This window comes from Arthrobacter sp. Y3223166 (assembly GCF_059090935.1).
Map to the genome: position 1 here is coordinate 57,013 of NZ_JBNHGE010000008.1, position 49,960 is coordinate 106,972.

Genomic DNA, 49,960 nt, shown 5'->3' on the forward strand with positions numbered 1-49,960 from the left:
ACTCGCGGCGCACGATGTGGCCCGGGCCCTTCGGGGCGACCAGGGCGACGTCGACGTTGGCCGGCGGCTGGATGAAGCCGTAGCGGATGTTGAAGCCGTGGCCGAAGAACAGCGCGTTGCCCTCTTCGAGCTTGTCGGCGATGGACTCGGCGTAGACCTGCGCCTGGACCTGGTCCGGGGTCAGGATCATGATGACGTCGGCCTCGGCGGCAGCGTCGGCGACGGAGAGGACCTTCAGGCCCTCGGCCTCGGCCTTGGCGCGGGACTTGGATCCCTCGGCCAGGCCGACGCGGACGTCGACGCCGGAGTCGCGCAGGCTCAGGGCATGGGCATGGCCCTGGCTGCCGTAGCCAATGACAGCGACCTTGCGGCCCTGGATGATCGAAAGGTCGGCGTCGTCGTCGTAATACAGCTCAGTCACTTAGGTTTCTCCTGTTGGGATTGCGTGGAAAGGAATCAGGCGGAACGCAGCGCGCGGTCGCTCATGGAGCGGGAGCCGCGGCCAATGGCCAGCGTTCCGGATTGGACTATTTCGCGGATGCCAAACGGCTCCAGCACTGCAAGCAGGGCCTCGAGCTTATCGGCGGTGCCGGTGGCCTCCAGGACCAACGAGTCGGTGGACACGTCGACCACGGAGGCGCGGAACAAGTCTGCTGCCTGGGTTACCTGCAGCCGTGTTGCGGCATCCGCGCGGACCTTGACCAGGATGTGGTCGCGTTGCACGGAAGTTTCGGGAACCAGCTCGACAATCTTGATGACGTTGATGAGCTTGTTCAGTTGTTTGGTGACCTGCTCCAGCAGGTCGCCCTCGGCCTCGACCACCACGGTAATGCGGGAGAACCCGTCTGCTTCCGTGGGGCCGACGGCCAGAGAATGGATGTTGAACGCCCGGCGGGCGAAGAGGCTGGCGACGCGGGTCAGCACGCCCGGGACGTCCTCCACCAGCACTGAAAGGGTATGGCGGGACATTCCTAGTCCTCCTCTTCCCACTCGGGGGTCATGTCGCGGGCAATCTGGATCAGGTCGTTGCTCACGCCGGAGGGGACCATCGGCCACACCATGGCGTTGGGGCTGACCACGAAGTCGATCACCACGGGGCGGTCGTTGATCGCCAGCGCCTGCTGAATGATGGCGTCGATGTCCTCCGGACGTTCGCAGCGCAGGCCGACGCAGTCGTAGGCGTCGGCCATCTTCACGAAGTCCGGCACCCGCACGGTGTCGTGCCCGGTGTTCAGGTCGGTGTTGGAGTACCGGCCGTCGTAGAACAGGGTCTGCCACTGGCGGACCATGCCCAGCGAGGAGTTGTTGATCACCGCGACCTTGATGGGGATGTTGTTCAGCCGGCAGGTGGCCAGTTCCTGGTTGGTCATCTGGAAGCAGCCGTCGCCGTCGATGGCCCAGACCACGCGGTCCGGGTTGCCCACCTTGGCGCCCATGGCGGCCGGCACCGAGTAGCCCATGGTGCCCAGGCCGCCGGAGTTCAGCCAGGCGTGCGGGCGCTCGTACTTGATGAACTGCGCGCTCCACATCTGGTGCTGGCCCACCCCGGCGACGTAGACGCCTTCCGGCCCGGTCAGCTCGCCGATCCGCTGGATCACCTGCTGCGGGGCCATCAGGCCGTCGTCGGGCTCGGCGAAGCCCAGCGGGTAGGTCTCGCGCAGCCGCTCCAGCGTGGCCCACCAGGCGGAGAGGTCCGGGGTTCCCTCGGCGGCGAACCGCTCGCGGCAGGCCTCGGCCAGTTCCGGAATGATCTCCTTCACCGAACCGACGATCGGCACGTCGGCGGTGCGGTTCTTGGAGATTTCCGCCGGGTCGATGTCCGCGTGGATCACCTTGGCACCCGGGGCGAAGCTGCTCAGCACGCCGGTGACGCGGTCGTCGAAGCGGGCGCCGAGCGTGATCAGCAGGTCGGCCTGCTGCAGCGCAGTCACCGCCGAGACGGAGCCGTGCATGCCCGGCATCCCCACGTGCTGCGGGTGCGAGTCCGGGAACACGCCGCGGGCCATCAGCGTGGTGGCCACCGGGGCGCCCACCAGCTCGGCCAGCTCGCGCAGCTCCTGCGACGCGTGGGCCTTGATCACGCCGCCGCCCACGTAGAAGGCCGGGCGCTCCGCCGCGGCGATCAGCTTGGCGGCCTCGCGGACCTGCTTGGAGTGCCCGCGGACCACGGTGCGGTAGCCGGGGATGTCGATCTTCGGCGGCCACGAAAAGCTCATCGTGGACTGCTGGGCGTCCTTGGTGATGTCCACCAGCACCGGGCCGGGGCGGCCGGTGGTGGCGATATGGAACGCCTCGGCCAGGGCGCGGGGAATGTCCTGCGCCTTGGTGACCAGGTAGGAGTGCTTGGTGATCGGCATGGTGATGCCGACGATGTCCGCTTCCTGGAACGCGTCCGAGCCGATCACGGCCGAGGAGACCTGCCCGGTGATCGCCACCATCGGCACCGAGTCCATGTGCGCGTCGGCAATGGCGGTGACCAGGTTGGTGGCCCCCGGGCCGGAGGTGACAATGCAGACACCGGGGCGGCCGGTGACCATGGCATAACCCTGTGCGGCGTGGCCTGCACCCTGTTCATGACGGACCAAGACGTGGTTGATCTTGGCCGAATCCATGAGCGGGTCGTAGGTGGGGAGGATGGCCCCGCCCGGCAACCCGAAGACGTCATCGACGCCCAGTTCTTCCAGCGAACGGACAACGGCTTGTGAGCCGGTCATTTCCGTGGGCGGCACGATGTTGTTCGGCCCGACTACCGGGCTGAGGCCGTCCACGACGGAAGAGACAGAGGTAGCTACATCTTTGGTTTTGACAGCGTCGGGCGAGGCCGGCGCCTTATTGGCCATCAGCGAGGGGCTGATTGGCGATCCCTTAGTCATCGGATTTCCTTTGCGGATCTTGATGTTCTCTGATGTGCTTGCCGTCCTCCGCGAGCGGGGAACGGCCCTGTTCTCTTCTGCAAATAAAAAAACCCCGTCGAGCCGGTTGGCTCCGATGGGGTTTCGCGCGTGACGTGGTCGTGCCAGACGGGCGTTTACGCCACGCGCTTGGTAAGGACGACCACGGATACGCTTTGCATGGCTTCAGTCTCGTGCCACGCGGATATCAGTGTCAACCTGAGACGTCGCCGTCTCATTATTTGGGCACCTGAGTCCAAATAATGGACTCCCGGCGCCCGGGAGGGTCACGACGGCGGGCGCCCACCTCGCGGAGGGGAGGCGCCCGCCGTCGTGATTCAGCTGCAGTACGCGCCGGTGGAGGCGGAGTTCACGAGCTTGACGTACTTGGCCAGCACGCCGGTGGTGAACTTCGGCGCCAGCGGTTCCCAGCCCACCCGGCGCGCTTCCAGTTCGGCCTCGTCGACCAGCAGGTCGAAGCTGCGGGCGGCGATGTCCACGCGGATCAGATCGCCGTCGCGCACGAACGCGATGGGGCCGCCGTCGACGGCTTCCGGCGCCACGTGCCCGATGCACAGGCCGGTGGTGCCGCCGGAGAACCGGCCGTCGGTGAGCAGCAGCACGTCCTTGCCGAGCCCGGCGCCCTTGATCGCGCCCGTGATGGCCAGCATCTCGCGCATGCCCGGGCCGCCCTTGGGGCCCTCGTAGCGGATGACCACCACGTCGCCGGCCTTGATCTGCCCGTTGTCCAGCGCGTCCAGGGCGCCCTGCTCGCGTTCGAACACGCGGGCGGTGCCTTGGAAGACGTCGGCGTCGAAGCCCGCGGACTTGACCACGGCGCCCTCGGGAGCCAGCGAACCGTGCAGGATGGTCACGCCGCCGGTCTTGTGGATGGGGTTGTCCAGAGCGCGCAGGATCTTGCCGTCCGGGTCCGGCGGGTTGATGGCCGCCAGGTTCTCGGCCACGGTCTTGCCGGTCACGGTCAGGCAGTCGCCGTGCAGCAGGCCCGCATCCAGCAGCGCCTTCATGACCACCGGGACGCCGCCGATCTTGTCCAGGTCGAACATCACGTGGCGGCCGAAGGGCTTCATGTCGGCCAGGTGCGGGACCTTGTCGCCGATCCGGTTGAAGTCGTCCAGCGTCAGGTCCACCTCCGCCTCACGGGCGATCGCCAGCAGGTGCAGCACGGCGTTGGTGGAGCCGCCGAAGGCCATGGTCACCGCGATGGCGTTCTCGAAGGCCTTCTTGGTCATGATGTCGCGGGCGCGGATGCCCTTGCGCAGCAGGTTCACCACGGCCTCGCCGGACTTGTGCGCGAAGTTGTCGCGGCGGCGGTCCGCCGAGGGCGGCGCGGCCGAGCCCGGCAGGGACATTCCCATGGCCTCGCCGATGGAGGCCATGGTGTTGGCCGTGTACATGCCGCCGCAGGCGCCTTCGCCCGGGCAGATGGCGCGTTCGATCGAGTCCAAGTCCTTGCGGCTCATCTTGCCGGCGGCGCAGGCCCCCACTGCTTCGAAGGCGTCGATCAGCGTGACTTCCTTCTCCGAACCGTCCTCCATCTTCGCGAAGCCCGGCATGATCGTGCCGGCGTAGAGGAACACCGAGGAGAGGTTCAGGCGGGCGGCGGCCATCAGCATGCCCGGCAGCGACTTGTCGCAGCCGGCCAGCAGCACGGAACCGTCGAGGCGCTCGGCCATCATGACCGTTTCCACCGAGTCGGCGATGACCTCGCGGGAGACCAGCGAGAAGTGCATGCCCTCGTGCCCCATGGAAATGCCGTCGGAGACGGAGATGGTGCCGAACTGCATCGGGAAACCGCCGCCGGCGTGGACGCCTTCCTTGGCGCCCTGGGCCAGCCGGTTCAGCGACAGGTTGCAGGGGGTGATTTCGTTCCAGGAGCTCGCGATGCCGATCTGCGGCTTGGCGAAGTCCTCGTCGCCCATCCCTACGGCTCGGAGCATGCCGCGCGCCGGAGCGGCGTGGATGCCATCGGTTACTACCCGGCTACGGGGCTTGATGTCTGGGGTTGCGTCCGCACTCATGGCATCGATTCTATGACCCGCGCCGCCATGGCAGGGCCATATTACGACGGCGGTGCCTCGGCTGCCCCGGCGCCCCCCGGCCCGGGCCGCCCGGATCCGGCCGCCCTGCACCGCGCCGGGCTGCCCGGATGCGGCCGCCCTGCCGCGCGCCGGGGCTGCCCGGATCCGGCCGCCCTCAGCCCTGCTGGCTGGCGATCGCCGCCGCCTCCTGCTGCAGCATTCCGATCACGCGGTGCACGCTGCTGCGCTCGGCCACGTCGCTGCGGGCCAGCACCACGATGGTCCGGCGGGCGCGGATCCCCTCCAGCGGGCGCATCACGAAGCCGCGGGTGGACTGCGCCTTCCGGGAGGTAAAGCGCGGGACCACGGCGAGCCCGTGCCCGGCGGCCACCATGGCCTCCATCACGCGCAGGTCGGCGTAGCGTGTGGTGCGCTTGGCGAGCCTGCCGGTGCGCGCTTCGATCTGGCGCAGCACCTGCTCGAAGGGAAAGCCCTGCGGGACGCCGATCCACGGGTGGTCCACCACGTCCTCGGGCCGGAGGACGTCCAGTGCCGCCAGCGGATGGCCGGCGGGCATGGCCACGTCCAGTGGTTCGTCCAGCAACGGCAGCACGGTGATGCCGTTGCGGGCGAAGGCCTCAACGCCCTGCTGGCTGTGGGCCAGCACCAGGTCGTAGTCGGCCGCCAGCGGCAGGAACCCCTCGACGGACGGGTCTTCCAGGCAGGGGTCGAAGTGCAGCCCCTCGATGTCCTGCAGCCGGTACATCAGGCCCGGCAGGAACATTTCCGCCGCACTGGGAAAGAACGCGGCACGGATTTGGTTTTGCCAGCCGCTGCGGTAGCCGTCCACGGTGGCCTGCGCCCGCTCCATCGCCGCGGAGACGTCCGCGGCGGCTGCTGCCATGGCCAGCCCGGCCTCGGTCAGCCGCACTCCCCTGCCGGCTTTCTCCACCAGCGTGACGCCCACCTCCTTCTGCAGCGCCTTCAGCTGCTGGGAGACGGCCGAGGCTGTGATCTTCATCGCAGCGGCGGTGGCGACGACTGACCCGCGGTCGCCCAGTTCCCGCAAAATCTGCAGCCGCCTCATGTCCATAAAGAGATACTACATAGTGAGGTAAGTAACGTTAGCTTGAACTTGACGGTTGCCCCGGTTGACAATAGCGGCATGACAGTCTCAGTTGCCCTGACCGCAGTAGGGATGGCCGCCGTCTTGGCGCGCCTCGCCGTCGTTGTCCGCCGCGACCATGGCCCGGTTCCCCGCAGCCACACGTGGGAGACCGACCATTCGGCCATGCCGGTGAAAGCGGTCGACGCCGTCTGACTTCCACCTTTACAATCAAGCGCCGGGCACCACATGGGCCAGGCGCTTTTTTGTGGGTCCGGTTCCTTAGGCTGACGGCAGCGCCCCGCGCTTCCGGCGCCGCAGGCGCCCAGCACTCCCGCCCGATTACGCACCTTCCGAAGGCCACATGCCCACCAGCGACGAACTCAAGGACGCGCTTAGCGCCATCTTTGACTCCCAGATTCCCAACTACGGCGACTACAACCTCGTCTTCGCCAGCGGCCGCCAGGACGATGCGCACCGGACGCAGGGCGGGACCGAAGACTTTTACGTGATCGGTTACCGCTGGCGGCCGCAGGAACTGGTCATCGCGCCGTTCGACGGCTCCGCGCTGACGGCCGGCGGCACCCCCGTCGCGATCAACATGACCAACATGTCCCACGCAGTCCAGCTCGGCGGCGGGGAATACGAAGTGGGCACCAGCACCGGCAGGACGTTCCGGTTCGGCGTCCAGGCCGAAGGCAGGCTGCCCGCCGAGGGCCACACGATCGACCAGTCCGAAGACCAGCCCGACTTCCACAGCTTCATGGCGGAGCTGATCTTCCGGGCCTAGCGGCCCGCCCCGGGCCTGCAAAGCATCGCCTCAACCTGCCGGTCCACCTCACGTTTTCGGAGACGGAACCGGCCACGGGAGGCTATAGACACTGCCGTGTCCCGCACGTAACGTCGGGACCGGATGCAGCACAACCATCAACCGAAGGTGAAGGCCATGGACCGGAGATGGGGAATCAGGACCGCCGTCGCAGCCACCCTCGCGACCGCCCTGCTGTGCCGGTTGTTCAGCCGCAAGTCCCGCTCCACGAAGGCCGGATCCCTGGCCGCCTCCGCGCCGGCGAATCCGGCGCACGCCCCCTCCGGACCCGCCCCCACGCCGTCGAACCTGGCGCACGCGCCCTCCGAGACCGCCCCCACGCCGTCGAACCTGATGCACGCCCCCTCCGAGGCCGCCCCCACGCCGTCGAACCTGATGCACGCCCCCTCCGGCACTGCCAGCGGGAACCCAACGACCGGCCGCACGCCGCGGGCATTCGACGAGGACCTGATGGTGGAGGAGACCATGCCGGAGTCCCCGGGCGACACCGGCACGTCGGCTGCCGGCGGCTTCGGCGCGGACGAGCCGGTGCCGGCCGATGTCGAGGACGCGGCAGCGGAGCAGGCGGCGGTCACGGAGAAACCGCTCTACGATGAGACCGAATGGCTCGGTTACGCGGGCGAGGCGGTCATCGAACCGTCCGTGGAGGCCGAGGATGGGAACGGAGCGGACCGGAAACGAGGCTGACGGATGGACGACCAAGCGGATCGGCGCATCCTGCCGCTTCGGTTTGCCCCCTTGGCCCTGGCCGTAGCGCTGGCGGCCGTTTTGGCTGGTTGCAGCGTCGGCGGCAGCGGCCGGCCGGACAGTAGCGGCGGCGCCGCTACCAGCCCGGACGTGGAAGCGGCAGCCTCGGGCCTGGCCGAACCGTGGTCCATAGCCGTACTGCCCGACGGCAGTGCCCTCATTTCCGAGAACGACACCGGCCTGATCAAACACGTGGTCGACGGCGAAACGGTTGCCGCCGTGCCCGTGGACTCCGCGCTGGAAACCACCGGCGAGGCCGGCCTGCTGGGGCTGGAGCCCAGCCCCGATTTCGACGCCGACGCCCGGCTCTACGTCTACCTCACCTCGCCGGAGGACAACAGGGTTCTCAGCTACCGCTGGGACGACGGCCGGCTCAGCGACGGGCAGGAAATCGTCACGGGCATTCCCAAAGCCGGGATCCACAACGGCGGGCGGCTCAAGTTCGGCCCGGACGGCTACTTGTACATCGCCACCGGCGACGCCGCCGATTCCTCCCGCTCCCAGGATCTCTCCTCTCTGGGCGGCAAGATCCTACGGGTCACGCCCGACGGCGACCCTGCCCCCGGCAACCCCTTCGGCGACAGCCCGGTCTACAGCTTCGGCCACCGCAATGTGCAGGGGCTGGCGTGGGACGCCGACGGCAGGCTCTGGATTACGGAGTTCGGCCCCGACCGGGACGACGAGCTGAACCTGATCGAGCCCGGCGGCAACTACGGCTGGCCGGACGTTACCGGAGCCCCCGGCGACGAGCGGTTCATCGACGCCAAGGTGGTCTGGCCGTCCACGGCCGAGGCCTCCCCCAGCGGCATGGCCCTGGTGGACGGGACGGCGTGGATCGCCGCGCTGCGCGGCCAGCGGCTCTGGCGGGTGGAGCTCGACGGCACCGAGGCCGGAGAGCCCGAGGCCTTTTACGAAGGAGAATACGGCCGGCTGCGCGACGTGGCCGCTGCCCCGGACGGCCGGCTCTGGGTACTCACCAACGGCACCGACGAGGACCGGATGCTGGCGGTTTCTGTGAAGTAGGCGACAAAGGCCGCCTCAATTTCACATTCGCGGAAAAGTCCTGCTAGAGTTACATGTCGTTGCGAGGGAGAAAGCGCCCGGGAAACCGGCGCCGGCCCCTCACCGACAGCTGCACCTCTAGCTCAACTGGCAGAGCAATTGACTCTTAATCAATGGGTTCCGGGTTCGAGTCCCGGGGGGTGCACAGACAAACCCCGTCTGATTGGCGAAAGCCCGGTCAGGCGGGGTTTTCCGTTCTTTGACGGCGGGACAAGGTCTTCGGAAGCGACACGCCCGCAGCATCCCTAGCCGGGCTTCGCCAACTGATGGATTCGTTCGATCACCCGGACGACCTCCAAAGCCTCCCGGGGATTAACCGGGATGGGCCCGCTTCCCCGGACCGCCAGAGCCGCAGCCCGGTAAAACCCAAGGTAGTCGCCTCGTTCGGTCGGCACCGCAATGGGGGCGGGATGGCCCGGCGCCCGGATGCCGAGCGTGCCCCACGTGCTTTCGGGCTCGGCGCCGAACCCTGGATCAGTTGGGACTGCCCCCGCCGCCAAGGCCGGTTCCTGGCCGTCCAGGCCATAGCTGACATAGGCGCTTTCGGTCCCCAGAACGCGGAAGCGGGGTCCGGCTTGCGCCGCCACCCGGCTCATCCAGAGCCGCGAATGCACGCCGTTCGAGTGGAATAGCTCAATGAGGCTGACGTCGTCGTTGCCGCCGCCATCACGAACGGTGCGCACGTCGGCACGGACCTCTTCAACCGGACCGAACAGCACCAAGGCCTGGTCTATGAGGTGGCTGCCCAGATCAAACGTGATCCCGCCGGCCAGGTGCGGAGGCGTCGTATCCTGCCAGCGGTCAACGACTTTGGGCGCCCAGTGCTCAAAGTTCGATTCAAACTGATAGACCCGTCCCAGATGCCCCTCGGCCAGCATCTTCCGCACCGTTCGGAAGTCCCCGTCCCACCTCCGGTTCTGGAACACGATCAGGGGTTTCCCGACGCGTTCTGCCCGTTCTATCAGTTGCTCGCCGTCGCCGACCGTTGGCACGAAGGGCTTGTCCACGATCACCGCCAAGCCCGCGTCCAGTGCTGCCAGCGCTTGATCCACATGGGTGTGGGGAGGGCCGGCTAGCACCACCAATTCCAGATCCAGGCCCCCCGCCAGCATTTCGTTGGCGTCTGCAACAATCTCTGCAGCGGGATGGTCCTTGGCGGCCTGCAGCCTCCGTTCCGGGTGGGCCGTCGCGATGACGTCCAGGGAGAACTCCGGAAGGGCGCCGAGGAAGGGCCCATGAAAGACTTTTCCGGCCAGCCCGTAGCCCACCAAGCCGGTGCGGACAGGCCGCGGAGGGCCTTGGGCGTTCAACATACCGGAAGATTACTCTTGTGCCATAATTTGTTCAAGGAATTAACAATTGGGAGCAATGGGGATGGAGTAGCCTGCGGTTGAACGATAAGTTACGCAGTTGTTTCTTGTCCAGAATCCAGGGAGGCTTGGTTGAATTCATCAGACGCGCAGGTTGGCACCAGCCACGGGCGGCCGCTGCCGGCCCCGCGGGCTGGGAACAACCTCGACAGCATTCGCCGGCATAACCTCTCAACCATTCTTCAGTTCGTGCATCATGCCGGCCCCGTTCCCCGCTCCGAGCTGACCCGGAAAACAGGGCTGAACAGGTCGACAATCGGTGCCTTGGTCGGCGAGCTTGCCGAGCTCGGACTGGTCTTGGAAACGAGCCCCGACTCAAGTAACGGTGTCGGGCGGCCGAGTGCCGTGGTGCGCCCCAACCCGGCGACAGTGGCGATCGCGGTCAATCCCGAGATCGACGCGGTGACCGTCGGTGCCGTCTGCCTGGGCGGCGTTGTCCAGAAACGGGTCCGCTATGAAACGGACAGGGCCCCCAGCGTCCGGGAAGCGGTCAACATCAGTGCGGCGATCATCGAAGGAATGAAGACTGACGGGACCCGGATCGCAGGGATCGGCGTCGCTGTCCCGGGTTTGGTGAGGACGCGGGACGGGCTCGTGCGGCTGGCCCCGCACCTGGAGTGGACCGATGAACCGATTGCCGAGATGCTGGCCGCTGCCACCGGGTATCCCGTGAAAGCCGCCAACGATGCGAGCCTTGGTGCTCTCGCCGAAAGGACCTTTGGGTCCGCCCGACGGGTCAGCGACATGATTTACCTCAACGGCGGGGCCAGCGGCATCGGTGGCGGCATCATCAGCGGAGGCCACGCCGTGACAGGCGTCGCCGGTCATGCCGGGGAGCTGGGCCACACCCGGATCAGAAGCGGCGGAGGGCTTGACACCGCGCACGCCCGAGGCACCTTGGAATCCGAAGTTACCCGCGATGCCCTGCTTGCCGCCCTCGGATTGGCATCCGCGGACGTGGACGAACTGGAGGAGGCGCTGCTTTCATCCACTTCTGCCGAGGTTCGGGCTGTTGTTGACCGGCAGCAGGAATACCTCGCCATTGCCCTGGGCAACGCAATCAACATCCTGAATCCGGAGTTGATCATTCTGGGCGGCTTTCTGGGTTCCTTGCATGCAGCCGATCCGGAGCGGCTGGAGCACCTCGTCTCCCGGGAATCGCTGCCGGTTTCACGCCAAAGTGTTCACATTTCCCGACCTCAGCTGGGCGCCAATCTTCTCATGGTCGGCGCGGCTGAACTGGTATTTGCAGACCTCCTGGCCGACCCCGCTGCCTACTCCTTCGTCGCCTGACAGGGGCGTCGCGTATCCCGACGAGGGGCCGCTTCTGCTTGATCGGCTCACGCTGTCGAGAAACGGTATCGGCTGAGATGCCGGTACTCCGTTCCGGCCGGAAGGACCACGGACGGAAAGTCGGGGAAACGGCTGGTATCGGTGATCTTTTGGGGTTCGAGGCATATGCCGCTGCCGGGCCCGTACAAGGTTCCCCCGCGGCCGACCAGCGGAGGCAGCCGGTTCGCTGTATAGACCTGAAGACAGAACTCCGTGGTGTAGAGCTCCATGAGGCGTCCGGTTTCCGGAGAATAAAGTACTGCCGCGGGCTTGGTGTTGTCCCTGCCCGGATTGAACAGGAACGTGTTGTCGATGCCCGGCCACGGCTCGGTGCCCGACTTCGGCAGGAAGGCTCCGATCCGCCTTAGCTTGCGGAAGTCGAAGGGCGACCCGGCGACAGGCAGGTGGCTGCCTGTCGGAATGCGTTCCCAGTCCGTCGCCAGGATGTAATCCGCGTCAACCATCAGCTGCTGATCGGTGACAGGCCTCGCCCCGTCTCCGTCCATATTCCAGTAAGCGTGATTGGTCATATTGACCGGGGTGTCCGCGTCGGCCCTGGCCGTGAAGAGAATCGACAGCTCGTTGGCTTCGGAGAGTGAGTAGCTAACCCGCGCGGAGAGGTTTCCGGGATAGCCTTCTTCGCCTTCGGGGCTGCGGTAGTCCAGACTGACAAAGTCGTCCTGCGCCCGTTCCGGGGACGCATCCGAACGGGACCACAGGACGCGGTCGAAACTTCGGCTGGGTCCTCCATGAAGGTGGTTCCGTCCCTCGTTCGCGGCAACGGGAAAGGTGACCCCTGCCGAGGAAAACCGGCCGCCCGGGATGCGGCCCGCTGTCCGGCCGATCGTGGCCCCTAAGTAGCAGTCCGCGTGGCGGCGATAGTCATCCACAGAGTCGAACCCAAGCACCACGTTTTCGAGCTTGCCGCCCCTGTCCGGCAGGAGCAGTTCAACGATCCTGGCACCGTAGCAGTCGAGTGTCAGGCGCGTGCTGCGCGCATTGGCGAGGACCGGTCCCGTCTCCTGGCTGCCGGCGCCTGCCTGCTTCTTCACGCCGCGCCTTCGTTGTGACGGCGGAACCACGCCTCCTGCGCTTCGGCATGGCTGCGATACTGGTCCCGGATAAGAGGCCGCGGATCGGGTCGCAGCTCCGCATCGAAGTGCGGCGGCCAGTCAGGGCGTACTCCGCCCAGGACCCAGGCGGCCTGCACCGCGGCCCCCTCGGCCACGTACTCGCCGGGTACCGGAACCGAGACCGGCATATCGAAGACCTGCGCGGCAATCGACCGCACGGCCCGGTTCTGCGCGCCCCCGCCGATCAGAAGGACCCGCTCGGGAAGGGCACCGGCCTTCCGCAGCGCGTCAAGCCCGCCGGCGAGACTGCACAGCATTCCTTCAATGGCAGCGCGCGCAAGGTTGGGCCTTGTCATTGCGGTCAGCGACAGCCCGTGAAGACTGCCCGTCGCGTTGGGCAGGTTTGGGGTGCGTTCCCCTTCGAACCAAGGGACCAGGACGGCTCCCCCGGCCGCGGCGGGAGCTTCCAGGGCGAGACGCGAGAGCTCGTCGTTGTCGACGCCGAGCACCTCGGCGACCGACGTCAGGATGCGGGCTGCATTGAGCGTGGTGGCAATCGGGAGGAAGGCGCCGGCAGCGTCCGCGAACCCGGCGACGGAACCTGTCCTGTCCCGGCGCAGTTCGGCGGATGAGGCGAACACGGTTCCGCTGGTGCCGATCGAAACGAGGGCCTCCCGGCCGGAAGCGTTGAGGCCCAGGGCCGCAGCGGCATTGTCTCCGGCTCCCGCGCCTAGAAGGACTCCCCCGGGCGTCTTTCCCGCCGGCTCATGGGGGCGAAGGACACGGGGCACGATGGCAGCATGTCCGAGGGCCAAGACGAACAGATCCATGTCGTACCGGTTCGCCTCCGGATCCCAATAGCCGGTACCGCTGGCATCCGACCGGTCTGTCGTGAGTTCTTCAAGGACCGGCCCCAGCGGGCTGGAAGCGGCCGGCCCATACCCGCGCAACCGCCAGGTGAGCCAGTCGTGGGGAAGAGCGACCGCGGCTACCTTTGCTGCATTGGCGGGCTCGGCGTCACGCAACCAGCGGAGTTTGCTAGCGGTGAAAGACGCCACCGGAATCAATCCCGTCCGTTGCACGTATTCATCGGCGCCCACTTCGCCCACCAGTGCAGCCGCAGCGCCCGCGCTGCGGGTGTCGTTCCAGAGCAAGGCCGGCCGGATCACCCGGCCCTCCTGATCGAGGGCCACCATGCCGTGCTGCTGTGCAGCTACGGAAAGGCAGCTGACCGAGCCGAGACCTCCCGCCTCTGCGAGCGCCGCCTGCAGCGCTCTCCACCAGGCCTCCGGGTCAACTTCGGTGCCCGCCGGATGGGTGGCCCGTCCCGCAGAAACCACCCGACCGGAGCGGGCATCCCGGAAGACCACTTTGCAGCTTTGCGTCGAAGAATCAACACCCGCGACTAGTGTCATGATGCCTCCAGATACGTCGGCCGAGCCTGGACCTCGCCGGTTCCGCAGCTCAGAACCTTAACGGTTCCGAGCCTCAACGGTTCCGCAGCTCAGCGCGCGTTCAGCAGATGTTCCATAGCCAACTGCTGAAGCCTGACGAACCCGAACCCGGAGCCGTCAAAGTACCCCTCCGGGGCAAAATCCTCGTACGAGGAACGGTCTTGGAGCAGCTCGGCGTAGGACTCTCCATCGGCAAGGGTCGGCTGCTCCAGTTCGGTGACGCGGGAGGCGCGCATCGCTTCCTGGACCTCCGGGTCCGAGCGGAAGGCGGCGGCCCGCTCTTTCAGCAACAGGTACATCCGCATGTTCGCCGCAGCCGAATCCCACACTCCCCCGGCGTCCTCGGTCCGCGACGGCTTGTAGTCGAAGTGGCGCGGACCGTCGTAAGCCCGGCCACCGTTCGGGCCGCCGTTTTCCAACAGGTCCACGAGAGAGAAAGCGTTTTGCAGGTCGCCATGGCCGAAGACCAGATCCTGGTCGTACTTAACCCCCCGCTGGCCGTTGAGGTCAACATGGAACAGCTTGCCGTGGTACAGCGCCTGGGCAACGCCGGCGGTGAAATTCAGGCCCGCCATCTGTTCATGTCCGACCTCGGGGTTGACACCGAAAAGTTCGGACCGCTCCAGGGTTTCGATGAACGCCAGCGCGTGGCCCACCGTCGGCAGCAAGATGTCGCCGCGGGGCTCGTTCGGCTTGGGCTCAATGGCGAACTGCAGGTCGTACCCCTGATCGGTCACGTAGGCCGCCAAAACGTCCAGTGCCTCGCGGTACCGTTCAAGGGCTGTCCGGACGTCCTTGGCAGCGTCGTACTCAGCGCCCTCGCGGCCTCCCCACATGACGAAAGTCCGGGCCCCGAGCTCTGCGGCCAACTCAATGTTCCGCAGGACCTTTCGAAGGGCGAACCGCCGGACGGCCCTGTCGTTGGAGGTAAACCCACCGTCCTTGAAAACCGGGGGGCTGAAAAGGTTCGTCGTGACCATCGGAACCTGAAGGCCCGTGTCCTCGAGTGCACCTTTCAGGCGGTCGATCTGCTTCTGCCGCTCCCCCTCGCTGCTGCCGAAGGCGAAGAGGTCATCATCGTGGAACGTCAATCCGTAGGCGCCGAGACCCGTCAGCCGTTCCACCACTTCTACGACATCCACGTGCGACCGGGTAGGGCCGCCGAAGGGGTCGGCCCCCGTGTACCCCACCGTCCATAGGCCGAAGGAAAACTTGTCTTCGCGGCTCGGTTGCCTCATTGCCCTCTCCCATCAGGAAGCAATAGTAGTGAGCAACAACATATTAGCCGCGGCGGCCCAAGTCAACGACCAGCGCCCACCCAAGGCCGCACACACCCTGCCGAGTCGCTGACACCTTGCGGCCACACACCCACGGCGGTGCCTGCGCTGGCCTGCGGACTGAAGCCGTGCCCCGCCCCTCAAGCGAAAAAGGCTATTGCATTTGTTGTGACTGATTACTATATTGAGTTTTCACATGATGTTGCTCACACACCGAGCGTCACCTGCCGCCAAACCTCCAAGAACAGGAGCGATCCCATGGCGCATCCCACCGAACCTGGCGGCCATTCGCCGCTGCTCAAAGTTGAGGGCGTGGTGAAGCAGTACCAAGGCGTGACCGCCCTGCGCGGGGTGAGCCTGGACATCCGCCCCGACGAGATCCATGCCCTGCTGGGAGGCAACGGGGCCGGCAAATCCACGCTGATCAATGTGCTGTCCGGCGTGGTCTCGCCGGACGCGGGCACAGTTACCCTGGCCGGGGAAGAAGTGCAGTTCCGCCATCCCAGCGACGCCCTCAACGCAGGCATCACGACCATCCATCAGGAGCTGTCGCTCGTTCCGGCGCTCACGGCACTCGACAACATCTTCCTGGGCCGCGAGGTCAATGCCCGATTCCTCGGCCTGAAGGTCCGGCTTGACCGCAAGGGGATGGAAGAGCGCGTTTTGCAACTCGCCGCCGACTTCGGGCTCACCCCTGAGGACTTGAAGCTTCCCGTTGGGGAGTTCGGTGCTTTGAAAAAGCGTGTGGTGGAGATCGTCAAGGCACTGGCCTTCGACCCCCGCGTCCTGATTTTGGACGAGCCGACGTCCGGGCTCGAAGAAGAAGAAAAGCGGCACCTATTCGAACACATGCGCAAGCTCAGGGCGCGGGGCGTGCCACTGCTGTGGGTAACCCACCACCTGGAGGAACTGTTCGGTCTGGCGGACACCGCCACCGTCTTCCGCGACGGGGCCAACGCCGGGACTGCCGCCATCGCAGAGACGGACGTCGATGAACTGCTTGGCATGATGTTTGGAATCGCAGCCGGCGAATTCGGTGCGGCCAGCGGCACGCCGCCGCACGCCGCGGCCGACACCGGCGAGGAAGTGCTGCGACTGGAGAATGTGCACCGCAGCCACGTCTTGAAGGACATTTCGCTGTCCGTTCGTAAGGGCGAGATCCTGGGCATAGCGGGACTGGCCGGTGCCGGGCGGACCGAGTTGGCCAGAGTCATCATGGGCTTGGACAAGATGAGCAGCGGAACAATGCACCTCAACGGGCAACCCCTGCGCCTCCGCGATTCGAGCTCGGCATACCGTCACGGGTTGGCCATGCTGCCGGAAGACCGCAAGCAGCTGGGCATTCTGCCGGAGTTTTCCGTTGCCGAAAACATCTCCATCTCCAGCTTGGGCGGCGTCACGCAGCTTGGTTTTTTGGTCAAAAACCGCGATGAAATGGACCAGGCCGAGAGCTACCGGCAGCGCTTGGCAATCCGTGCCCCAAGCGTCAGGGAAAAGATTCGAAACCTGAGCGGCGGAAATCAGCAGAAGGCCATCGTGGCCCGCTGCCTGAACACCAAGCCCTCACTGCTGATCTTCGACGAACCGACCCAGGGTATCGACGTCTCGGCCAAGGTGGAGGTTCACAACCTCATCCGCGATTTCGTCGCCGCTGGCGGGGCCGCCATCGTGATTGCCTCGGAAATCGCCGAACTGCTGGAACTCAGCCACCGTGTCCTGATCCTGAAAAAAGGCCGGCTGGTGGGTTCGGTGACCTCGCTGCAACAGGAACTGGCCGCCGGAAACTTTGAGGGCGTGAAGAACAGAATTCTGGCGCTATCCGCCGGCAGGAGCGAATGATGAAATTTCAACGGGCCGTATCCCGCACACTTTCGACCAGCGGCGTTCCGATCGCGGTCGCCCTGATCGTCCTGGTCATCGTGTTCCAACTGATGTCGCCAGTCTTCCTGCAACCGGAAAGCCTCACCGATTACATTAACAACGCCATCCCCGTCTTGCTGATTACCGTCGGGGTGGCAATCGTCATCGTGGCCGGAGGCATCGACCTGTCCGTCGGCACGGTAGCCGGGCTGAGTGCCGGAACGACCATGTGGGCTTTGCTCAGCGGGGCGCCGACACTGGTGGGCGTCCTCGTGGGCGTCGCCACCGGCACGGCATTCGGCCTGTTCAACGGATGGCTCATTACGAAGTTCGGTATCAACGACTTCATCGTCACGCTGGCCACGCTGAACATCGCCAGCGGGCTGCTCATCGTCCTGACAGAACAGGTACCTCTCCAAGGCGTGACGACGCCGGGCTTTTCGGATATCGTCTACGGCAGTTTCCTGGGCATCCCGAGCGCCTTTTGGATCGCCGCAATCCTGCTGGTCATCATGCAGCTTTTCCTGGCCAAGACGGTATTCGGCCGGCGCATATATGCCATCGGCATCGGCGCCGACGCGGCGAACGTCGCCGGCGTCAACGTCCTCCGCGTCAGGATGGGCACCTTCATCGTCTCCGGCATGCTCGCCGGAGCAGCCGGCGTCCTCATTGCCTCCCGCCTCGGCGCCGTACAGGCCTTCCTGGGCGGCGGCTACGAATTCATTGCCATCGCCGGCGCCGTTCTGGGAGGCGTGAGCCTTGCCGGCGGCCGCGGTTCGGTCTGGGCCGCTGTCGTCGGCGGCCTTTTGCTGGCAACCCTGCAGCAGGGCCTGCGCCTCAACGGCGTCGACCCCGTCTACTTCAGCATCGTTACCGGCCTTTGCATCGTCGCCGGGGTGGTCTTCGACCGCCGCGTCCAGCAATACGCACTCAATATGGGCAAACGCTCCCGTCTTGACGCGCCCCCCAGGCACGACACTCCGCACGACACTCCCCCGGCCCCGGCCCAGCAGCAGGCACAGAAGCCGGCCGCGGGTTCCCGTCCGTTCGTGACCGAACAGCAGGACTGACCATGAGCACTTCAACCCCCAAACGCAACACCGGCCTGGTCGGCCGCATCGTCGACCGGATCCTGCTGGACCCCACCCTCGGCGTCCTGGCCATGCTGGTACTGGCCTGTTTGATTGCGGCGTTCACGTTGCCGGTGTTCCTGGCTCCGTCAAACCTGTTCAACATCCTCAACAGCAGCATCACGGTCATGATCCTGGCCATGGGCATGACCGTCGTCCTGATCGCGGGAGGCATCGACCTCTCGATCGGCGCAGCCATGGCACTCTGCGCGGGGGTGGCAGCCGAGACGATGAAATCCGGAATGCCGCTGTTCGCCGCGATCCTCGCAGCGCTGCTTGCCGGGGCCTTGATCGGGATCGGCAACGGCCTGCTTGTCACCCGGGTCGGGCTGCCCGACTTCATTGCCACGCTCGCAATGCTCGGCTTCGCCGGCGGCATCCTCTACATCTGGACCCAGGGCGTTCCCATCATCGGCTACATGGTCCCCGAGTTCTATGTCATCGGCGGCCTGAGCCCGCTGGCCGGAGCCCTCACCCTGCCCATGGTGATATCCCTCATCGTGGCGCTCCTCCTTGGCGGGATTTTGGGATCCTCCCGCCTGGGGACACACCTCTTCGCGGTCGGCAGCAGCCGGACCGGCGCCGTACAGTCCGGCGTGCGGGTGGACCGGGTCCGTATCATCGCCTACGTCATCAGCGGGCTATGCGCCGCGATCGCCGGCGTCATCCTGGCGGGCCGTAATACCAACGTCCCGGCCGACCTCGGTGTCGGTTACGAGATCCAGGCCATCGCTGCCGCCGTCATCGGCGGTGCGGCGCTCAGTGGCGGCAGGGGCCGCATCCTGGGAGCCGTGCTCGGCGCCATCACGCTGGCCGCAACCATCAACATCATCAACCTCGCGGGCGTTCCGTCCAGCTATCAAAAGATCGTCATTGGCTCGATTCTGATCATCGCCGTCCTCGCGAACCGGATCAGCGCCATCATCAACGCCCGGGTCCGGCAACGGCGGGCCGTTGTGCTCGACGTCGCCCCCGTGTAGCCGAAACCAGCTTCCCCGGTCTCCCCGTTGCTGCGGGGACCATCAAAAATGAAAGGCAAGACAATGTCCACAACTGACACCACCGGGCCCGCAGGCCGCCGTCGGTACGCCCGGACCCGCAGCGCCCTCGCCTCCGGAGCAGTCGCGGCAGCCCTCATCCTGACCGGCTGCACCACGGTCGAGACGCCGACCGGCACCGGTGGAGGCGGGGGCGGAGGCGCCGGTGCCGCGGTCAACCCGGACTCGGCCGCCGATGCCGCCATCCGCGAAATAGTGGACGGCCGTGAAATCAAAGTCGGCTTTGCTCCCCCGATCCTCTCCGAGTTCTACACCCAGGTCGAAAAAGCGGCCTTCAACAAGATGAAGGAATACGAGGACCGGTTCGGTGTGAAATGGACCTGGGAGCGGCAGGGCGCCCTCAACGACGCCCATTCAGGCACGGAAACCCTTGGCATTGTCCAGGGGTATATCGCCCGGGACTTCGATGCGGTCTTCGTCTGCTCTGCCGCCAACGCCGCGACCATGCAGGAACTGTACGGCCGCGGACAGGAAGAGGGCGTCGACTTCTACCAGTTCAACTCCACTGAAGAACTGGCCAATCCTTCCCAAGCCGAGGACCCCACCGGAGGTCTTAACACCGTCTCGAACATCGGTTATGACGACCGCTGGCAGTCCGGCTACATCGCCGGGCAATACATCGGCGACCAACTCAAGGGCAAAGGCAAGGTCATCCAGATCATGGGGCCCTCCGGATCGGACTGGACCAAGCTGCGCCAGCAGGGCTTCAAGAAAGCCATCTCGGAGTACCCAGGCATCGAGATCGTCGGACAGGCCGACGGCGGCTACGTACGGGACAAAGGTCTCCGGGCCGCACAGGACCTGCTGACCAAAAACCCCGATGTCAACGCGATCTACGGTGAAAACGAAGACATGGCGCTCGGCGCGTCCCAGGCCATCGACGCACGCGGTCTCAAGCATTGGGACGGGCAGGAAGGCATCATCACCATCGGTGCTGACGGCCTGATTTCGGGGATGGACTCCATCAAAGCCGGCAAGCTCACCGCCACCGTCGATGTGAACAGCGTTGAAATGGGCCACAGCATGATCGAAACCCTTTTCGCGCATGAGCTTCTGGGCATGGAAGTCAACCAGTTCGTCCGCATCCCGACCGATGTCGTCGACAAGACGAACGTCGAGTGGCACCAAGCCGTCCTGCAGGAAAGCCAGCAGGGCGAGGGAAGTTACTAGGCCTTCCCGAACAACGACCGAACTGAGAGGTTCTACTGTGAGCAGCAATCGAAAAATGGACCCGGTGGACGTCGTCGTCGTCGGACTGGGAGCGGGGGGCGGGCCCGCCGTCAAGGTTCTCAGCGAAGCCGGCTACAAAGTTGTCGGATTCGACAAGGGCCCGTGGCTGCGCCCGGAGGAACACTACTCCGGCGACGAACTGAAGTTCCAGAACCGCAGCTACCTGTGGCCGGACGTGAAGCTGATGCCCAGGACGGTGCGCCGGGACGAAAACTCGGAAGCCCGGATCTTCAATTTCTCCCCCGTGCCCTCGAACGTCGGCGGCGGAACGAGCCACATGGCCGGCTGGATGCCCCGGCCGAGGGAATCGGACTTCATTTTCCACTCCCTCCACGGGGATCTGGAAGGCGCGAGCCTGGCCGACTGGCCCTACCGCTACGAGGACCTGGAACCATACCTCACCAAGGTTGAATGGAGCTACGGCATCTCGGGCCTTACCGGTGCCGACCGGGGGGAAGGCTTCCGCAGCAAGCCGTACCCCAGCGGGCCGTTGCCTCCGACCCGGTTCGGCAAGAAATTTTATGAGGGCTCCAACAAGCTGGGCATCAATTCCTTCCCGCTGCCGATGTCCCACCTGACCGAAGGCAACGCCTTGGGCAGGGCGGCGGTGAACCGGACCAGTTTCTGGAACCAGTACGGTGACCCCACCCAAACGCGGTCCAGCGTGGCGACGACGTACATCCCCGAAGCCCTCGCCACCGGCAACCTGGAAGTACGGGCCGACAGTTACGTCAGGGAAGTCAAACTGGGCAAGGACGGCCGGGCCACCGGCGTCGTCTACATCGACCCCGAGGGCCGTGAGGTGGAACAGGACGCCGCGGTAGTTGTCTTGGCGCTCGGCGCCATCGAATCGGCGCGGCTCATGCTGCTGTCCACATCGAACCGGTTCCCCGAAGGTCTCGCAAACGATTCCGGCCTTGTCGGGAAGAACGCCACCTTCCACGAATACATTTTCGCGGTCGGACTATTCGACAAGGACATCGAGGAACCGCTGCGCGGCTGGACGGGAAACTACCAAAGCGGCGGCTCCACGCATTTTTACGAGACGGACGAAAGCAGGGGCCACATCGGCGGCGGCATCATCGCCACCACGCAGATCGGACAGGCCATCAACGCGATCATGCCCGGCCGCCCGACCTGGGGCCAAGCCATGAAGGACGCCGACCGAAATTACTTCGACTACTCCATGAAGATTGGGTTCATCCTCCAGGACATGCCCCAGGAGACCAACCGGGTCGACCTCGACCCCAACATCAAGGATGCCTGGGGCCTGCCCGTAGCGCGGATCACGAACAAGCCCCACGCCAACGACATCGCCATGAGCAAATGGCAGATCGACAAAAACGTGGAAATCCTCCAGGCGGCCGGGGCAACGAAAACCACCCCCGTTTACCTGGGAGATGAATTCACCGGCAACGCCTGCCACCAGCAGGGCACGGTCCGAATGGGAACCGACCCCGGCAAGTCGGTGCTGAACGGATGGGGCCAGGCTCACTCGGTGGACAACGTCTTCGTGCTTGACGGCGCGGGCTTCCCCACCGCCATGGGCGTCAACCCCACGCTCACGATCATGGCCCACTCCTGGCGCTGCGCAGACTACATCGCCGGCACCTACCTCAAGGGCCGCAGCTAGCGGCTGTAACTGCCGCGCGTTAGAGAATCGCAGAAAGGAAGACACGATGGTTTCGAAAGCCGACTGGGAAATCGTCCCGATCCACATCGACCCCGACTCGGACGAAAAACTGTTCTTCACTGACCACGAGTGGGAAACCATAGAAGCCGCCGTCGCACGCGTCATGCCCACCGACCATGACCCAGGAGCACGCGAGGCGAGGGTGATCGTCTTTATCGACCGCTACCTCTCAGGCATCGACTACCTCTATGCGGCGGCTGACGGTACCGGTTTCCTGGCCCTGGCCGGTCCGGAAGCACGATCCGCCCGGGCACGCATCGCCGACCTGCAGCGGCTCTATCGCGAAGGGGTCCGTGAACTCGACCGCCGATCGCGCGAGTTGCGGGCGGAGTCCTTCAAGGACGCGACCGAAGAAGTCCAAGACCAGGTGCTGGAACAGGTCAGCGGCGCTCCCAAACCGGTGCCGGTCTCGCTGACCTCGATGGAGGTGTACTACTCGCGGCTTCAGGGAAACACCGATGAAGACAAAAGTTTCTTTGACACCCTGTGCCTGCATGTCCGCCAAGGTTTCTATGCCGACCCGGTTTACGGCGGAAACAAGGACCAGATGGGTTGGAAAATGGTCGGTTTCGACGGGCCAAAAAACCTGCGCGACACCATGGACGGCACCTACAGCACGGCCGAGTACTTCATCCAGGAGTACGACTGGGAGGAACTGGTCCCGGGCTTCAAGCACGGCCCGGAACAAGACGTGACTGACGGTGGCGAAAACCCTGCCGGTAGCCAAGCCGCCGAGGCGGCTTCAGCATCATCGGACCGTACCGAGGAATCCAGTAAGTAAAGGAAAGACAATGACCGCCTACGAAGACAAGCTCAACAAATACGTCGACCGTTCCTACACCTTCATCCCCGAGACCATAGATCTGAGCAAGACCGTGGTCCATGCGCTCGACATCCAGAATCTCTGCCTCGATCCGGAGGGGGCAGACTACATTCAGAGCGTCGGTGGAGCGCCCTCCGGGCAGGAATCCCTCGGGCCGGCCAAGAGAATGATCGAACTCGCACGCGAAAAGGGAATCAAGGTCGTCTGGTCCATGTGGGGCATGCACCCCGAAGGCTACGACATCGGCATCTGGGGGCTGAAGTACCCGTCCTGGAGAGAGTCCGATTCGCCCTTCAACCACGGGACGTGGAACGGCGCACTCTGCGAAGGTTTCGAACCACAAAAGGGCGAACCGGTCTTCCAGAAGCACCGCAACAGCAGCTTCTACGGAACGGCCTTCAACGAGTACCTCCAGCAGGACGGCGCCGAGTACCTCGTGATCGTCGGCTCCTCGACCGCCAACTGCGTACCGACCACGGCACGCGACGGTTTCGACAGGGGATACAAAGTGATCGTCGTGGCCGATTCCGGCACGGCCATTCCCCTCAACACCCACGGCCGCAACCCCGAGTTCGACCACGAAACACCCGAAGGATACGGGCAGTACTGGGAATCCCTGCGCAACATCCAGGCTCAGTACGCGGACGTGATGTCCAGCGACGAGTTCGCTGCCCTCGTCGAACGCTCATCCCGGGCGGCGGGACAGGAAGCCTCAGTAAGTGCAGACGCCTCAGCCCACTAAACCGCGGTACAGGGGAGGTGGGACCGTTATGAATGCGCCGCCGAAGGAACCGGTGAAGGTTCCCCACGGCCAACGACGCGGCACCACCTCCCCGGGCACCCAGCACGTTGATCCACCTTGAGGAAGACGCCCATGGCACCGTACGCTCCCACGCAACGGCGCGGGTTCGGGCGGCTCGACTGGTCTTGCACACTTGCCGGATTCGGTTCAGTGGCTCTTGGAAACATGCGCACCCCCATACCTACAGAGGATGCCCGGGCACTGGTACGTCATGCCTGGGACGCGGGCGTCCGGTTCTTCGATACTGCACCCATGTACGGCCATGGCCTTGCCGAATACCGGCTGGCCGATGTCCTCGCCGATGAGGACAGAGAAACGTTCGTCTTGGCCACAAAGGTCGGGCGAACCCTAAAACCCGCAAGCCCGGGGACCTTCAGTACCGCCCCCTGGTGCAACACCCCGCCGTTCCGCATCGAATACGACTACTCCTACGACGGTGTGATGCGCCAGGTCGAAGACAGCATGCAGCGGATGGGGACGGATTACTTCGACGTGCTCCTGGTTCACGACACGGACCGTTGGACTCACGGCGCCGACCAACCCCGCCGATTTCAGGAAGCCCTAAACGGCGCGTTCAAAGCCTTGTTATCCCTGCGGGACCAAAAGGTAGTGCGAGCCGTGGGCATAGGCGTCAACGAGGTCGATGTCTGCATGGCAGCGGCAGAAGCAGCCGACATTGACTGCATTCTGATCGCCGGTACTTACAACCTACTGAACACCGAGGCGCAGGACGAGCTTCTCCCACTCTGCCTGCGACGCGGGATCGCCGTCATCAACGGCAGAATCTTTGGATCAGGCATCTTAGCCACCGGCCCTAAACCCGGAGCCCGCATGGACTACGCTCCGGCAACGCGTGAAACCCTCAGCGAGATCCGTCCTTACCAAGAGGTAGCCGACCGCCACGGAGTGCCTCTGGGCGCGATGGCATTGCAATTTGGCGCCGCCCACCCTGCCGTCACCAACGTCTGCCTCGGCGCCCGCACCATCACTCAACAAGAGCAGAACTACCAATGGCTGAGTCAGCGGATCCCCGTCGAGGTGTGGCAGGAACTGAAGCACCGGCAACTCATTAGCTCCGCCTCCCCCACACCCGGAACCTCCCCATGAGGACAACTAAGGATCAGCAAATCCAGGAAGGCCCCCATGATGCTGCAGGAAGTCATCAAGATCGCCGCCATCGCCGAAGAAGCAGCCGAACAACTGGCAATCCGCATCGTCGTCAGTGTCGTTGACATCCACGGCAACCCGGTGCTTCTCCATCGCATGGACGGCGCACCCCTCCACTCTTTGGACATGGCCTTCCGCAAGGCCTACACAGCCGCCTCGTTCAACGTGGAAACAGAAGAACTCACGTCGCAAGTACAACCAGGGCAGCCCCTTTACGGCCTGGCCGTGAACTCGGGCAGCAAACTCATCGCCTTCGGCGGTGGAGCACCTGTACAGCTCCAACGAGGCGAAAGAGTCGGTGTCGGGATCTCGGGAGGAACGACTGAACAAGACATTCATATCCTCAAGACCGCTCTCACTTCACCCCGCACCGTTCCCTAAACCCGCTGCGACTCTCCTCTGCCGAAGGGGGCAGTGTTTTCCATGGCCCTACGCTGCCGCGTCCGGTTGGCAGCAAGGGAGCGCCTGGTGCAGCGCCGGCTGCGCCTTCAGGATGCCGGGTTCCGGCCGACCGGGACGCCGGCGGGTCAGTCGCCGTCCTCGTAGCCGTCGATCTCGGCGATGTCGATGGTTTCCACCGCGCCGATACCGAAGCGGCTGTTGCCCAGCCTGCGGATGATCACCGTCAGCCGCTCCTTGAGCTCATCCATCTGGTCGCCGCTGCCGCTGCTGAGCAGCCGCTCCAGTTCGGCGGCATGCTTGAGGGCCCGCTTGCCCTCGTCGGTTATCTGCACGATCTGCCGCCGGCGGTCCACATCGCTGCGGGCACGGATGATGTGCCCGTGGACCTCCAGCCTGCCCAGGGTCTTGCCCATGGTCTGTGCCTGCACCCGGACGCGGGTCGCCAGCTGCGCCTGCGTCATTTCCCCTTCGGCGGCCAGCACCTCAAGGGCAATGACGCCGGCGTGGGTCAGGCCAAGGCCGGCCAGTTTGTCGTTCCATTCGTGCTCGACGAGCCGGGCGGCGGTGGAGAGCAACCGTGGCATCGGCCAATTCTTCAAATCCGGCATGCACTCAAGTATACGTACGTAGTCGGAACGGCCGGAGGACTGTCTTGGCTATGCTGGTGTGAAACCCCGGATCCCTAAGGAGCTGCCCCATGGCCGAACGACTGTCGACCGGCGACACCGCGCCGGATTTCACGCTGCAGGACTCGGCGGGCAACACCGTCTCGCTGGCCGATTATCGTGGCCAAAACGTTGTGGTTTACTTCTATCCCGCAGCTTCGACACCGGGCTGCACCAAGCAGGCCTGCGACTTCCGCGACAGCCTCGACTCGTTGAAGGGCGCCGGATACGCGGTGCTGGGAGTCTCCCCCGATCCACTGCCGAAGCTGGTGAAGTTCGCGGAGACGGAAGAACTGAACTTTCCGTTGCTCTCAGACGAAGACCATGCCGTAGCCGAGGCGTACGCGGCCTGGGGCGAAAAGAAGAACTACGGCAAGGTCTACGAGGGTTTGATCCGTTCCACGGTCGTGGTGGATCCCGAGGGCAAGGTGGCGCTGGCCCAGTACAACGTCCGGGCCACCGGCCACGTGGCCAAGCTGCGCCGCGACCTCGGCCTGGACAATTAGGTGTCTGCGCGAGGCACAAGTCCCCGCCAGACGAGTGCCGCCGTGCCGGTAGACTGATTCCTGTTCCGGCATGCCCGGAACGAATGCGCGAGTGGCGGAATTGGTAGACGCGCTGGATTTAGGTTCCAGTGTCCTCGGACGTGCGGGTTCAAGTCCCGCCTTGCGCACCATCACCAGGAGCCCCGCCACGTACGTTGCGGGGCTCGTGGCGTTCCACGGCCCGCTCCGGGCCCAAGGGCCCGGAGGCCTCCACCTCCGTCGTCGCGCCATCAGGCACGGGACTCGTCACCAAATTGTGATGGTTTTGGCCCAACCGCGGAACCTGAAACCGATGCTTTCAATCAGACATGTGACTAAGCTCTCATCAAGCGGACGCGCCACCGCGCCTCCGCCGGCTGCCGTACACAAAGTCGGCGTCACACCTCACGTCCCCGAGGAGCAGTCCATGTCATTTACTGACATCTTTTCCGGAGGCCAGCGAAGCGGCCGGCGCGCCGGAGCGGTCATTGCCGGCCTGGCCGCCGGCGCACTCGTCCTGTCCGGCTGTGCCGAGAGCGAGCGCGGCGGCGGAGCGCAGGGCGAGACGGAGGGAGTCAATCCGACCTTCGTGTTCGCCGCGTCGTCGGATCCCAAGTCGCTGGATCCGGCCTTCGCCAGCGATGGCGAGTCCTTCCGCGTCAGCCGCCAGATCTTCGAGGGCTTGGTCGGCGTCAAGGAAGGAACGCCGGACCCTGAACCCTTGCTGGCTGAATCCTGGGAGATGTCCGACGACGGGCTCTCCTACACCTTCCAGCTCAAGGAGGGCGTGAAGTTCCACGACGACACCGACTTCAATGCCGATGCCGTCTGCTTCAACTTCGACCGCTGGTATAACTTCGAGGGGATCCAGCAGTCCCAGTCGGTGAGTTACTACTACGGCTCGCTGTTCCGCGGCTACTCGGATTCCCCCGAGACCGCAGTCTACGACTCCTGCGAGGCGGTCAGTGACACCGAGGTGACGGTGAACCTGGCCCAGCCCTTCGCCGGTTTCATTCCGGCGCTGTCGCTGCCGGCTTTCGCGATGCAGAGCCCCACCGCTTTGGAAGAGTTCAAAGCCGACGACGTCGGAGGTTCGGAGGAGGCTCCGGAGCTGAGCGAATATGCCATGGGCCACCCGGTGGGCACGGGCCCGTTCAAGTTCGACAGCTGGTCGGTCGGCGAGTCCCTGCAGCTTTCCGCCTTCGACGGCTACTGGGGCGAACAGGGCCAGGTCCAGGAGATCATCTTCCGCATTATCGAAGACCCCAATGCCCGCCGGCAGGCGCTGGAGGCCGGGGACATCGACGGCTATGACCTGGTGGCGCCGGCCGACACGCAGTCGCTGGCCGACGCCGGATTCAACGTCATTGCGCGCGATCCGTTCACCATTCTGTACCTGGGCATGAACCAGGAGCAGGAGGCGCTGAAGGACCTCAAGGTCCGGCAGGCGATCGCCCACGCGATAGACAAGGACGCGCTGGTCCGCCAGACGCTGCCCGAGGGCACCAAGGTCGCCACGCAGTTCGTTCCGGACACGGTCAACGGCTACAACGACGACGTCACCACCTACGAGTACGACCCGGAGAAGGCGCGGGCGCTGCTCAAAGAGGCTGGCTACGGCGACGGCCTGGAGCTGATGTTCAACTACCCGACCGGGGTGTCCCGGCCGTACATGCCGACGCCGGAACAGGTGTTCACCAACCTGAGCGCCCAGCTTGAGGAGGTCGGCATCACCATCGAGGCCCAGCCGGACAAGTGGTCTCCGGACTACCTGGACCGCATCCAGGCCAGCGCCGACCACGACATCCACCTGCTCGGCTGGACCGGCGACTACAACGACACCGACAACTTCGTCGGGGTTTTCTTCGGCCAGGAGAAGCCGGAGTTCGGCTTCAACAACAAGGAGCTCTTCGACAAGCTGTCCAAGGCACGTGAGACCAGCAGCATCGAAGAGGCGACGCCGCTGTACGAGGAGATCAACGAGGACATCGCGCAGTACCTCCCGGCGATCCCGCTGGCACACCCGGCGCCGTCGCTCGCGTTCGCCCCGCGGGTGACCTCCTACCCGGCCAGCCCGGTGAACGACGAGGTGTTCAACGCCATCGAGCTCAGCGAGTAGCCCCGTCCTGCCGGGGTCCGCATACCGCGGATCCCGGCAGGCAGGCCCCCGGCCCGAACTACGAGCGGGCGGCGCCGGGCCTGCCGCCGAAGAGGCAATTTCCACCGTATCCGGCGCCACGCCGGGACCGGGATCCGGAAGGACGCTGTGCTCAGAGTCATTATCAAGCGCATCGCGCTGCTCATCCCGACGCTCTTCGGGCTTTCCCTGCTGCTGTTCCTGTGGGTCCGCAGCCTGCCCGGCGGGCCCGCCACGGCGCTGCTCGGCGACCGTGCCACACCCGAGGCGGTGGCACGGATCAACGAACTCTACGGCTTCGACCGGCCGCTGATCGAGCAGTACTTCGTCTACATGGGCAAGCTGCTCCAGGGAGATTTCGGCACGTCGATCCTCACCGGCCGGCCCGTGCTGACGGAGTTCGCCACCCGTTTTCCGGCGACGGTGGAGCTGACGATCGTCGCCCTCATCATCGCCGTCGGCATCGGCATTCCGCTGGGCTACCAGGCCGCGAGGTACTACGGCAAGTGGCCCGACCACTCCTCCGTCGTGCTGTCGCTGGTGGGGATCACCGTCCCGGTCTTCTTCCTGGCCTTCATCCTCAAGTGGTTGTTCGCCATCCAGCTGCCGTGGTTCCCTACCGACGGCCGGCAGAACCCCAGGATCAACGCCACGCACGTCACCGACTTCTATGTGCTCGACGGTTTGCTCACCCGCGAATGGGATGCCGCCTGGGATGCGCTGCTGCACCTGGCGCTGCCCGGGATCGCGCTGGGCACCATCCCGCTGGCCATCATCGTGCGCATCACCCGGGCGTCTGTCCTCGAGGTGCAGAATGCTGACTACGTGCGCACCGCCCGCGCCAAGGGCCTGCTGCAGAAGACCATCCGCAACCGGTTCATCCTGCGCAACGCGATGCTGCCGGTCACCACCACCATCGGCCTGCAGTTGGGGCTGCTGATTTCCGGGGCCGTGCTGACCGAGACGGTCTTCGCCTTCAACGGCATCGGGCGGTTCCTGCGCGACGCCATTTTCAACCTGGACTACCCCGTCCTGCAGGGGTTCATCATCTTCATCGCCGTGCTGTATTCGCTGATCAACCTGGTCGTGGACGTTTCCTACAGCATCATCGACCCGAGGGTGCGTGTTTAAATGAGCACAACGCTTCCGCCGCAGTCAGGCGGCGACATCCGCACCACCCCGGAGCCACCGGGGGCACCCGGCGCTCCCGCCGGCGCCGGGCCCGGCGGCACCAGCCTGTGGAAGGACGCGTTCCGGCGGCTCCGCCGGAATCCGCAGGCCATCACCGGCGCCGTCATCGTGGGCCTGTTCGTGCTGACCGCCGTGCTGGCGCCGGTGCTGGCACCTTATGGCGGCCAGGATCTGCCCGGCCGCACGTACATCACACCCACGCACATTCCCGGCTTCGGCGAGGTGGAAGGGTTTCCGCTGGGGCTGGACCGTTTCGGCGGGGACCTGTTCAGCAAACTCATCTGGGGCGCGCAGGCCTCGCTGCTGATCGGCGTCGTCTCGACCGCGATGGGGCTGGCTGGGGGCATGCTGCTGGGCATCCTCGCCGGCGGCTTCGGCGGCTGGATCGACAGCGTGATCATGCGCGGCGTCGACATCCTGCTCTCCGTGCCGAACCTGCTGCTGGCGGTATCCATCGCGGCCATCCTGGGCCAGGGGGCGTACGCGGTGATGATCGCCATCGGCGTGGCCCAGCTGCCGATCTTCGCGCGGCTGCTGCGGTCGTCGATGATCTCGCAACGCAGCGCGGACTACATGCTGGCGGCGCAGACGCTGGGCCTGAGCCGGGGCACCATCATCATGAGCCACCAGCTGCCCAACAGTGTGGGTCCGGTCATCGTGCAGGCCACGCTGACGCTGGCCACCGCCGTCATCGACGCCGCAGCGCTTTCCTTCCTCGGCCTGGGCGGCGGGCGCCCGCAGACCGCCGAGTGGGGCCGCATGCTCACCTACGCGCAGGCAGAACTGGGCATCGCGCCGCAGCTGGCGTTCCTGCCCGGCCTGTGCATCGCCGTCACCGCGTTGGGCTTCACGCTGCTGGGCGAGTCCCTGCGGGAAGCGCTGGATCCCAAGACGCGGGCCAAGTAGCGGCAGCTGCCGATCAGCCGGCCAGGGTGGCCGGCGGGGCTCCGCCGTCCTGGCGCCGTCGCTGGCGGGCCATGTGCATCATGGCGGCGAAGCCGGCGATGAACAGCACTTCCAGCGCCGCCAGCCACCAGAGGGCGCCCCACCTGCCCTCGCCGATGAAGATGACGGCCCCGACCGCCAGCAGCACCGTGCCGATCACCAGCACGAAGACCGCGAAGCCGATGGCCACCGCGGCGCTGCGCACCCCGGTCCGGAAGCCGAAGCCTTCCGGCCGGTGGTCGTCGGGCTCCGGGACGGCCCCGGGCCCGGTATCCTCAGGACGCAATCTCCGGATCCTCCGCCTGGATGTCCAGTTCGTTGCCCGGTATGGACGCCAGCAAGCGCCGCGTGTAGGGGTGCCGCGGGTTGGTGAACACTTCCTCCGAGCTGGCCGCCTCCACCAGTTCGCCGTCCTTCATCACGCAGACGTAGTCCGAGATCAGCCGCACCACGGCCAGGTCATGGGAGATGAAGAGGTAGCTCAGGCCCAGCTCCGCCTGCAGGTCGCCCAGCAGCTTCAGGATCTGCGCCTGCACCAGCACATCCAGCGCGGAGACGGGCTCGTCGCAGATGATCAGCTCGGGCTTCAGGGCCAGGGCGCGGGCAATCGCCACGCGTTGGCGCTGGCCGCCGGAGAGTTCGGACGGGTAGCGCCGCAGCATGTTCTGCGGCAGCGCCACCTCGTCCATCAGCTCGCGCACGCGAACCGAGCGCTCCCTCGCGCTGCCGCGGTTGTAGGTGGACAGCGGCTCCTCGACAATCCGCTCAACGGTGAACATCGGGTTCAGGGACGAATACGGATCCTGGAACACCGGCTGCACCCGCTGGCGGAAGTCCCGCAGCTGCGCCTTGGTCAGGTTGGCCACATCCATTCCGTCGAAGGTCATGGTGCCGCTGGTCGGTTCGATCAGCTTCAGCAGCATCCGGGCGGTGGTGGTCTTGCCGGAGCCCGATTCACCGACGATGGCGACCGTGTGTCCGCGCGGGATGTCGAGCGTCACGTTCTTCGCCGCGTAAAAGTCCTCGGACTGGCCGCGGATCTTGTACACCTTGGTCAGGTCGCGCAGTTCCACGATGTTGTCCGTCTTCTGCGCCTCGGCGGCCGCGGGAGCCTCGGTGACGTGTTCCTGGAAGACCTGCTCCGCCCGTTCGGCCCGCACCGCCGCGTTCCCGGTAAACGCCCCCGGCATCAGGCGCACGGCGGCGACGCTCGGCGCCGCCTTCACCAGCGCCCGGGTGTAGGGGTGCTGCGGATCCTCCAGCAGCTGCCGTGCCGGCCCGGTCTCCACCACCTTGCCGCGGTGCATCACCACCAGTTCCGACGCCCGTTCGGCCGCCAGCCCCAGGTCGTGGGTAATGAGCAGCACCGCCGTCCCCAATTCATGGGTCATCGACTCGATCTGGTCCAGGATGGTGCGCTGAACCGTCACATCCAGCGCCGACGTCGGCTCGTCGGCGATCAACAGCCGCGGCTGGCAGGCCAGGCCGATGGCAATCAGGGCGCGCTGGCGCATCCCGCCGGAAAACTCATGCGGGTACTGCTTGGCGCGTTCCCTGGCGTTGGGCAGTCCGGCAGCCTCCAGGACCTCCACAACCTTCCGGTCCACGTCCCGCCTGGTCGCCATGCCGTGAACCAGCAGGGTCTCCGCCACCTGCGAGCCGATCCTGGTGACCGGATTCAGGTTGGACATCGGGTCCTGCGGGACCAGGCCGATCTGGCGGCCCCGGATCGTGCGCATCCGATGCTCCGGCATCCCCACGAGCTCCTGGCCGTCGAAGCGGATGCTCCCGGCGGTCACCCGTCCGTTATCCGGCAGCAACCCGATCACGGCCATCGCCGTGGTGGACTTCCCGGATCCGGATTCACCCACGATCGCCAGGGTCTTGCCCGGTTCCAGGCGCAGCGAGGCGCCCTCCACCGCAGAGACTTGCCCGTAGGTGGTGCGGAAAGCAACGGCCAGGTCCCGTACCTCGAGCAGGGCCGCGTCGTCGGCATGTTCGGTCATGGTCCCATCCTGCCCCAAAGACGCGCGGATGTGGCCTATCTCTCATCGGGAATTCGCCGCGCGGGGTCGAGGACGGGAGTCGATTAGACTTGAGGATCATCCCCGCCTGCCCCGAGGAGCCTGAAGCGTGACACCACCCACCGCGCGCCGCACCGTGCTGAAGGCAGGCGCAGCGGCAGCGGCTGTGTTGCTCACCGGCTGCACCCCCGAACCGGGCAGGCCCGCCCCGTCAACCGCCCCGGCCAGCGAGCCGCCGACGGCCTCGCCCGCGGACACCACCTTCACCATGGGCATTGCCGCCGCCCCGGTGACCCTTGATCCGGCGCTGGCACTGGATACCGAGTCCTACCGGGTGACCCGGCAGATCCTCGAAACACTCGTCGGGGTGGACCCGGCGACGGGCGTTCCGGCGCCGCGGCTGGCCTCCGAATGGAGCGAAGCGGACGACGGCCGTTCCTACCGCTTCCGGCTGCGCCCGGGTGTCACCTTCCATGACGGAACGGCGTTCGATGCCGAAGCGGTCCGCGCCAATTTCGAACGCTGGTACCGGCTCCCCGGCGACGCCCGGCCGGTGGAAGGCGGGCTGGCCTTCCGGTCGGTCTTCGGCGCGTTCGCCGAGGACGAGGACGAATCGCTCTACCACAGCTGCGAGGTGCTGGGCCCGCTGGAAGTGCAGCTGAACCTGACCCGCCGGTTCACCGGCCTGGTCGCATCGCTGGCCATGCCGGCCTTTGCCATCTCCTCTCCGGCGGCGCTGAAGGCCGGGGCGGCCGACCGGCTGACGGAGGACCGCGGCGGCCACAAGGTATCCCGCTACGGATTGGCCCCGGTGGGGACCGGCCCGTTCACGTTCGCCAACTGGGAACGGGACCGCGTGGTGCTCTCCGCCTACCCGGGCTACTGGGGTGCCGCCGGCGACGTGCGCACCGTGGTGTTCAAGGCGCTCCCGCATCCGATGACGCGGTTGCGCGCCTTGGAAGCCGGGGACATCGACGGCTACGACCTGGTCACCCCGGCCACGTACGCGGATCTGGCGCGGGCCGGCATGCAGGTGTTGCAGCGTGACCCGTTCTCCGTGGTCTACCTCGGCATGAACCAGGCGGCCGACGGGCTGGACGACATCACCATGCGCCAGGCCATCGCCCACGCGATCGACCGGCAGGCGCTGATCGACAGCTTCTTCCTGCAGGGCACCAAGGAGGCCATGCAGTTCATCCCGCGCAGCCTGGGCGTGACGAATGAGACCATCCCCTACTACGCATACAATCCGGAGCGTTCGCGCGAACTGCTGGCCGACGCCCGGTACGACGGCGCCGAACTCACCTTCTACTATCCGCTGGGCGTCACGCGGGCCTACCTGCCGACCCCCGAAAAGGTGTACGCGGAGCTGAGCCGCCAGCTCACCGCCGTCGGAATCAATATCAAGCCGGTGCCCATTCCCTGGGACGAGGGCTACCTCGACACGATCCAGGGCTCCACCGACCATGCCCTCCACCTGTCCGGCATGAGCGGCAGCTACCGCGACCCGGACAACTTCGTGGGCCCGCTCTTCGGCAGCAAGTCGATGGAGTTCGGCTACGACAGCGCGCAGATCCGCAGCAAGATAGCCCGTGCCAAGACCCTCCCCGAGGGCGAAGACCGCGTGCAGGCCTACTACAGCATCAACGAGCAGCTGGCGCGGGCGGTCCCCGCGGTGCCGCTCGCGTTCCCCATCTCCGCCCTGGCCATGGGGCCCCGGGTCGTGAGCTACCCGGCCAGCCCGATGCTCGACGAGGTCTACAACAAGATCGAGCTGGGGCAGGATTGACGCCGGCTGCGGCGCCCGGTGCGTAGGTGACGGGCCGCCTCGGGCGGAAAATTGTAACGTTGGAGATCCCGCCGCGTCTGTCTACTGGGTCACATCGAAGACGGCAGATTTTAGTCTCGCTGGCGCAGGGCGCTAGGCTTCTAATTGCTGGCACAGCTGCTATTGGAGATTGAAGTTGACTGCAAACATTCCCTCGGGATCATCCCAGAACGTCGACGTCGCGCTGATTGGCGGCGGCATCATGAGCACCACCCTCGGCTCCTTCATCAAGCAGTTGCAGCCGGACTGGAGCATTAGCCTGTTCGAGAACCTGGACGAGGTCGGTCTGGAAGCCTCGGACCCGTGGAACAATGCCGGCACCGGACACGCCGCGCTCTGCGAGCTGAACTACACGCCCGCCTCGGCGGACGGTTCCGTTCCCACCGCCAAGGCCGTGGGCATCAACGAGAAGTTCAACGTCTCGCGCCAGTTCTGGTCGCACATGATCCGCGAGGGCCACATCTCGTCGCCCCGGGAATTCGTCAACCCGCTGCCGCACATGAGCTTTGTCTGGGGCGATGACCATGCTGACTACCTCAAGCGCCGCCACGAAGCGCTGAAGCAGGAACCGCTGTTCGAGCAGATCGAGTTCTCCGAAGACCACGCCGTCATCAACGAGTGGGCGCCGCTGATCATGCGGGGCCGCGATCCGCAGCAGCGCGTGGCCGCATCCCGCGTCGCCGGCGGCACCGACGTGGACTTCGGCTCCCTGACCCGGAAGCTCGCGGGCTACCTGACCGCCCATGGCGTGGAACTGAACTACGGCCACCGGGTGCTGGACGTCTCCCGCAACACCGACGGCCGCTGGACCCTGGAGATCAGGAACAACGCCACCGGCGAAAAAACCAAGGTCAACGCCCGCTTCGTGTTCATCGGAGCCGGCGGCGGCGCCCTGCACCTGCTGCAGCGCTCGGGCATCCCCGAGTCCAAGGGCTACGGCGGTTTCCCGGTGTCCGGACAGTTCCTCCGCTGCACGGACGAGACCGTCATCAACGCCCACAACGCCAAGGTCTACGGCCAGGCCTCCGTGGGCGCCCCGCCCATGTCGGTGCCCCACCTGGACACCCGCTTCGTCAACGGCAAGCGCTCCCTGCTCTTCGGCCCGTACGGCGGCTTCTCGCCGAAGTTCCTCAAGACCGGCTCGCTGCTGGACCTGCCCACGTCCGTGCGCCCGGGCAACCTGGTGCCCATGCTGGCCGTGGCCAAGGACAACTTCGGCCTGGTCAAGTACCTGGTCACCGAGGTGCTCAAGACCCGCGAAGGCAAGAACGAGGCCCTGCGCGCCTTCCACCCGGACGTTGCCGGCGACCAGTGGGAGCTGATCACCGCCGGCCAGCGTGTCCAGGTGATCAAGAAGGACCCGAAGCGGGGCGGCGCCCTGCAGTTCGGCACCGAGGTCATCGCGTCCGCCGACGGCAGCATCTCCGCCCTGCTCGGTGCCTCCCCCGGGGCATCCACCGCAGCGCCGATCATGATCAGCCTGCTGGAACGCTGCTTCCCGCTGGAGTTCAAGAGCTGGGAACCCAAGCTGAAGGACATGCTCCCCGGCTACGGCGTGAACCTGAACGAAAACCCCTCGCTGTTGGCCGAAATCACCGCCGACACCGACCGGGTACTCGAACTGGCATGATCCCCGTCCGCCCCGTACGACCGCTGAACTAAGCTTCAAGCCATGCACAAGCTGGCAACGCTGTCCCTGGCGAATCGTGCGTTGATCGCGCTGATTACGGTCTTCGTGGCCGTCTTCGGCGTGATCACCATGGGTTCGCTGAAGCAGGAACTCATCCCCTCGCTCGAGTTCCCGCGCATCACCGTTGTCAGTTCCATGCCCGGCGCGTCGCCGGAGGTAGTGGACAAGCAGGTCAGCGAACCGCTCGAACGCGCGCTCACCGCCGTCGAGGGCCTCGAGTCCTCCTCGGCGGTGTCGCGCAACGGGTTCTCCACCGTCAACCTGACGTTCGTCTACGGCACCAATTTGGACCGGGCGCGCAGCCAGGTGGACCGTGCCATCTCCAACGTCCGCCAGCAACTGCCCGACGACGTCTCGCCACTGTCGCTGGCCGGCAGCATCGATGACTTCCCCATCGTCTTCATGGCGGTGTCCTCCGACCTGACCCTGAGCGAGCTGAGCACCGAGCTGAACCGCCTCACGGTGCCCCGGCTGCAGAACATCCCCGGAGTGCGCGGGGCCGAGGTCTCCGGCGGCCCCGGCCGGCACATCGCCATAGTGCCGGACGACGATGCCATGGCGGAGGCCGGCGTCGGCGTTTCCGCCATTGTGGACAGCCTGGCCAACAGCGGCGGCCTGGTCCCCGCCGGCGCCGTGCAACAGGACGGCCAGAGCCTCTCCGTGCAGATCGGCAGCCCGCTGGACAGCTTGGCGGCCATCGAAAACCTGCCGCTCTCCCCCGCTGAAACGACGACGGCTGAGCAGCCCTCGGCGCGCTCCGCACCGGAGGCGGGGCGGGCACCCGGGCAGTTCCCCGGCCAAGGCCAGCCCGCCCCGCCGGGCAGCGGGACAGAGCAGGGCCAGGTACCCGTGCCCGACACCGTGCCCGCACCGGACCAGCCCGGCCAGGCACCGGACCCTGCGCCGGCCGACCCTGCCACCATCGGCGAGGTGGCCGACGTCGACATCGCCGACGACGAGCAGACCTCGATCACCCGGACCAACGGCGAGCTGACGCTTGCCCTGGCCGTCACCAAAACGCCGGAGGGCGACACGGTGGCCCTCTCCCACGCCATCGGCGAGTTGCTGCCCGAACTGGAGGCCGAACTGGGCGACGGCGCGCAGATCACCACGGTGTTCGACCAGGCCCCGTTCATCGAGACGTCCATCAAGGACCTGACCACCGAGGGCCTGCTGGGGCTGGGCTTCGCGGTGCTGATCATCCTGGTCTTCCTGCTCTCCGTACGCTCCACGCTGATCACGGCGATCTCCATCCCGCTGTCGCTGCTGGCCACGTTCATCGGCCTCAATGCGCTGGGCTACTCGCTCAACATCCTCACCCTCGGCGCGCTGACCATCGCCATCGGGCGCGTTGTGGACGACTCGATCGTGGTGGTCGAGAACATCAAACGGCACCTGAACTACGGCGAACCCAAGGGCGACGCCATCCTGGCGGCGGTCCGCGAGGTCGCCGGGGCCATCACCGCGTCCACCCTGACGACCGTTGCGGTGTTCCTGCCGATCGCGTTCGTCGGGAATCTGGCCGGCGAACTGTTCCGGCCGTTCGCCATCACTACCGCGCTGGCCCTGCTCGCGTCCCTGGCGGTGTCGCTGACCATCGTGCCGGTGCTGGCCTACTGGTTCGTCAAATCCCCCGCGGAGCGACACCCCGACACGTCCGCAGTGCGTGCGGCGGCCTCCGAGAAGGAACGCCGCTCGCTGCTGCAGCGCGGCTACCTGCCGGTGCTCGCCGGCACCCAGCGGCACCCGGTGATCACCACCGTGGCCGCCCTGCTGGTGCTGGCCGGCACCGCCGCCATGGTGCCGCTGCTGCAGACCAACCTGCTCGGCGACAGCGGACAGAACAGCTTCAGCCTGCGCCAGCAGATGCCGGCCGGGACCAGCCTGGAGACCACCGACGAGGCGGCCGCCCCGGTCGAGGAGCTGCTGGCCGGGATGGACGGGATCGAGGCGGTCCAGGTCACCATGGGCAACGCCGGCGGCGGCCTGGGGACGTTCCTCTCCGCGGGTGCCTCGGTGGCCCAGTACACCGTCATCACCGAGGAAGGCATTGACCAGGCGGCGCTGCGCGACCGGGTCCGCTCCGCCGTCGAAAAGCTGCCCGGCGAGGCGACGTTCACGCTGGGCACTCAGGGCGGGGGCTTCGGCACCTCCAGCACCGTGGACGTGGAGATCTCCGCGAACGGCCCGGAGGAGCTGAGGGACGCCTCCGACCGGCTGGTGGAGCTGCTGCGGGAGGTGCCGGGGGCCGCAGAGGTGTCCAGCAACCTCTCGGCGGCCGAGCCGGTGGTCCAGGTGTCCGTGGACCGGGCCAAGGCCGTGGCCGCCGGGCTGAACGAGGAGCAGGTCGCGGGCCTGCTGGCGTCTTCAATCAGCCCGCTGCCCGGCGGCACCGTGCGGATCGGCACCACCGACTTCCCGGTGCTGATCGGGGAAGGCAGCGACTTCTCCAGCGTCGAGGAACTGCGCGGCGTCGAGGTGCCCACGGCGGCCGGGCCGGTGCCGCTGACGGACCTGGCCACGGTCGAGGAAACCGACGTGCCGACGTCGATCAGCGCCAGCGGCGGCGAACGCACCGCCGTCGTCTCCGTGACCCCGGAGGGAGAGAACCTGGGTGCCCTCAGCAGCGAGGTGGCGGCCGCACTGGACGGCACCGACCTGCCGGCCGGGGTCACGGCGGAATTGGGCGGCGCGGCCACCCAGCAGGCCGAGTCCTTTGAACAGCTGGGCTGGGCGCTGCTGGCCGCCGTCGCCATTGTCTACGTGATCATGGTGGCCGCGTTCAAGTCCTTGGTGCAGCCGCTGATCCTGCTCGTCTCCATTCCGTTTGCGGCCACGGGGGCCATCGGGCTGCTGGTCATCACGCGGATCCCGTTGGGGCTGCCGTCGCTGATCGGCATGCTGATGCTGGTGGGCATCGTGGTGACGAATGCGATCGTGCTGATCGACCTCATCAACCAGTACCGGCGCCCCCACGACGGCCGGCCCGGCATGAACGTGGCGGACGCGATCACGCACGGCGCACGGCGCCGGCTGCGGCCCATCTTGATGACGGCGCTCGCCACGGTCTTTGCGCTCACGCCGATGGCGCTGGGACTGACCGGTGAGGGCGGTTTCATCTCGCAGCCGCTGGCAGTGGTGGTGATCGGCGGCCTGGTGTCCTCCACCGCGCTGACGCTGGTGCTGGTGCCGGTGCTGTACCGGCTGGTCGAAGGCCGGCGCGAGCGTCGGGCATACCAGCGCAATACACTCGAGGCAGAACTGGTTCCGGCCGGACGCTGATCCGGCTAACCCGGAACCGTGGAGGTGCTGAACATGCCAGAACCGGAAACCATGCCCGCCGGGCCGGGCCGCCTGGACCGGCTCACCGACCGGCTCCCCGCCCCGCTGCGCAAGTATGGCCAGCAGATGGGCGGGTGGCGCCGGGTCCAGCTGGCGTTCAAGACCGCGTTGGCGTGCGCCATCGCCTGGTTCATCGCCCTGCGGCTGCCCGGCGAGGTGGACCAGTACCCCTATTACGCGCCGCTGGGCGCGCTGATCAGCATGTATTCCACCGTCGCCGACTCGGTCAAGACCTCCGCGGAGACGCTGGCCGGGCTGCTGCTGGGCATCGGCCTGGCCATGCTCCTGCTCCTGACGGTCGGCCCGCATTTCGTCACCGTGGGCCTGCTGGTGTTCCTGGGCGTGCTGGTTGCGGGGCTGCCGCGGCTCGGGGCGGGCCGGGAATGGGTTCCCATGGCCGCGCTGTTCGTCCTGCTGGTGGGCGGGTCCAATGCCGGCGACTACTCGCTCGGCTATGCGGTGCAGATGGCGGTGGGGGTGGCCGTCGGCATCGCTGTGAACTTCCTGCTGTTCCCGCCGTTGAATTTCAACGCGGTGGGACGCAGCCTGCAGCAGCTGCAGTCCGACCTCGCCCGGCAGCTGGAGGACATGGCCGAGGCGCTCCGGGAGAACTGGCCGCCGGAACACAAGGATTGGGCGACGAACGGCGAGAGCATCACCCGCTTGGGCAACCAGGTGCGGCAGGCCGTGCAGGCCGCCGACCGCAGCCGCAAGGCCAATCCGCGGCGCAAGTTCCACGACCGGGACCTGGACACCGATTGGCGGAATCTACGCACGCTGGAGCGTGCCGCCTTCCATACCCAGGACATGACCGAGGTGCTCGCCGCCGTGATTTGGGACGAGACACTGCATCTTCCCGACCCCGTGCTGGCACCGATGGCCAACGCCCTGGACGCCACGGCCGAGGCAATCAGGAGCATGACCGCCGAGGACCTGCCGGACAAGCTGGAGGCCGCGCGCGATGCACAGCACCGCCTCACCGGAGTCGTCGCGGGCTCGGTGTCCGCGGAGTCCCCCGCCACGGCGGCAGGATCCGTGGCTGTCAGCCTGGAACGCATACTGGCCGCGCTTGGCCGGCACGTGAAGGACCGCTCCGGCGGCCAGGCCCCGTAGCGGCGCGGGTACCTCCCCTCTCAAGCCGGAGGGTGCCGGCCCGCCGAGACGCCCCCAGCGGCGCGGGTACTTCCCCTCTCTCTACCCCGAGTGTATCGGCCTGCCCGGCCGGCCAATCCCATTCGATGAAACGTTGAACCGGCAGCAAGGGGTTCCTCTTGCCGGGAAATTCGAGTTTTATGTACCTACTCGTGTCGAGCAGCTGGCACTAAGATCCTCCGGACCGGGAGAATGATGTGTCGGATCTGGGCGAGAGCCTCCCCTCCGTGCCTGGCCGCGTTGCCGCTGTTCCCTTTGTCGGCGCATTTGAGAGTACGTACCTGCCGGTACACCGCCGGGACGTGGCGGAGCTGACCGGAAGCTGCGCCCACTGGGGCCGCCACCTGGACCACATGCGCGCAGCAGGCGTAGGCAGCGTGCGGTTTCCGATTCGCTGGCACCGCGTGGAAACAGAGCCAGGCGAGTTCGATTGGTCCGAGACCGACCGGCAGCTCCAGTTCCTGCGGGTCCGCGGCATGGAGCCAATCGTCGACCTGGTGCACCACACGAGCTACCCGCAGTGGCTCGACGACGGTTTCAGGGACCGGAGGTTTGCGCCCGCTTTCCTGCGGTATGCAGAGGCCGTGGCCCGGCGCTATCCCTGGCTGACGTCCTACACGCTGTTCAATGAGCCCTTCGCCACCCTTTTCCTCTGCGGCCATGAGGCCTTGTGGCCGCCCTACGACAGGGGAATCGACGGTTTTGTGCGCCTCGTTCGCAACGTCCTGCCGGCCATCGCGGAGGCGGCCAGGTGCTGGTCGGAGCTGCTGCCCGAAGCCCGCCACGTCTGGGTGGATACCTGCGAACACCATGACGGAACTGCGGGTGGCCCGGCGGAGTACGCGGCTCTCGCCAACGACCGGCGCCACGTGTTGCTGGATCTGGTGCTCGGACACGATCTGACCGAGGGCCGCCCCTTCCTGAGGGAGATCGTCAAGCACGGCGGCGAAGACTTGCTTCACCTGGACCCCGTTCGGGTGGACGTTCTCGGCCTCGACTATTATTGCCACTCCGAATGGTGGTATGAGGAGTCCCGCGCCCATGCGCCATCGCCCCACCCGCTGGGTTTTGCGGCCGTGGCCGAGCACTACGGCTCCCGCTACGGGCTGCCGATGCTCCTGAGCGAGACCAACATCCGGGGAACGGCCTCCGACCGCGCGTCCTGGTTGCGATACACCCTTGAACAGTACGAACTGGCTCTCTCCCGCGGGATCCGGCTCGAGGGGTACTGCTGGTTTCCCTTCGTGGACTCCTGCGACTGGGACTCCATGCTCGCCCGCGCCGCCCGCCGCCCGGACCCGGTCGGCGTCGTGGGCGCCGCCGCGTGGGGAAGCCGGACGGCCACCACCTGCTTCACGGACGCCTGGATGGCTGCGGCATCCGGAACCCCCAGCCGCGACCTGCCCGCGTACCGATTTCAACCGCCGTGCGACAGCCAGCTCCGGGGGCTGCTGCCCCAGATGAGCCACTGGCCCTGGCGCGATCCTCCCGAAGAGGAGATCGTCCCGCCCGCCCGCAACGCCGACGAAGAGGAACACAGGATGAACCCCTTGGAAGACCCTGACTTGGTCGTGCTGTCCCACCTGAGGTGGACCTGGGTCTGGCAGCGCCCGCAACATCTTGTCTCCCGGTTTGCCGCCGCCCGCACCCGGACCGGTGCCCGCACATGGTTTCTGGAGGAACCACTGCCGGCCAAGGTCGAACAACCGGTCCTGCGGCACCAAGACGTGGACGGCATCACCAGGGTATGGCTTGAAATTCCCTCGGTTGACGGGCAATTGGCCGCCCCGGGATTCGACGCACCCGGCGCGGAAGAATACGGCGCATTGTTCCGCCACTTGCTGGCGACCCACGCACGGCCGGCCTCGCCCGACGTCTTGATCTATACGCCGATGGCGCTGGAGATAGCGCGCGCGCTCGAGCCCGGGGCCCTCTGCTATGACGTCATGGATGATTTGGCGTCGTTTCGCCATGCCCCCAAAGCCATGCAGACCCGGCAACGCCAGGCGCTGGCGGAATCCGATGTGGTCTTTGCGGGAGGCGCCTCCTTGCACCGCAGCGTCAGCCGCTACGTGGGCGATTCCTGCCATCTCTTTCCCAGCGGTGTGGACGCCGCGCACTATGAAACCTCCCGGCTGCTCCGCGAGGAGCGGGCGCCCGGCCTCCGGAAGGTGGCGGGCTACGTGGGCGTCATCGACGAGCGGCTCGATCTTGGCCTGCTGGAGGAGCTCGCCGCGATGCTTCCCGACTGGTTGTTTCGGATCGTGGGACCGGTCGCCAAGATCGATCCGGCCACGCTGCCGCAGGCTCCAAACATCGAGTACACCGGAATGGCGGAATACGCCGAGTTGCCCGCCGTCATGGCCGAATTCGACGTTGCCTTGATGCCCTTCGCCATGAACGAGGCGACACGGTCGATCAGCCCGACGAAGACCCTCGAGTATCTGGCCGCCGGCCTTCCCGTGGTGTCGACGCCCGTTCCGGATGTGGTCGCCGGGTACCGGGGGCTCGTCCACATCCAGGAGGACGCCGCAGGCTTCGCCGATGCCATCCAGACCGCGCCGGGTGATTCCCCGGCCGAACGGGACCGGCGAATGCGGCCCTTGCAGAGACTCCTCGGCTGGGATGCGATTGCCGGACAAATGCACCGTTTGATCTCTCAGGGAGCCGCGGCAGGAGAACTGGCGGAAGAAGAAACGGCATGAGCTCGCGGGCCGAGCGCCAACGCTCCGACGTGGAGGATTTGGAACGCGCCCACGAACGCGGAGTCGGCGCGGCAATAGCCGGCCTGCAGGACGCCGCGCTGGGCAGGAGACGCCTGACCGGCCCTGCCGTTCCGGCGCTCGCCGAGGCAGCCGTTAGTTCGGCCACGCCGTACCTTCGGGCACCGTTGCTGGCGAGGATTTCCGCCGGCCTCATGCTTCATCCGCCGGCCGGCGACGAACAGGGAGAATGCGCAACCTGCGGCACCCCGGCCCCGTGCCTGACCGCCGAGGCGCTGAAATGGTAGCGGCCGGAGACCACGGTCCCGACCTCATTGTCGTCGGCGCAGGCCTCTTCGGACTGACCGTTGCCGAAACCGCCGCACGTGAGTACGGGGCCCGCGTGCTGATACTTGAACGCCGTTCCCACCCGGGCGGCAACGCCTGGTCCGAGGAGGAACCGGAGACCGGGATCGAAGTCCACCGGTACGGGGCGCACCTGTTCCACACGTCGAATGAACGGGTCTGGAACTACGTCAACCGGTTCACTTCGTTCACCGGCTACCAGCACCGCGTGTTTACGGTCTTTAAGGGCAATGTGTATCCGATGCCCATCAACCTGGGCACGATCTGCGCCTATTTCGGCCGCCACCTCTCGCCGGACCAGGCCAAAGAGTTGATCCGCCACCAGGCGCAGGAAGTACCGGCCTCGGCGGCCGGCAACCTGGAAGAGAAGGCCGTCTCGTTGATCGGCCGACCGCTGTACGAGGCCCTGGTGCGCGGCTACACGGCCAAGCAATGGCAGACCGACCCGCGGGAACTGAGCCCCGACATCATCACGCGGCTGCCCGTGCGCTACACCTTCGACAACCGCTACTTCACCGACACCTACGAGGGCCTGCCGACGGAGGGCTACGGCACCTTCCTTGGCGGCTTTCTCCGGTCGCCCTTGATCGACCTGCAACTGAACACCGATTTTTTCCACGTCCGTCCGCACCTCCCGCCCGACGTGCCCGTCGTGTACACGGGGCCGCTGGACCGCTACTTCGGATACTCGGCCGGGGCCTTGTCCTGGCGCACCCTGGACTTCGAGCAGGAAGTCCTGCCGATCGCGGATTTTCAGGGCACGCCCGTGATGAATTACGCCGACGAAGACGTCCCGTGGACCCGCATCCACGAATTCCGCCATTTCCATCCCGAACGGCAGTACCCCGATGACCGCACCGTGATCGTCCGCGAATACTCCCGGACGGCGGGCGCGAACGACGAACCGTACTACCCGATCAACACCAGCCAGGACCGGGACAAGCTCAGGACGTACCGTCGCCTCGCGGGGCAGGAACCGAACGTGTTCTTCGGGGGCCGCCTCGGCACCTACAAGTACCTGGACATGCACATGGCCATAGCGTCGGCGCTGGGTTTGGTCGACAACTCGATCGGCCCCCTGCTCGGTCGCTCGTCGGCCTAACCCGGGCCCCGCTCCTTGCCGCATCAAGCCGGCGGTGCGCATGCCGGGAAAGCCATTCCGGGACCACCCGCGGCACGGTGACCGGTCCGACAACCTGTCCCGGAATTTTTCCGCGTGCCTGCCGTTAACCACAGTGAATGCAAATGCATGTAAACTGATGCGTAGCAAGCACCACGAAAGGTACATCATGGAACTCGGCGTATTCAGCGTCAGCGACGTCACCCTGGACCCGACCACCAACCGCATGCCCACCGAGCGCGAGCGGATCAAGGCGTCGGTCGCCATTGCCAAGAAGGTCGAAGACATCGGCATGGATGTCTACGCCATCGGCGAGCACCACAACCCGCCGTTCTTCTCCAGCTCCCCCACCACGCTGCTGGCCTACATCGCCGCGCAGACCGAGCGGATCACACTGTCCACCGCCACCACGCTGATCACCACCAACGATCCCGTGAAGATCGCCGAGGACTTCGCCATGCTCCAGCATCTGGCCGACGGCCGCGTGGATCTGGTGCTGGGCCGCGGCAACACCGCCCCGGTCTATCCCTGGTTCGGCAAGAACATCCAGGACTCGCTGGAGCTGACGGTAGAAAACTACGCCCTGCTGCGCAAGCTCTGGGACGAAGAGGTCGTCAACTGGCAGGGCAAGCACCGCACCCCGCTGCACAACTACACCTCCACGCCCCAACCCCTGGACGGCGTTGCGCCCTTCGTCTGGCACGGCTCGATCCGCACGCCCCAGATCGCGGAGCTGGCGGCCTACTACGGCGACGGCTTCTTCGCCAACAACATCTTCTGGCCGAAGGAGCACTACATGCAGCTCATCGGCCTGTACCGCGAGCGCTACGAGCACTACGGCCACGGCACCGCCGACCAGGCCATCGTGGGCCTGGGCGGACAGTTCTTCATGCGCAAGAACTCGCAGGACGCGGTCAACGAATTCCGCCCCTACTTCGACAACGCACCCGTCTACGGCCACGGACCGTCGCTGGAGGACTTCACCGCGCAGACCCCGCTCACCGTCGGCAGCCCGGAGCAGGTGATCGAGAAGACCCTGGCCTTCGCCGACTACTTCGGCGACTACCAGCGCCAGTTGTTCTTGATCGACCACGCAGGACTGCCCCTGAAGACCGTGCTGGAACAGCTGGACCTGTTCGGCGAAGAGGTGCTCCCGGTGCTGAAGAAGGAGTTTGCCGCCCGCAAGCCGGCGCATGTTCCGGAAGCCCCGACCCACGCCAGCCGCAAGGCCGCCCGCGACGCCAAGGAAGCGCCCGCCGAGTCGGTGTCCCATGGCTGATTCATCCGGTCCTGAGATCAGGACGACGGCGGCTGCTTGGGAATCGCTGTTCCGCACCCAGGTGGCGGTAATGCGCCGGATGCAGCAGCTGCCCGAGTTCAGGAAACTCGCCATGCGCGAGTACGACGTCCTGTTCAACCTGAGCCGGTGCCCGGGCGGCTGGAGCCGGCTGAACGAGCTGAACGAGGCACTGTTGATCAGCCAGCCGAGCCTCAGCCGGATGGTCGACCGCTTGGAGAAGAAGGGCCTGGTCCTCCGGCGCACGGCCCGCAACGACCAGCGGGGCATCGAGATCTCGCTGACAGACGAGGGCCGCGCGTTGCAGAAGGAGATCGGCCGGCAGCACGTCAAGCACCTGCATTCGATGCTCGCCCCGCTGCTGTCCGAGGAGGAATTCGGACAGCTCCAGGAGCTGACCGACAAGCTGCGGGCCGGCCTGGCGAACGATTGAAGCCGCCCGGCGGGGTGCCGGCGGCTCAGGCGGGCGGATCTTCAGCGACCTGCAGGGTCATGATGACCTGCCGCAGCGTCTTGAAGTGCTTGCCGGAGACGTAGCTCTCCGCCTCCGCGATGAGGCCGTAGGCATCCAGCAGCCCGGTCTCGTCGCCGGGCGCCGGAGTGCCGTGGCGGACGGCCGTGCCGAAGGAGTAGGTGCCGACCGGGTCCGGACCGTTGACGGTGTTTTCCACCAGGCAGGCCTGGAAGCCGTCGCCGGCCGTTTTGTCGGTCAGCCCCATCGACCCGAAGTACCGGTGGCCCAGCAGCGTCCGGTAGACGAACAGCGGCTCGACCGTGTCGTCGGACGGCACGGCGGGCACCTTCGCCGGCTCGCTGACCAGCACGCGCAGTTCGGTGACGGCGCCCTCGCAGGCGGCCTTGGGCAGCTTGAGCCGGGTGTGCAGTTCGGCGGCCAGCTTGCCGGAAGAGTCCCGGATGTCCAGGTGCAGCCCGTCGTCCGAGGGCTGGGTGGGCTTGACCTGCCGCTGCACCACCCACTCGCCCGGAACCTCGAAACTGATCACTCGGTCCGGATCGGTGTAGACCTTCCAGCCGTCGATCGTCGCTTTCCGCACGGGCTCCTTGCCGGGCGGCGCCGCGGGTTGTCCGGCTGCGTCCCCGCCGGCCGCACCCGACGGCGACGCACTCGCTCCGGCCGACGCGCCGCCGTCGTCGGGCAGCAGGCCGCAGCCGGACACGAGCGCCACGCACAGCGCCGCGGCGGCACCCCGGCCCGGAATCCTTCGCCTGATCATGCTGCGCTCCCCTCCGGTCCGTGAGGACTCCACCGTACCCAGCGGGAGGACCGGTCCGGTATAGGACCGCGCCGTGTCCCGGGGCGTCGTCGGGAACCTCAGCGCCGCAGCGCCTGGACCTCTTGGACGGCGGCGACGACGGAGCGGGCCGCCAGGGCGATCTCGGCTTCCTTCACGCCGGCCGTGAAGGTCAGCCGCACCGCGGTCTGCGCCACGGACGGTTCGATTCCCATGGCCAGCAGCACCGCGGACGGCTCGTCGGAGCCGGCGGCGCAGGCCGACCCGCTGGAGCAGACCACCCCGCGGCGTTCCAGTTCCAGCAGCACCGCCTCGCCGGAGGTTCCCGGGAAGCAGAAGGAGGCGCTGGCGGGCAGCCGTTCGCTGCGATGACCGGTCAACATGGTCCCGGGCAGTTCCCGCAGGACGGTGTCGATCAGGTAGTCGCGGTAGCGCGTGAGCCGGCCGGCGTCGGCCGCCCGCTCGCCCCCGGCCAGCGACAACGCGGTGGCGACGGCGACCGCGCCGGCAACGTTCTCCGTGCCGGACCGCCTGCCGCGCTCCTGCCCGCCGCCGTGCAGCACCGGCTCCAGCGGGACCCGGCCGGAGACATACAGCAGCCCGCAGCCCTTGGGCGCGCCCAGCTTGTGGCCGGACACGCTGAGCGCGTCCGCCCCGAGCTCTGCGACGTCCAGGTCCAGCCAGCCGGCCGCCTGCACGGCATCCGTGTGGAACGGGACCCCGGCGGCCCGGCAGAGCCTGCCGATGCGCCCGACCGGCTGGATGGTGCCCACCTCGTTGTTCGCGTACATCACCGTGCACAGCGTGGTGTCGTCGCGCAGCGCGGCCTCCAGTTCGTCCACGCGGACCATGCCCGTGGCATCGACCGGCACCCGGGTGACCTCGAAGTCATGGAACCGGGCCAGGTAGTCGACCGCCTCCAGCACCGAGGGGTGTTCCACGGCGCTGGTGACGACGTGCCTGCCCCGCGGGGAAGCGAGCGCAATGCCCTTGACCGCCAGGTTGTTGGACTCGGTCCCGCCGGACGTGAAGAGGATCTCGCCGGGGCGGCAGCCCAGCACCCCGGCGGCCGTGCCCCGGGCATAATCGAGTGCCCGCAGCGCCGCCTCTCCCACGGTGTGGTGGCTCGAGGGATTGCCGAAGTCCTGCGTCAGTGCCGGCCACATGGCCTCCAGCACCTCGCGGCGCACCGGGGCGGTCGCCGCAGCGTCCAGATAAATCACGACGACGACGCCCCTTCGGCCGCCTGCCCCGCGGCAATGCGGATGTCCAGGCCCAGGTCCAGCGACCGCACGCTGTGAGTGAGCGCGCCGGACGAGATGACGTCAACCCCGGTCCGGGCAATCCGGCCGACGGTCTCCAACCGCACGTTGCCGCTGGCCTCGACGATCGCACGTCCGGCCACCCGGGCAACGCCGGCGCGGAGTTCGTCCACGCTGAAGTTGTCCAGCATGATGGTGTCCACGCCCGCGGCCAGCACCGGCTCGATCTGCTCGGCCCTGTCCACCTCCACCTCGAAGTGGACGGTGTGCGGGAGCCTGGCCTTCGCCTCCAGCAGCGCCTCGGTCAGGTCCCGGCTGCCATCGGCGGTGAGCACGGCCAGGTGGTTGTCCTTGGCCATCACTGCGTCGGAGAGCGAATAGCGGTGGTTGTGTCCGCCGCCGCAGCGCACGGCATAGCGCTCCAGCGCCCGCAGGCCGGGGGTGGTCTTGCGGGTATCCACCACCCGGGCCGCCGTACCGGCCACTTCCCGGACGAAGGCCGCGGTCTGCGTGGCGATGCCGCTCATCCGCTGCAGCAGGTTCAAAGCCACCCGTTCACCCAGCAGGATGGAGCGGGCGTTTCCGGTCAGGACGGCCAGCACCTCGCCGGCCCCGAAGGCGGCGCCGTCGCCGGTTTTCAGCTCCACCCGCACGTCGGGATCCACCTGGCGGAAGACCTCGGCCAGCACCGGACCGCCGGAGAACACGCCGGGCTCGCGGGCCGCCAGCTCCGCCGTGGCGGTGGCGTCGGCCGGAATCAGCGTAGCCGAGGTGACGTCGCCCCACGGCGCGTCCTCGGCGAGCGCCCCGGCGACGATTCGCTCCATGGCGGTCCGGTCGATCGGCTGGATATGGTTCATGGCTGCTCCTGCAGGACTGGCTGGGACGTGGGGGAAGACATTGGGGAAAAGGTGGCGGGGGCGGGGACCGCGGCGGCGTTCACATAGGCCAGGTGCCGGCGGTGCGCCGGGGCCCGGGTGTGATCGCTGCGGTAGTGGGCGCCGATGCTGTCGCGCCGCGCGGCGGCGGCCGCAACCACCAGCCGTGCCACCGTCAGCAGTGCGGCGTCCTCGGCCGAGGCGGCGTCGGTGACGGGCACATGCCACCGCGCCAGC

Annotated in this window: 42 protein-coding genes, 2 tRNA genes and 1 pseudogene (1 of these 45 cut by a window edge); 29 read left to right on the forward strand and 16 right to left on the reverse strand. The window is 66.6% G+C overall.

The window, feature by feature from the left end; translation table 11 throughout:
• The 5 genes from ilvC to AC5RUH_RS06120 form a co-directional block, all read right to left on the reverse strand.
• A protein-coding gene (gene ilvC, locus AC5RUH_RS06100) for a ketol-acid reductoisomerase (RefSeq protein WP_494128147.1) crosses the window boundary here: on the reverse strand, window positions 1-421 show its 5' end (the start). It extends 605 nt beyond the left edge of the window; only the first 421 of its 1,026 coding nucleotides appear in the window; it begins with the start codon at window positions 419-421; its stop codon lies off the left edge, out of view.
• 35 nt (window positions 422-456) lie between these two features.
• Complete coding sequence (ilvN, locus tag AC5RUH_RS06105; RefSeq protein WP_493979937.1) at window positions 457-969, reverse strand: acetolactate synthase small subunit; 513 nt, start codon at window positions 967-969, stop codon at window positions 457-459.
• Between the two features lie 2 nt (window positions 970-971).
• Window positions 972-2,873: an acetolactate synthase large subunit gene (locus AC5RUH_RS06110; protein ID WP_494128148.1), complete on the reverse strand. Its 1,902-nt coding sequence runs from the start codon at window positions 2,871-2,873 to the stop codon at window positions 972-974.
• Window positions 2,874-3,229: 356 nt separating this feature from the next.
• Window positions 3,230-4,933: a dihydroxy-acid dehydratase gene (ilvD, locus tag AC5RUH_RS06115; protein ID WP_494128149.1), complete on the reverse strand. Its 1,704-nt coding sequence runs from the start codon at window positions 4,931-4,933 to the stop codon at window positions 3,230-3,232.
• 175 nt (window positions 4,934-5,108) lie between these two features.
• The gene (locus AC5RUH_RS06120) at window positions 5,109-6,026 is read right to left on the reverse strand and encodes a LysR family transcriptional regulator (RefSeq protein ID WP_494128150.1); all 918 of its coding nucleotides are present in this window, start codon (window positions 6,024-6,026) and stop codon (window positions 5,109-5,111) included.
• Between the two features lie 72 nt (window positions 6,027-6,098).
• Here AC5RUH_RS06120 and AC5RUH_RS06125 point away from each other — a divergent pair, with 72 nt between their 5' ends.
• The 5 genes from AC5RUH_RS06125 (at window position 6,099) to AC5RUH_RS06145 (ending at window position 8,821) form a co-directional block, all read left to right on the forward strand.
• Window positions 6,099-6,254, forward strand: a complete 156-nt coding sequence (locus AC5RUH_RS06125; protein WP_494000036.1) for a hypothetical protein — start codon at window positions 6,099-6,101, stop codon at window positions 6,252-6,254.
• 148 nt (window positions 6,255-6,402) lie between these two features.
• Complete coding sequence (locus AC5RUH_RS06130; protein ID WP_494012359.1) at window positions 6,403-6,828, forward strand: hypothetical protein; 426 nt, start codon at window positions 6,403-6,405, stop codon at window positions 6,826-6,828.
• A gap of 156 nt (window positions 6,829-6,984) precedes the next feature.
• Complete coding sequence (locus tag AC5RUH_RS06135) at window positions 6,985-7,554, forward strand: hypothetical protein (protein WP_494073764.1); 570 nt, start codon at window positions 6,985-6,987, stop codon at window positions 7,552-7,554.
• Between the two features lie 3 nt (window positions 7,555-7,557).
• A complete protein-coding gene (locus tag AC5RUH_RS06140; RefSeq protein WP_494000039.1) occupies window positions 7,558-8,637 on the forward strand; it encodes a PQQ-dependent sugar dehydrogenase in 1,080 nt (359 codons plus the stop codon).
• 111 nt (window positions 8,638-8,748) lie between these two features.
• Window positions 8,749-8,821, forward strand: a tRNA-Lys gene (locus AC5RUH_RS06145).
• A gap of 100 nt (window positions 8,822-8,921) precedes the next feature.
• Here AC5RUH_RS06145 and AC5RUH_RS06150 read toward each other — a convergent pair.
• Window positions 8,922-9,989 (reverse strand): Gfo/Idh/MocA family protein, encoded by a 1,068-nt coding sequence (locus tag AC5RUH_RS06150; protein ID WP_494073762.1) that lies wholly within the window; start codon window positions 9,987-9,989, stop codon window positions 8,922-8,924.
• 129 nt (window positions 9,990-10,118) lie between these two features.
• On the opposite strand from AC5RUH_RS06150, the gene AC5RUH_RS06155 reads away from it, so the two are divergent.
• Window positions 10,119-11,339, forward strand: a complete 1,221-nt coding sequence (locus tag AC5RUH_RS06155) for an ROK family protein (RefSeq protein ID WP_494073761.1) — start codon at window positions 10,119-10,121, stop codon at window positions 11,337-11,339.
• Between the two features lie 47 nt (window positions 11,340-11,386).
• On the opposite strand, the gene AC5RUH_RS06160 is transcribed toward AC5RUH_RS06155, so the two are convergent.
• The 3 genes from AC5RUH_RS06160 to xylA all read right to left on the reverse strand — a co-directional run bounded on the left by AC5RUH_RS06160 (window position 11,387) and on the right by xylA (window position 15,143).
• Entirely contained in the window at window positions 11,387-12,430 is a 1,044-nt protein-coding gene (locus AC5RUH_RS06160) for an aldose epimerase family protein (RefSeq protein WP_494073760.1), read from the reverse strand.
• The gene (locus AC5RUH_RS06165; RefSeq protein ID WP_494128151.1) at window positions 12,427-13,866 is read right to left on the reverse strand and encodes an FGGY family carbohydrate kinase; all 1,440 of its coding nucleotides are present in this window, start codon (window positions 13,864-13,866) and stop codon (window positions 12,427-12,429) included. The genes AC5RUH_RS06160 and AC5RUH_RS06165 overlap by 4 nt, the downstream gene beginning before the upstream one ends.
• 89 nt (window positions 13,867-13,955) lie before the next feature.
• The gene (gene xylA, locus AC5RUH_RS06170) at window positions 13,956-15,143 is read right to left on the reverse strand and encodes a xylose isomerase (RefSeq protein ID WP_494073758.1); all 1,188 of its coding nucleotides are present in this window, start codon (window positions 15,141-15,143) and stop codon (window positions 13,956-13,958) included.
• A gap of 138 nt (window positions 15,144-15,281) precedes the next feature.
• On the opposite strand from xylA, the gene AC5RUH_RS06175 reads away from it, so the two are divergent.
• From AC5RUH_RS06175 to AC5RUH_RS06215, 9 genes are all read left to right on the forward strand, one after another.
• Window positions 15,282-17,021 (forward strand): sugar ABC transporter ATP-binding protein, encoded by a 1,740-nt coding sequence (locus tag AC5RUH_RS06175; RefSeq protein ID WP_494128152.1) that lies wholly within the window; start codon window positions 15,282-15,284, stop codon window positions 17,019-17,021.
• Window positions 17,021-18,112: an ABC transporter permease gene (locus AC5RUH_RS06180; RefSeq protein WP_494000046.1), complete on the forward strand. Its 1,092-nt coding sequence runs from the start codon at window positions 17,021-17,023 to the stop codon at window positions 18,110-18,112. The genes AC5RUH_RS06175 and AC5RUH_RS06180 overlap by 1 nt, the downstream gene beginning before the upstream one ends.
• A 2-nt stretch (window positions 18,113-18,114) precedes the next feature.
• Window positions 18,115-19,152 (forward strand): ABC transporter permease, encoded by a 1,038-nt coding sequence (locus AC5RUH_RS06185; protein ID WP_494000047.1) that lies wholly within the window; start codon window positions 18,115-18,117, stop codon window positions 19,150-19,152.
• 63 nt (window positions 19,153-19,215) lie between these two features.
• A complete protein-coding gene (locus AC5RUH_RS06190; protein ID WP_494000048.1) occupies window positions 19,216-20,400 on the forward strand; it encodes a sugar ABC transporter substrate-binding protein in 1,185 nt (394 codons plus the stop codon).
• Window positions 20,401-20,437: 37 nt separating this feature from the next.
• Window positions 20,438-22,093 (forward strand): GMC family oxidoreductase, encoded by a 1,656-nt coding sequence (locus AC5RUH_RS06195; RefSeq protein ID WP_494000049.1) that lies wholly within the window; start codon window positions 20,438-20,440, stop codon window positions 22,091-22,093.
• A gap of 46 nt (window positions 22,094-22,139) precedes the next feature.
• Window positions 22,140-22,934 carry a gluconate 2-dehydrogenase subunit 3 family protein gene (locus tag AC5RUH_RS06200; RefSeq protein ID WP_494128153.1) on the forward strand — a complete coding sequence of 265 codons (795 nt, stop codon included), beginning with the start codon at window positions 22,140-22,142 and terminating at the stop codon, window positions 22,932-22,934.
• Between the two features lie 10 nt (window positions 22,935-22,944).
• Complete coding sequence (locus AC5RUH_RS06205; RefSeq protein ID WP_494128154.1) at window positions 22,945-23,718, forward strand: cysteine hydrolase family protein; 774 nt, start codon at window positions 22,945-22,947, stop codon at window positions 23,716-23,718.
• Between the two features lie 132 nt (window positions 23,719-23,850).
• Window positions 23,851-24,885: an aldo/keto reductase gene (locus tag AC5RUH_RS06210; protein WP_494128155.1), complete on the forward strand. Its 1,035-nt coding sequence runs from the start codon at window positions 23,851-23,853 to the stop codon at window positions 24,883-24,885.
• A gap of 36 nt (window positions 24,886-24,921) precedes the next feature.
• Window positions 24,922-25,326, forward strand: coding sequence for a GlcG/HbpS family heme-binding protein (locus tag AC5RUH_RS06215; protein ID WP_494128156.1), 405 nt, complete (start codon window positions 24,922-24,924; stop codon window positions 25,324-25,326).
• A gap of 146 nt (window positions 25,327-25,472) precedes the next feature.
• Here the strand turns inward: AC5RUH_RS06215 and AC5RUH_RS06220 are convergent, their stop codons facing one another.
• On the reverse strand, window positions 25,473-25,931 hold the full coding sequence (locus tag AC5RUH_RS06220; RefSeq protein ID WP_494000054.1) for a MarR family winged helix-turn-helix transcriptional regulator: 459 nt from the start codon (window positions 25,929-25,931) through the stop codon (window positions 25,473-25,475).
• A 113-nt stretch (window positions 25,932-26,044) separates the two neighbouring features.
• Here AC5RUH_RS06220 and bcp point away from each other — a divergent pair, with 113 nt between their 5' ends.
• The 5 genes from bcp (at window position 26,045) to AC5RUH_RS06245 (ending at window position 30,770) form a co-directional block, all read left to right on the forward strand.
• Window positions 26,045-26,518, forward strand: a complete 474-nt coding sequence (gene bcp, locus AC5RUH_RS06225) for a thioredoxin-dependent thiol peroxidase (protein ID WP_494012375.1) — start codon at window positions 26,045-26,047, stop codon at window positions 26,516-26,518.
• 85 nt (window positions 26,519-26,603) lie between these two features.
• A tRNA-Leu gene (locus AC5RUH_RS06230) sits at window positions 26,604-26,688 on the forward strand.
• 275 nt (window positions 26,689-26,963) lie between these two features.
• Window positions 26,964-28,655 (forward strand): ABC transporter substrate-binding protein, encoded by a 1,692-nt coding sequence (locus AC5RUH_RS06235; protein WP_494128157.1) that lies wholly within the window; start codon window positions 26,964-26,966, stop codon window positions 28,653-28,655.
• 147 nt (window positions 28,656-28,802) lie between these two features.
• Window positions 28,803-29,804, forward strand: a complete 1,002-nt coding sequence (locus AC5RUH_RS06240) for an ABC transporter permease (protein WP_493979914.1) — start codon at window positions 28,803-28,805, stop codon at window positions 29,802-29,804.
• Window positions 29,805-30,770, forward strand: coding sequence for an ABC transporter permease (locus tag AC5RUH_RS06245; protein WP_494012376.1), 966 nt, complete (start codon window positions 29,805-29,807; stop codon window positions 30,768-30,770).
• A gap of 13 nt (window positions 30,771-30,783) precedes the next feature.
• Here AC5RUH_RS06245 and AC5RUH_RS06250 read toward each other — a convergent pair whose 3' ends face one another.
• Both AC5RUH_RS06250 and AC5RUH_RS06255 read right to left on the reverse strand, forming a co-directional pair.
• On the reverse strand, window positions 30,784-31,095 hold the full coding sequence (locus AC5RUH_RS06250; protein ID WP_494000058.1) for a hypothetical protein: 312 nt from the start codon (window positions 31,093-31,095) through the stop codon (window positions 30,784-30,786).
• The gene (locus AC5RUH_RS06255) at window positions 31,085-32,815 is read right to left on the reverse strand and encodes an ABC transporter ATP-binding protein (RefSeq protein ID WP_494128158.1); all 1,731 of its coding nucleotides are present in this window, start codon (window positions 32,813-32,815) and stop codon (window positions 31,085-31,087) included. The genes AC5RUH_RS06250 and AC5RUH_RS06255 overlap by 11 nt, the downstream gene beginning before the upstream one ends.
• 127 nt (window positions 32,816-32,942) lie before the next feature.
• Here AC5RUH_RS06255 and AC5RUH_RS06260 point away from each other — a divergent pair, with 127 nt between their 5' ends.
• From AC5RUH_RS06260 to AC5RUH_RS06300, 9 genes are all read left to right on the forward strand, one after another.
• The gene (locus AC5RUH_RS06260; protein ID WP_494012379.1) at window positions 32,943-34,622 is read left to right on the forward strand and encodes an ABC transporter substrate-binding protein; all 1,680 of its coding nucleotides are present in this window, start codon (window positions 32,943-32,945) and stop codon (window positions 34,620-34,622) included.
• A 175-nt stretch (window positions 34,623-34,797) separates the two neighbouring features.
• A complete protein-coding gene (locus AC5RUH_RS06265) occupies window positions 34,798-36,291 on the forward strand; it encodes a malate:quinone oxidoreductase (protein ID WP_494128159.1) in 1,494 nt (497 codons plus the stop codon).
• 42 nt (window positions 36,292-36,333) lie between these two features.
• The gene (locus AC5RUH_RS06270; RefSeq protein WP_494128160.1) at window positions 36,334-39,633 is read left to right on the forward strand and encodes an efflux RND transporter permease subunit; all 3,300 of its coding nucleotides are present in this window, start codon (window positions 36,334-36,336) and stop codon (window positions 39,631-39,633) included.
• Window positions 39,634-39,666: 33 nt separating this feature from the next.
• Window positions 39,667-40,806, forward strand: coding sequence for an FUSC family protein (locus AC5RUH_RS06275; protein ID WP_494012382.1), 1,140 nt, complete (start codon window positions 39,667-39,669; stop codon window positions 40,804-40,806).
• 341 nt (window positions 40,807-41,147) lie between these two features.
• Window positions 41,148-43,550, forward strand: coding sequence for a family 1 glycosylhydrolase (locus AC5RUH_RS06280; RefSeq protein ID WP_494128166.1), 2,403 nt, complete (start codon window positions 41,148-41,150; stop codon window positions 43,548-43,550).
• Complete coding sequence (locus AC5RUH_RS06285) at window positions 43,547-43,855, forward strand: hypothetical protein (RefSeq protein WP_494128161.1); 309 nt, start codon at window positions 43,547-43,549, stop codon at window positions 43,853-43,855. The genes AC5RUH_RS06280 and AC5RUH_RS06285 overlap by 4 nt, the downstream gene beginning before the upstream one ends.
• Complete coding sequence (gene glf / locus AC5RUH_RS06290) at window positions 43,849-45,015, forward strand: UDP-galactopyranose mutase (protein WP_494128162.1); 1,167 nt, start codon at window positions 43,849-43,851, stop codon at window positions 45,013-45,015. Before AC5RUH_RS06285 ends, glf begins: the two co-directional genes overlap by 7 nt.
• Window positions 45,016-45,202: 187 nt before the next feature.
• Window positions 45,203-46,312 carry an LLM class flavin-dependent oxidoreductase gene (locus AC5RUH_RS06295; protein WP_494128167.1) on the forward strand — a complete coding sequence of 370 codons (1,110 nt, stop codon included), beginning with the start codon at window positions 45,203-45,205 and terminating at the stop codon, window positions 46,310-46,312.
• Window positions 46,305-46,763 carry a MarR family winged helix-turn-helix transcriptional regulator gene (locus AC5RUH_RS06300; RefSeq protein WP_494000068.1) on the forward strand — a complete coding sequence of 153 codons (459 nt, stop codon included), beginning with the start codon at window positions 46,305-46,307 and terminating at the stop codon, window positions 46,761-46,763. The genes AC5RUH_RS06295 and AC5RUH_RS06300 overlap by 8 nt, the downstream gene beginning before the upstream one ends.
• Window positions 46,764-46,788: 25 nt before the next feature.
• Here AC5RUH_RS06300 and AC5RUH_RS06305 read toward each other — a convergent pair whose 3' ends face one another.
• From AC5RUH_RS06305 to AC5RUH_RS06320, 4 genes and pseudogenes are all read right to left on the reverse strand, one after another.
• Window positions 46,789-47,565 (reverse strand): hypothetical protein, encoded by a 777-nt coding sequence (locus tag AC5RUH_RS06305; protein ID WP_494128163.1) that lies wholly within the window; start codon window positions 47,563-47,565, stop codon window positions 46,789-46,791.
• Between the two features lie 98 nt (window positions 47,566-47,663).
• Window positions 47,664-48,806 (reverse strand): cysteine desulfurase family protein, encoded by a 1,143-nt coding sequence (locus AC5RUH_RS06310; RefSeq protein WP_494128164.1) that lies wholly within the window; start codon window positions 48,804-48,806, stop codon window positions 47,664-47,666.
• Window positions 48,803-49,705, reverse strand: a complete 903-nt coding sequence (nadC, locus tag AC5RUH_RS06315) for a carboxylating nicotinate-nucleotide diphosphorylase (RefSeq protein ID WP_494000071.1) — start codon at window positions 49,703-49,705, stop codon at window positions 48,803-48,805. Before nadC ends, AC5RUH_RS06310 begins: the two co-directional genes overlap by 4 nt.
• Window positions 49,702-49,960, reverse strand: a pseudogene (locus AC5RUH_RS06320) (hypothetical protein); the annotation flags it as partial. The pseudogene AC5RUH_RS06320 and the gene nadC, both read right to left, overlap by 4 nt.

Coding starts and splice junctions, on each gene's coding strand:
- ilvN (WP_493979937.1), bottom strand. CDS start 969: ATGTCCCGCCATACCCTTTCAGTGCTGGTGGAGGACGTCCCGGGCGTG.
- AC5RUH_RS06110 (WP_494128148.1), bottom strand. CDS start 2,873: ATGACTAAGGGATCGCCAATCAGCCCCTCGCTGATGGCCAATAAGGCG.
- ilvD (WP_494128149.1), bottom strand. CDS start 4,933: ATGAGTGCGGACGCAACCCCAGACATCAAGCCCCGTAGCCGGGTAGTA.
- AC5RUH_RS06120 (WP_494128150.1), bottom strand. CDS start 6,026: ATGGACATGAGGCGGCTGCAGATTTTGCGGGAACTGGGCGACCGCGGG.
- AC5RUH_RS06125 (WP_494000036.1), top strand. CDS start 6,099: ATGACAGTCTCAGTTGCCCTGACCGCAGTAGGGATGGCCGCCGTCTTG.
- AC5RUH_RS06130 (WP_494012359.1), top strand. CDS start 6,403: ATGCCCACCAGCGACGAACTCAAGGACGCGCTTAGCGCCATCTTTGAC.
- AC5RUH_RS06135 (WP_494073764.1), top strand. CDS start 6,985: ATGGACCGGAGATGGGGAATCAGGACCGCCGTCGCAGCCACCCTCGCG.
- AC5RUH_RS06140 (WP_494000039.1), top strand. CDS start 7,558: ATGGACGACCAAGCGGATCGGCGCATCCTGCCGCTTCGGTTTGCCCCC.
- AC5RUH_RS06150 (WP_494073762.1), bottom strand. CDS start 9,989: ATGTTGAACGCCCAAGGCCCTCCGCGGCCTGTCCGCACCGGCTTGGTG.
- AC5RUH_RS06165 (WP_494128151.1), bottom strand. CDS start 13,866: ATGACACTAGTCGCGGGTGTTGATTCTTCGACGCAAAGCTGCAAAGTG.
- xylA (WP_494073758.1), bottom strand. CDS start 15,143: ATGAGGCAACCGAGCCGCGAAGACAAGTTTTCCTTCGGCCTATGGACG.
- AC5RUH_RS06180 (WP_494000046.1), top strand. CDS start 17,021: ATGAAATTTCAACGGGCCGTATCCCGCACACTTTCGACCAGCGGCGTT.
- AC5RUH_RS06185 (WP_494000047.1), top strand. CDS start 18,115: ATGAGCACTTCAACCCCCAAACGCAACACCGGCCTGGTCGGCCGCATC.
- AC5RUH_RS06190 (WP_494000048.1), top strand. CDS start 19,216: ATGTCCACAACTGACACCACCGGGCCCGCAGGCCGCCGTCGGTACGCC.
- AC5RUH_RS06200 (WP_494128153.1), top strand. CDS start 22,140: ATGGTTTCGAAAGCCGACTGGGAAATCGTCCCGATCCACATCGACCCC.
- AC5RUH_RS06205 (WP_494128154.1), top strand. CDS start 22,945: ATGACCGCCTACGAAGACAAGCTCAACAAATACGTCGACCGTTCCTAC.
- AC5RUH_RS06210 (WP_494128155.1), top strand. CDS start 23,851: ATGGCACCGTACGCTCCCACGCAACGGCGCGGGTTCGGGCGGCTCGAC.
- AC5RUH_RS06215 (WP_494128156.1), top strand. CDS start 24,922: ATGATGCTGCAGGAAGTCATCAAGATCGCCGCCATCGCCGAAGAAGCA.
- AC5RUH_RS06220 (WP_494000054.1), bottom strand. CDS start 25,931: ATGCCACGGTTGCTCTCCACCGCCGCCCGGCTCGTCGAGCACGAATGG.
- bcp (WP_494012375.1), top strand. CDS start 26,045: ATGGCCGAACGACTGTCGACCGGCGACACCGCGCCGGATTTCACGCTG.
- AC5RUH_RS06235 (WP_494128157.1), top strand. CDS start 26,964: ATGTCATTTACTGACATCTTTTCCGGAGGCCAGCGAAGCGGCCGGCGC.
- AC5RUH_RS06245 (WP_494012376.1), top strand. CDS start 29,805: ATGAGCACAACGCTTCCGCCGCAGTCAGGCGGCGACATCCGCACCACC.
- AC5RUH_RS06255 (WP_494128158.1), bottom strand. CDS start 32,815: ATGACCGAACATGCCGACGACGCGGCCCTGCTCGAGGTACGGGACCTG.
- AC5RUH_RS06270 (WP_494128160.1), top strand. CDS start 36,334: ATGCACAAGCTGGCAACGCTGTCCCTGGCGAATCGTGCGTTGATCGCG.
- AC5RUH_RS06275 (WP_494012382.1), top strand. CDS start 39,667: ATGCCAGAACCGGAAACCATGCCCGCCGGGCCGGGCCGCCTGGACCGG.
- AC5RUH_RS06285 (WP_494128161.1), top strand. CDS start 43,547: ATGAGCTCGCGGGCCGAGCGCCAACGCTCCGACGTGGAGGATTTGGAA.
- glf (WP_494128162.1), top strand. CDS start 43,849: ATGGTAGCGGCCGGAGACCACGGTCCCGACCTCATTGTCGTCGGCGCA.
- AC5RUH_RS06295 (WP_494128167.1), top strand. CDS start 45,203: ATGGAACTCGGCGTATTCAGCGTCAGCGACGTCACCCTGGACCCGACC.
- AC5RUH_RS06300 (WP_494000068.1), top strand. CDS start 46,305: ATGGCTGATTCATCCGGTCCTGAGATCAGGACGACGGCGGCTGCTTGG.
- AC5RUH_RS06305 (WP_494128163.1), bottom strand. CDS start 47,565: ATGATCAGGCGAAGGATTCCGGGCCGGGGTGCCGCCGCGGCGCTGTGC.
- nadC (WP_494000071.1), bottom strand. CDS start 49,705: ATGAACCATATCCAGCCGATCGACCGGACCGCCATGGAGCGAATCGTC.